Annotated in this window: 46 protein-coding genes and 2 pseudogenes (1 of these 48 running past the window's edge); 26 read left to right on the top strand and 22 right to left on the bottom strand. The window is 71.3% G+C overall.

Features of this window, described 5'->3' with window-relative positions:
- Nucleotides 1–131: 131 nt before the first annotated feature.
- Nucleotides 132–361 (bottom strand): annotated as a pseudogene (locus ABTX60_RS29300) (IS5 family transposase); the annotation flags it as partial.
- An 8-nt stretch (nucleotides 362–369) separates the two neighbouring features.
- Between ABTX60_RS29300 and ABTX60_RS29295 the strand changes: the two are divergent.
- Complete coding sequence (locus ABTX60_RS29295) at nucleotides 370–732, top strand: aromatic-ring hydroxylase C-terminal domain-containing protein (RefSeq protein ID WP_352100014.1); 363 nt, start codon at nucleotides 370–372, stop codon at nucleotides 730–732.
- 86 nt (nucleotides 733–818) lie between these two features.
- A complete protein-coding gene (locus ABTX60_RS29290; RefSeq protein WP_352100013.1) occupies nucleotides 819–2,972 on the top strand; it encodes an MMPL family transporter in 2,154 nt (717 codons plus the stop codon).
- Nucleotides 2,973–3,178: 206 nt separating this feature from the next.
- Here the strand turns inward: ABTX60_RS29290 and ABTX60_RS29285 are convergent, their stop codons facing one another.
- The 3 genes from ABTX60_RS29285 to ABTX60_RS29275 form a co-directional block, all read right to left on the bottom strand.
- Complete coding sequence (locus ABTX60_RS29285) at nucleotides 3,179–4,630, bottom strand: HAMP domain-containing sensor histidine kinase (RefSeq protein WP_352100012.1); 1,452 nt, start codon at nucleotides 4,628–4,630, stop codon at nucleotides 3,179–3,181.
- Nucleotides 4,627–5,319: a response regulator transcription factor gene (locus ABTX60_RS29280; protein ID WP_352100011.1), complete on the bottom strand. Its 693-nt coding sequence runs from the start codon at nucleotides 5,317–5,319 to the stop codon at nucleotides 4,627–4,629. The genes ABTX60_RS29285 and ABTX60_RS29280 overlap by 4 nt, the downstream gene beginning before the upstream one ends.
- A 177-nt stretch (nucleotides 5,320–5,496) precedes the next feature.
- On the bottom strand, nucleotides 5,497–5,964 hold the full coding sequence (locus ABTX60_RS29275) for a hypothetical protein (protein ID WP_352100010.1): 468 nt from the start codon (nucleotides 5,962–5,964) through the stop codon (nucleotides 5,497–5,499).
- Nucleotides 5,965–6,023: 59 nt separating this feature from the next.
- Between ABTX60_RS29275 and ABTX60_RS29270 the strand changes: the two genes are divergently transcribed.
- Both ABTX60_RS29270 and ABTX60_RS29265 read left to right on the top strand, forming a co-directional pair.
- Entirely contained in the window at nucleotides 6,024–7,598 is a 1,575-nt protein-coding gene (locus ABTX60_RS29270; protein ID WP_352100009.1) for a hypothetical protein, read from the top strand.
- Between the two features lie 98 nt (nucleotides 7,599–7,696).
- Complete coding sequence (locus ABTX60_RS29265) at nucleotides 7,697–8,341, top strand: hypothetical protein (RefSeq protein WP_352100008.1); 645 nt, start codon at nucleotides 7,697–7,699, stop codon at nucleotides 8,339–8,341.
- A 141-nt stretch (nucleotides 8,342–8,482) separates the two neighbouring features.
- Here ABTX60_RS29265 and ABTX60_RS29260 read toward each other — a convergent pair whose 3' ends face one another.
- From ABTX60_RS29260 to ABTX60_RS29240, 5 genes and pseudogenes are all read right to left on the bottom strand, one after another.
- Nucleotides 8,483–9,073: a hypothetical protein gene (locus tag ABTX60_RS29260; RefSeq protein ID WP_352100007.1), complete on the bottom strand. Its 591-nt coding sequence runs from the start codon at nucleotides 9,071–9,073 to the stop codon at nucleotides 8,483–8,485.
- 88 nt (nucleotides 9,074–9,161) lie between these two features.
- Nucleotides 9,162–9,907, bottom strand: a pseudogene (locus ABTX60_RS29255) (IS5 family transposase).
- Nucleotides 9,908–10,379: 472 nt separating this feature from the next.
- The gene (locus ABTX60_RS29250) at nucleotides 10,380–10,799 is read right to left on the bottom strand and encodes a hypothetical protein (protein ID WP_352100006.1); all 420 of its coding nucleotides are present in this window, start codon (nucleotides 10,797–10,799) and stop codon (nucleotides 10,380–10,382) included.
- A gap of 418 nt (nucleotides 10,800–11,217) precedes the next feature.
- Nucleotides 11,218–12,396: an acyl-CoA dehydrogenase family protein gene (locus ABTX60_RS29245; protein ID WP_352100005.1), complete on the bottom strand. Its 1,179-nt coding sequence runs from the start codon at nucleotides 12,394–12,396 to the stop codon at nucleotides 11,218–11,220.
- Nucleotides 12,397–12,473: 77 nt separating this feature from the next.
- Nucleotides 12,474–12,848 carry a four-helix bundle copper-binding protein gene (locus ABTX60_RS29240; protein ID WP_352100004.1) on the bottom strand — a complete coding sequence of 125 codons (375 nt, stop codon included), beginning with the start codon at nucleotides 12,846–12,848 and terminating at the stop codon, nucleotides 12,474–12,476.
- Between the two features lie 128 nt (nucleotides 12,849–12,976).
- Between ABTX60_RS29240 and ABTX60_RS29235 the strand changes: the two genes are divergently transcribed.
- From ABTX60_RS29235 to ABTX60_RS29200, 8 genes are all read left to right on the top strand, one after another.
- A complete protein-coding gene (locus ABTX60_RS29235; protein ID WP_352100003.1) occupies nucleotides 12,977–13,336 on the top strand; it encodes a DUF6479 family protein in 360 nt (119 codons plus the stop codon).
- A gap of 49 nt (nucleotides 13,337–13,385) precedes the next feature.
- Nucleotides 13,386–13,739: a DUF8129 domain-containing protein gene (locus ABTX60_RS29230; protein ID WP_352100002.1), complete on the top strand. Its 354-nt coding sequence runs from the start codon at nucleotides 13,386–13,388 to the stop codon at nucleotides 13,737–13,739.
- A 199-nt stretch (nucleotides 13,740–13,938) separates the two neighbouring features.
- Complete coding sequence (locus tag ABTX60_RS29225) at nucleotides 13,939–14,448, top strand: SigE family RNA polymerase sigma factor (protein ID WP_352100001.1); 510 nt, start codon at nucleotides 13,939–13,941, stop codon at nucleotides 14,446–14,448.
- Nucleotides 14,449–14,459: 11 nt separating this feature from the next.
- Complete coding sequence (locus tag ABTX60_RS29220) at nucleotides 14,460–14,987, top strand: cellulase (RefSeq protein WP_352100000.1); 528 nt, start codon at nucleotides 14,460–14,462, stop codon at nucleotides 14,985–14,987.
- 137 nt (nucleotides 14,988–15,124) lie between these two features.
- On the top strand, nucleotides 15,125–16,399 hold the full coding sequence (locus tag ABTX60_RS29215) for a bifunctional glycosyltransferase family 2/GtrA family protein (RefSeq protein ID WP_352099999.1): 1,275 nt from the start codon (nucleotides 15,125–15,127) through the stop codon (nucleotides 16,397–16,399).
- Entirely contained in the window at nucleotides 16,396–17,658 is a 1,263-nt protein-coding gene (locus tag ABTX60_RS29210) for a glycosyltransferase family 39 protein (RefSeq protein ID WP_352099998.1), read from the top strand. Before ABTX60_RS29215 ends, ABTX60_RS29210 begins: the two co-directional genes overlap by 4 nt.
- A 132-nt stretch (nucleotides 17,659–17,790) precedes the next feature.
- Entirely contained in the window at nucleotides 17,791–19,455 is a 1,665-nt protein-coding gene (locus tag ABTX60_RS29205) for a purine-cytosine permease family protein (protein ID WP_352099997.1), read from the top strand.
- Between the two features lie 166 nt (nucleotides 19,456–19,621).
- Entirely contained in the window at nucleotides 19,622–20,077 is a 456-nt protein-coding gene (locus ABTX60_RS29200) for a hypothetical protein (protein ID WP_352099996.1), read from the top strand.
- A gap of 161 nt (nucleotides 20,078–20,238) precedes the next feature.
- Here ABTX60_RS29200 and ABTX60_RS29195 read toward each other — a convergent pair whose 3' ends face one another.
- From ABTX60_RS29195 to ABTX60_RS29160, 8 genes are all read right to left on the bottom strand, one after another.
- Nucleotides 20,239–20,820, bottom strand: a complete 582-nt coding sequence (locus ABTX60_RS29195) for an Rv1733c family protein (RefSeq protein ID WP_352099995.1) — start codon at nucleotides 20,818–20,820, stop codon at nucleotides 20,239–20,241.
- 113 nt (nucleotides 20,821–20,933) lie between these two features.
- Nucleotides 20,934–22,034: a winged helix DNA-binding domain-containing protein gene (locus ABTX60_RS29190; RefSeq protein WP_352099994.1), complete on the bottom strand. Its 1,101-nt coding sequence runs from the start codon at nucleotides 22,032–22,034 to the stop codon at nucleotides 20,934–20,936.
- A 202-nt stretch (nucleotides 22,035–22,236) separates the two neighbouring features.
- Nucleotides 22,237–23,364 carry an LLM class flavin-dependent oxidoreductase gene (locus tag ABTX60_RS29185; protein ID WP_352099993.1) on the bottom strand — a complete coding sequence of 376 codons (1,128 nt, stop codon included), beginning with the start codon at nucleotides 23,362–23,364 and terminating at the stop codon, nucleotides 22,237–22,239.
- A 12-nt stretch (nucleotides 23,365–23,376) separates the two neighbouring features.
- On the bottom strand, nucleotides 23,377–23,577 hold the full coding sequence (locus ABTX60_RS29180; RefSeq protein WP_352100024.1) for a hypothetical protein: 201 nt from the start codon (nucleotides 23,575–23,577) through the stop codon (nucleotides 23,377–23,379).
- 10 nt (nucleotides 23,578–23,587) lie between these two features.
- On the bottom strand, nucleotides 23,588–24,352 hold the full coding sequence (locus ABTX60_RS29175) for an amino acid ABC transporter ATP-binding protein (protein WP_352099992.1): 765 nt from the start codon (nucleotides 24,350–24,352) through the stop codon (nucleotides 23,588–23,590).
- A 59-nt stretch (nucleotides 24,353–24,411) separates the two neighbouring features.
- Complete coding sequence (locus ABTX60_RS29170; protein ID WP_352099991.1) at nucleotides 24,412–25,368, bottom strand: ABC transporter substrate-binding protein; 957 nt, start codon at nucleotides 25,366–25,368, stop codon at nucleotides 24,412–24,414.
- Nucleotides 25,365–25,862, bottom strand: a complete 498-nt coding sequence (locus tag ABTX60_RS29165; RefSeq protein WP_352099990.1) for a GNAT family N-acetyltransferase — start codon at nucleotides 25,860–25,862, stop codon at nucleotides 25,365–25,367. The genes ABTX60_RS29170 and ABTX60_RS29165 overlap by 4 nt, the downstream gene beginning before the upstream one ends.
- Nucleotides 25,859–27,019: an LLM class flavin-dependent oxidoreductase gene (locus tag ABTX60_RS29160; RefSeq protein WP_352099989.1), complete on the bottom strand. Its 1,161-nt coding sequence runs from the start codon at nucleotides 27,017–27,019 to the stop codon at nucleotides 25,859–25,861. The genes ABTX60_RS29165 and ABTX60_RS29160 overlap by 4 nt, the downstream gene beginning before the upstream one ends.
- A gap of 568 nt (nucleotides 27,020–27,587) precedes the next feature.
- Here ABTX60_RS29160 and ABTX60_RS29155 point away from each other — a divergent pair.
- The 3 genes from ABTX60_RS29155 (at nucleotide 27,588) to ABTX60_RS29145 (ending at nucleotide 30,648) form a co-directional block, all read left to right on the top strand.
- The gene (locus ABTX60_RS29155; protein WP_352099988.1) at nucleotides 27,588–28,589 is read left to right on the top strand and encodes an amino acid ABC transporter permease; all 1,002 of its coding nucleotides are present in this window, start codon (nucleotides 27,588–27,590) and stop codon (nucleotides 28,587–28,589) included.
- A gap of 117 nt (nucleotides 28,590–28,706) precedes the next feature.
- Entirely contained in the window at nucleotides 28,707–29,936 is a 1,230-nt protein-coding gene (locus ABTX60_RS29150; protein WP_352099987.1) for an acyl-CoA dehydrogenase family protein, read from the top strand.
- Between the two features lie 199 nt (nucleotides 29,937–30,135).
- Nucleotides 30,136–30,648, top strand: coding sequence for a DUF6174 domain-containing protein (locus ABTX60_RS29145; protein WP_352099986.1), 513 nt, complete (start codon nucleotides 30,136–30,138; stop codon nucleotides 30,646–30,648).
- A 23-nt stretch (nucleotides 30,649–30,671) separates the two neighbouring features.
- Here ABTX60_RS29145 and ABTX60_RS29140 read toward each other — a convergent pair whose 3' ends face one another.
- Nucleotides 30,672–31,262 (bottom strand): hemerythrin domain-containing protein, encoded by a 591-nt coding sequence (locus tag ABTX60_RS29140; protein ID WP_352099985.1) that lies wholly within the window; start codon nucleotides 31,260–31,262, stop codon nucleotides 30,672–30,674.
- An 11-nt stretch (nucleotides 31,263–31,273) separates the two neighbouring features.
- Complete coding sequence (locus ABTX60_RS29135) at nucleotides 31,274–32,473, bottom strand: hypothetical protein (RefSeq protein WP_352099984.1); 1,200 nt, start codon at nucleotides 32,471–32,473, stop codon at nucleotides 31,274–31,276.
- A 244-nt stretch (nucleotides 32,474–32,717) separates the two neighbouring features.
- Here ABTX60_RS29135 and ABTX60_RS29130 point away from each other — a divergent pair, with 244 nt between their 5' ends.
- Nucleotides 32,718–33,068, top strand: a complete 351-nt coding sequence (locus ABTX60_RS29130; RefSeq protein WP_352100022.1) for a hypothetical protein — start codon at nucleotides 32,718–32,720, stop codon at nucleotides 33,066–33,068.
- Nucleotides 33,069–33,084: 16 nt separating this feature from the next.
- On the opposite strand, the gene ABTX60_RS29125 is transcribed toward ABTX60_RS29130, so the two are convergent.
- Nucleotides 33,085–34,179, bottom strand: a complete 1,095-nt coding sequence (locus ABTX60_RS29125) for a carboxylate-amine ligase (protein ID WP_352099983.1) — start codon at nucleotides 34,177–34,179, stop codon at nucleotides 33,085–33,087.
- Nucleotides 34,180–34,867: 688 nt separating this feature from the next.
- On the opposite strand from ABTX60_RS29125, the gene ABTX60_RS29120 reads away from it, so the two are divergent.
- From ABTX60_RS29120 to ABTX60_RS29110, 3 genes are all read left to right on the top strand, one after another.
- Nucleotides 34,868–35,008, top strand: a complete 141-nt coding sequence (locus ABTX60_RS29120) for a hypothetical protein (protein WP_352099982.1) — start codon at nucleotides 34,868–34,870, stop codon at nucleotides 35,006–35,008.
- A gap of 138 nt (nucleotides 35,009–35,146) precedes the next feature.
- A complete protein-coding gene (gene ctaD, locus ABTX60_RS29115) occupies nucleotides 35,147–36,859 on the top strand; it encodes an aa3-type cytochrome oxidase subunit I (protein WP_352099981.1) in 1,713 nt (570 codons plus the stop codon).
- A gap of 23 nt (nucleotides 36,860–36,882) precedes the next feature.
- A complete protein-coding gene (locus ABTX60_RS29110) occupies nucleotides 36,883–37,230 on the top strand; it encodes a hypothetical protein (RefSeq protein ID WP_352099980.1) in 348 nt (115 codons plus the stop codon).
- 131 nt (nucleotides 37,231–37,361) lie between these two features.
- On the opposite strand, the gene ABTX60_RS29105 is transcribed toward ABTX60_RS29110, so the two are convergent.
- Nucleotides 37,362–37,961, bottom strand: a complete 600-nt coding sequence (locus ABTX60_RS29105) for a hypothetical protein (protein ID WP_352099979.1) — start codon at nucleotides 37,959–37,961, stop codon at nucleotides 37,362–37,364.
- A 153-nt stretch (nucleotides 37,962–38,114) separates the two neighbouring features.
- Between ABTX60_RS29105 and ABTX60_RS29100 the strand changes: the two genes are divergently transcribed.
- From ABTX60_RS29100 to ABTX60_RS29080, 5 genes are all read left to right on the top strand, one after another.
- The gene (locus tag ABTX60_RS29100) at nucleotides 38,115–39,293 is read left to right on the top strand and encodes a serine hydrolase domain-containing protein (RefSeq protein ID WP_352099978.1); all 1,179 of its coding nucleotides are present in this window, start codon (nucleotides 38,115–38,117) and stop codon (nucleotides 39,291–39,293) included.
- A gap of 444 nt (nucleotides 39,294–39,737) precedes the next feature.
- On the top strand, nucleotides 39,738–40,703 hold the full coding sequence (locus ABTX60_RS29095) for a glycoside hydrolase family 6 protein (RefSeq protein WP_352099977.1): 966 nt from the start codon (nucleotides 39,738–39,740) through the stop codon (nucleotides 40,701–40,703).
- A gap of 190 nt (nucleotides 40,704–40,893) precedes the next feature.
- Nucleotides 40,894–41,886, top strand: coding sequence for a dihydroxyacetone kinase subunit DhaK (gene dhaK / locus ABTX60_RS29090; protein ID WP_352099976.1), 993 nt, complete (start codon nucleotides 40,894–40,896; stop codon nucleotides 41,884–41,886).
- 49 nt (nucleotides 41,887–41,935) lie between these two features.
- Entirely contained in the window at nucleotides 41,936–42,535 is a 600-nt protein-coding gene (gene dhaL / locus ABTX60_RS29085) for a dihydroxyacetone kinase subunit DhaL (RefSeq protein WP_352099975.1), read from the top strand.
- On the top strand, nucleotides 42,528–42,938 hold the full coding sequence (locus ABTX60_RS29080; RefSeq protein ID WP_053668167.1) for a PTS-dependent dihydroxyacetone kinase phosphotransferase subunit DhaM: 411 nt from the start codon (nucleotides 42,528–42,530) through the stop codon (nucleotides 42,936–42,938). The genes dhaL and ABTX60_RS29080 overlap by 8 nt, the downstream gene beginning before the upstream one ends.
- Nucleotides 42,939–43,014: 76 nt before the next feature.
- Here ABTX60_RS29080 and ABTX60_RS29075 read toward each other — a convergent pair whose 3' ends face one another.
- Complete coding sequence (locus ABTX60_RS29075) at nucleotides 43,015–43,713, bottom strand: glycoside hydrolase family 75 protein (RefSeq protein ID WP_352099974.1); 699 nt, start codon at nucleotides 43,711–43,713, stop codon at nucleotides 43,015–43,017.
- Nucleotides 43,714–44,128: 415 nt separating this feature from the next.
- On the opposite strand from ABTX60_RS29075, the gene ABTX60_RS29070 reads away from it, so the two are divergent.
- Nucleotides 44,129–45,109 carry a fibronectin type III domain-containing protein gene (locus ABTX60_RS29070; protein WP_352099973.1) on the top strand — a complete coding sequence of 327 codons (981 nt, stop codon included), beginning with the start codon at nucleotides 44,129–44,131 and terminating at the stop codon, nucleotides 45,107–45,109.
- Nucleotides 45,110–45,279: 170 nt separating this feature from the next.
- On the top strand, nucleotides 45,280–45,765 hold the 5' portion of the coding sequence (locus ABTX60_RS29065; RefSeq protein WP_352099972.1) for a hypothetical protein. Its footprint extends 54 nt past the window's final position; 486 of the gene's 540 nt are visible here — the first part of the coding sequence; its start codon is at nucleotides 45,280–45,282; its stop codon lies beyond the right edge, outside the window.

Genomic DNA, 45,765 nt, shown 5'->3' with positions numbered 1-45,765 from the left:
CACCCGCTACGACAAACGCGCCCGCCACTACGAAGCCCTGGTCACCATCGCCTGCCTACGACTCTGGCTCTCCTGACTTTGCGGACACGACCTAGGACGCAGGCAGGCGGACGGGGGTTGATCAGGGACAGGAGACTCCGGTGGAGCATCAGCCAGCCGCACGTCCGCTCCACCGCCCACCGGGCGTGAATCCCCTGGTCCCGGGTTTGCGGGCGGTGATTTCCATGTCGATGCCGGCAACCTGGTCGAGCAGCAGGGTGCCGGCCACGGAGTCCTGGACACTGGCCGCGGTGACCAGCACCGCGAGAAGCAGGCTGAGCGTGTCGGTTCGACGACGCCCACCGGTACGTCGCCTACCCGCTCGCCGGCATGGACGCCCGGTACGACCTGGGCGACGACCACCGGTTCGTCGGCACCCTGTGCCCGGACATGAAGTTGACGCTGGAGCGGCCCGACCCGGACGTCGTCACCGCGGTGAACCGGTCGGCGGACCTGCTGCGTGAGGGGCGTGGGCTCCTGCTCGGCTTCGTCGACCGCGCCGAGGCCCGCGGCGCCGCGGCCGCGTGGACCGGACGGGTCAACACCCTCACCGCCCGCACGGATCGGGTGGACCTCGACGCGTTGCTCATGCGGCCCGACGGCTGTGTCGCCCGGGCCTTGCCCACCGGGCCGGACCGCGACGCCACCACGCTGGTGCGTGCGCTGGGCACATGGTTCGGCCAACCGGCCTGAGCACCGCATTAACAGTCGTCTCAGGTTCGCTCCGTAGGAAGTCGGCATCCAGATAAGCGATGCAACCCGTATGTAGGAGGCTAGTGATGGCAGTCGACGCAGCGCCGTCCGGGGGAGCGCCGGCCGGTCGGTTGGCCGGCCGGTGGGTGCCTTGGTTGGTGATCGGCTTATGGCTGGTGCTGGCGGTCGGCATGGTGCCGCTGAGCGGAAAGCTGAGCTCGGTCACCACCGACAGCGCCGTGGACACCCTGCCGGCCAGTGCCGAGTCCACCAAGGTGGCGGTGCTGGACGACCGTCTCCCCGGCGGCGACAGCAACACGTTCGTCTTCGTGTACCACCGCGCCGGCGGCATGACCGACGCCGACCGCGCGACGGTCGAGCGCCACTACAACACCCTTGCCAAGCGGTACCCGCCGAAGGCGACGGCGGCGGCCGGCGAGGACGACGAGGGCTCACCGACGAGCCTCTCCACCGACCGCATGGCGATGATGTTCACGCTCGAGGTGAGCACGGCCTACGGCGCACCGGAGGACATCGTCGGCCCGTTACGTGACGCCGCGAAGGAACGCCCCTCCGGCCTGGAACTCGACGTGACCGGCCCGGGCGCGATCGACGGCGACATGGATGCCGTCTTCGACGGCATCGACGTGCAGGTCCTCCTCACCACCATCGTCGTCGTCACGCTCCTGCTCATCCTCACGTACCGCAGCCCGGTGTTGTGGATCATCCCGCTGGTGGCCGTCGGCGCGGCCGCACTGACCTCGATGGGGACGGTCTACCTGCTGGTCAAGGGCTTCGGCATCGTGGTCAACGATCAGAACTCAGCGCTGCTGACGATCCTGGTGTTCGGCGTTGGCACGGACTACGCGCTGTTGCTCATCGCTCGATATCGGGAGGCACTGCACCACCATGAGAACGTCCGGGTCGCGATGGTCCACGCGCTACGCGGCGCGGCGCCGGCCATCGTCGCGTCCGCGGCCACCGTGGTCGCCGGCCTGCTCTGCCTGCTCGTCGCGGACCTGAACAGCACCAGCGGGTTGGGCCCGATCGGTGCGGCCGGCATCCTGTGCGCGCTGGTGGCCATGCTGACGCTGTTCCCGGCGGTGCTCGTGGTGCTCGGCAGGCGGATCTTCTGGCCGGCCGTCCCGCGGTTCAGCACGGCCGTGCAGGAGAAGCCGGGGCTGTGGGGACGGCTCGGTTCCGCCATCAGCCGCCGTCGGTGGATGGCGGCGCTCGGCTCGCTCGGGGTCCTCGGGGTGTTCGCCCTCGGGCTGGCGGGCAACACCGGCGCACTGCGGGAGCAGGACCAGTTCCTGTCCGCGCCGGAGTCGGTCACCGGCTTCACCGTTCTGCGCCAGCACTTCCCGGAGCTCGGCGGCCAGCCGATGACGGTCTTCACGCGGCCCGCGCACCAGGAGCGGGTGCTCGACGTCGTCAAGGACACTCACGGTGTGGCCCTGGCCATCCCGGAGCAGACCAGCGGTGGCTGGTCCAACATCTCCGTGTTCCCGAAGGACGCGCCGGACACCGCCGCGGAGTACGACACGGTCAAGCGGGTGCGCACCGCCGTGCACGCGGTGAGCGGGGCGGAGGCGATCGTCGGCGGGCCGAGTGCGGAGAACCTCGACACCGAGGTGACCACCCGGCGCGACGAGAAGCTGGTGATCCCGCTGGTGCTCGTCGTGGTCCTGATCGTCCTCGGGCTGCTGCTGCGCGCGATCGTGGCCCCGCTGGTCCTGATGGCCACTGTGATCGTCTCGTTCGCCGCGGCCTTCGGCGGCAGCGTGTTCGTCTTCGACACGATCCTCGGGTTCGAGGGGATCGACAATTCGGTGCCGCTGCTGGCATTCCTGTTCCTGGTGGCGCTCGGCGTCGACTACAACATCTTCCTGGCCAGCCGGGCCCGGGAGGAGGCCGTGCATCTCGGCACCAGAGAGGGCATGCTCAAAGCCCTCTCGGCCACCGGTGGCGTCATCACCTCGGCAGGCCTGGTCCTGGCGGCCACGTTCGCGGTCCTCGTCACACTTCCGCTGGTGATGCTGGTCGAGGTCGGGTTCCTGGTGGCCTTCGGCGTGCTGCTCGACGCCCTGCTGGTGCGGTCGGTCCTGGTGCCCGCCCTCACCTTGCTGATCGGCCGGCGGATGTGGTGGCCGAGCCGGCTGTCCCGGACGGCGGCGGAGCTGCCGGACGGTCGACAGCCGCTCGCCGACGACGAGGAGGAGCCCGCGCTGCAACGGTGAGCGCGCCGACACCGACGAGATCCGGGACGGGCCCCAGGCCCGTCCCGGATGTGGTTCACGGGTCCGACGGTCACCGCCCTCCGGTCCTGTGCCGTGCGGCCGGGACCGGGGCCGGCGCAGCACGGGTTTTGCCTTGACGGTGAGCCGCGCGGGGTTGTGCCCGAGGGCCGCCGTCCCTCGTCATGTGCCGCGCCGCCGGCGGTGGGTCAGCCCGCCGCGCTGTCCTCCCCGGCGGTGGGCCGCGCGATGGGCGCGGGCGGGGCCGCGGCCGGAAGGTCGACCCGAAGCAGCGCACCACCGCGTGCGGAGCGGGCGACGCCGACCCGGCCGCCGTGGGCGTCGACGACCCGCTGCACGATCGACAGCCCCAGACCGGAACCCGGCAACGCCCGGGCGCTGTCGGCACGGTAGAACCGGTCGAACACCCGCGGTACGTCGGCGGCGTCGATGCCCGGCCCGGCGTCGTCGACCTCGAGGACCACCGAAGCGTCCTCGGCACGGAGCCGGACCTGGACCGGCTGGTCCGCAGGGGACCACTTGCCGGCGTTGTCGATGAGGTTGAGCACCGCCCGCTCGAGCGCGGCGGGACGCCCGCTCACCCACACGGAGGTCACGTCGAGCGCGACCTCGACGTCGGGCGCGCGGGAACGTGCCCGGGTCGCGGCCGCCGCCACCACGTCGGCGAGGTCGAGCAGCTCGGTGTTCTCGTCGCTGACGTCACCGCGCGCCAGGTCGGTCAGCTCGGCGGCAAGGGTGCTCAACTCGGCCACCTGGGCGCCGAGATCGTTGAGCAGCCGGGTCCGGCTCTCCGCCGGCAGTGCGCTGTCCAGGGTGCCGCGCCGATCGAGCCGGATCAGCAGCTCGACGTTGAGGCGCAGGCTGGTGAGCGGGGTCTTGAGCTCGTGGGCGGCGTCCTCGGCGAGCAGCCGCTGGGCCCGCCGGGAGTCCCGGAGCGCGGCGAGCATGTCGTTGATCGACTGGATCAGCCGCCGGATCTCCCCACCGCCCTCATCCGGGATGTCGGCGTCAAGATCCCGGGTGTGCGCGACACGTACCGCGGCGGCGGTCAGCCGGTCGATCGGTGCCAGCCCGGTCCGCGCCACGGTTCGCCCGACAAGGGCGCCGCCGACCACGCAGAGCAGCCCGATCAACAGCATGCCGAACCCGAACTGGTTGATCGGGCTGTCGTCGGCGACCTGGGCCACCTGGACCGCGCCGTCGCCCGCCCGCAGCGTGTAGACGATGTAGCCGTCCTCGTCGCTGTCGTTCGACTCCATCAGGTCGGCCGACGCGCCCTGCGCCACCCGCTCGGCGTGCTCGCTGACGGGGGGCAGCGCGGGTTGGCCGGCCGGCGTCCGGGTCGAGCCGTCGGGCAGGATGACCCGCACCAGCCGACCTGATCCGGGATACGGCGGTAGCTGGACCTGCGCCAGACCGGCCCGCTGCGCGTTCGTCGCCAGGACGCGGGAGTCGGCGCGCAGCTGATTCTTGGCGCTGTCCTGCAGCTCCCAGCCCAGGAGTTCGCTGGCCACCTGGAAGGCCACGAACACGCTGACCCCGATGGCCGTCGCCGCGATCACCGTCAGCCTGGCCCGCAGGGACCGCCGGCGCCACCATCGGGTCAGCCGGCGCGGTTCCCGCCCGGCGGGCCTGCTCACGGAGGAGTCTCCCGCAGCACGTAACCCAGGCCGCGCAGCGTGTAGATCAATCGCGGCTCACCCTCGGCCTCCATCTTGCGGCGCAGGTAGCTCACGTACACCTGAAGGTTGTTGGCGGTGGCGCTCATGTCGAAGCCCCAGATCGCCTCGAACAGCGTGTCGCGGGTCAGGACCCGGGTCGCGTTGCTCATGAGGACCTGCAGGAGGGAGAACTCGGTCCGGGTCAGGCGCAGCGGCCGCTCGCCCCGCCACGCCTCGAACCTGTCCGGATCGAGCCGGACGTCGGCGAACGACAGGATCTGCGACTCCCCGTCGGTCGGCGTGCGTCGGCGCAGCAGGGCCCGCACCCGGGCCAGCAGCTCCTCGGTGGCGAACGGCTTGGGCAGGTAGTCGTCGGCACCCGCGTCCAGCCCCGTGACCCGGTCGGAGACCTGGTCACGGGCGGTCAGCATCAGCACCGGCAGATCCCGACCCGCGGCCCGCAACCGCCGGCAGGTCTCCAACCCGCCGAGGCGGGGCATCATCACGTCGAGGATCAGAAGATCCAGCGTGTCGCCGTCGGCCCCACCGACCCCGTCTAGCACGGCGAGACCGTTGGCGACGGTACTGGTGTCGTAACCCTCGACCTGGAGCACCCGCTCCAGCGACTCACGGATGGCCGCTTCATCATCCGCGATCATGATCCGCACGCCGGCCCGCCCCCTTCCAGTCGATGTTTTTGCCGCTCATTGTCCCCGATCAACCTGAGGCCAGGCTTAGAGCGTCGCTGGGGACCGCGCTCTTACGGATACCTGCGAAAGGGAACCTACCGTCGGCTCATGAGCAAGGCAGGTCCAGATGACCGGCATCGCACCCGGCAGCTGGCGTCAGCGGGCCTGGTTCAGTGCCCGGGTCAGTTCCCGGTCAGCCGCCCGCGCAGCATCGAGTTCCTCGGTCCGCTCATCGAGCTGGCGGCTTATGTCGGCCAGGTGTTGTTCGAGCAACGTGATGCGACGTTGAAGCTGGTCGATGTCGGCGGACGCGCCAAGGCCTGATTCCTTCCAGGCGGTTTCACCAAGGCTCTCGGACAGACGCTTCTCCAACTGCCGGACCCGGGCTGTCAGCCGTCTGTTTCGCTCCAGCGCGTTGGTGAGGTCAGTCTGCAGCGAGGCCCGGCTGACGGCCGCGATCCGGCCTTCTGCTGGTGGGGCTGCTGCGGCGGCGTGGACGCGTTCGAGGAGGTCGCGGTGCCGGTAGAGGTAGGTGCGGTCCACTCGTGCCGCGCGGGCCAGTCCGGAGACTGTGATGTCCTGGTCGCTTCGCAGCAGGACATCGAAGTGAGCGGTTAGGGTCATGGGCTCCATGTCCTGTGGCAGGGGGCCCGTTCCGTGGTCTTTCCTTGGGGGTTCGAAACGTGCCGACACCTGACGAGATCTGGCAGGACGCCGACTTGTCCACCCGGCGGCTCGCCGGGCTGGCGCTGAATCCCGCCGCTCCGGTGGAGCTCCTGCTGCACCTGCTGGCCGAAACCCCGCTCGCTGTACGGATGGTGCTGTGCCGGGACCGGGTCCTGCCGTCGGCGGTCGTCGACGCCGTGATCGCGCACCCCGACCATCGCACCCGCAGCTTCTTCGCCCGCAACCCTCATGTCGATCCGGCCCAGCGGGCACAACTCCTCGACGATCCGCACTGGTTCGTCCGCGCCCACCTCGCCGAGGGACCCGGGCCGGAGTACGACGGGCCGCCGCTGCCCGACGAGGCCGTCGTGCACATGATCAACAGCTACGAGCAGGAACACCTCGGCGGTTCCCTCTACCGGCAGTTCTCGCTCGGGCTGCGCCGGTCCATGCCCACGCATCCGGATCCGAAGGTCCGTGCCTGGGGCGTCGGCATGTGGACGGGGCTGCCCGCCGAGACACGGGCCGCGCTGCTGACGGACCCCGACGACGAGGTCCGGTCGAGGGCCCAGAGGCATCTGCGCAACGAGGACCCGGTGTGGGTCGAGAGCGTCCTGCCCGACAGACCGTGTCACGGCCGCACCGACATCCTGATGCACCGGGCACTCAGCAGGGCGGTCGTGGACGCGGTCCTCACCGCGCCTGCCGGCCCGCAGGACCGATCGATGATCGCCGGGAACCCGACCCTGCCGCCCGACGTGGTGAGACTCCTGGCCGCCGATCCGGACCCGGAGGTCCGAGCGGAGATCGCCGGCCGCACGGACCTCGGCCCCGCCGAGCGCCGCATCCTTGCCGCCGACCCCGTGCCGGACGTGCGCAGGGCGGTCGCGCGCCACCCGGACCTCGGCCCTGCGGAGCGGCAAGCCCTCGCTACGGATCCCGACCCGGGCGTGCGGCTGGCGGTTTCCGTGCACCCCGCGTGGAGCGAGCAGGAGCGGGCCGGAATCGACTACGCGGTCCCCTTGGACGGGCTCTTCCTGTTCCGTCCCGAGCCGTTGACACCCCCGGACCCCGAGACCGTCCGCCAGGACGCACGGTCCGGTCACCCGATGCTGCGCAGAAACGCCGCGCAGGTGCACACCCTGTCAGCCGACCTGATGGCCCGGCTGGCTGTCGACGACGACCTGGGCGTGCGCGTCCTGCTGGCCCAAAACCACCCGGACGCCCCGGCGGCCCTGCTCCTGCGCAGCTTCCTCGAGTACACCGGCCATCAGCGCGACCGCCTCCTCACCCGCCCGCACTTCCCCACCGACGGGTTGGCCGTCCACGCCGCCGACGAGGATCCCGCCGTCCGGGCACTGGCCGCCCGCGACCCCAAAGTCCCGCCGGCCACCGTGGAGCGGCTCACCCAGGACCCCGACCCCTCCGTCCGCGCCGCGTTCGCACGCCACCCCAACCTTCCGCCGTCCCGGCTGGCGGAGCTCCTCGACGACGAGGAGCTGGCCCACCACGCGGCCGCCAACCCGGCGTTGCCCACACCGGTGATCCGCGCTCTGGTGAGCACCTGCGCCAGGTCAGCCGACGGCGAATAGCACTTCCAGCGCCGTCGCGGTCTCCGCGGCCAGTAGGCTCTGGCACCGGCGGAGGCCCGCGAGCCGCCGCACCACGGCCATTGCGGAAGGGGAACGTGATGATCGCTGCGGAGTACGGCTACGAGGTGCTGCCCGGAGTGGCGGTGGACACCCCGGGTGTCGAGGACGTCCTGCGGCGGCGTGAACGCGGTCTGCGGTGGGGCATCCTCGCGCTGACCGCCCAAGTGCTGCTGCTGGCGGCCCTCCTCTCTCCGGCGGGTCCCGGCTCCGCCCCTGGCTTGGTCACCGCCGCCTGCGCGGTCCCCGTCATGGCGGTCACGGCCGGCCTGACGCTGCTGTGGCGTCGGGCGCGCCGTCGGGAGCGGCTGGTGATGTCCACCTACGGCTGGCAGGTCTGGCCCGTGCGCACACAGGACGTCCGGGTGGTCGCCGCAGACGGCGAGCGGGTCCAGGGCCGCCGCTGGGGGACGGACGGGCGGGTGGTGCTGCTCCAGCCGGACGGCCAAAGCCACTGCTCGTTCCCCGTCCCCGCGGACGGCTGGGACGGCCCCCGTCCGCGGGGGCCCCGCCCGCCGGACCGCGTATGGTTCGCCGGCGACACCCGGTTCGGCGGCATGGTCGCCCAACCTGGCGGGCTGCCCTTCCGCTACGTCGTCCGCTCCATGCCGGGCAAGCGTCGTGGTACCGGACCGGAGGACGAACTGGCCCGCCGCGCCGGCCTGATGCCTCGGAACCGGCGGTAGGCGTTCCCGACGCCTCCCATCGCGGATGTCGGGGGGCAGAAGATACTGGGCCGGGCGAGGCTCCTCCTCCACGGAGATCAGGGCCCACGCATGAACCGTGTACCGGTCCTCGACTCCGCCTTGGACGTTGTTTCTTATGGTTCAGTTGAGGGCTTGAGTGGCCTGGGGAAAGCCCAGCTGGTCGAGCAGCGTGCTGAAGAGGTCTTCTGCGAAGGTCTCGTGTGAGCGAAGCAGCTCTTCAATCCTGGTTGTCCCCGGCGTGACGGGGACGCCAGCGGCTGCGGCCCAGGCAACGGCGCCCTCGGCGTCGGTGGGTTTCTCGGCGTCGAGTTCGGCGCGCTTATGTCTGACGGCTTCGTGGAACTTTGGCGTGTCCAGCCACAGGAGTTGATCTTCGAAATCTTCGGGCTCCTCGGCCAGGAGCCTGGCGGCGATGTCCAGGTTGAGCCACGCCTGCCAGCGCTGTCCGGTGGTGTCCAGGCCGGTCACGAGAGCGAGGGAACTGTCGGAGACGTCGGCGACGCAGGCCGGTGCACTGCTCCACTCAACCAGGGCGGGCAGGTCCTCGTCGTCCCATGTCCCGGAATCGATCTGGAGCGTCTGCCAGCCGCCCGACCGTGACTCCCATGTGTGCACGGTTGCCTTGAGTTCTTCGTCGAGGCTGTCGAAGACGGGAGCTTCCAGCAGGGGGCGGTTGCTGCGAGCGAAGACCAGGTGACCCGAGAATCCCACGGCAGTTCCTCCTTCGAGATGGTGAGCGCACCGTATGGGCTGCCGGTGACAACGCGGGCCTGGTCAGCATCTGCGCGGTGGGCCAGGCTCATCTGCTGAGACGGCGATACCCGATGAGGGCTGCGGCGATGGCAACGAACGCGAGGAAGTGCTCGGCTTTGCGTTCGTAGCGGCGGTGCAGGCGGCGGCAGCCGGCCAGGACACGGTTCTCTCGACCACCCAGCGGTGGCGGCCCAGCCGCTTGGAGGACTCGTGCCCCTTGCGAGCGATGCGGTGGCGGATACCGCGCCTCGAAGCCAGCGACGCAGGTGGTCGTAGTCGTAACCCTTGTCGGCGTGCAGTTTCTTGGGCCGGTGGCGCCGGGGCCCACGGCGGGACCGGACGGGCGGGATGCCGCACACGAGCGGCTTCAGGCCCTGGCTGTCGTGCATGTTCGCGCCGGAGACGCCCAGGGACAGCGGCAGCCCGTTCCTGTCCGTGATTAGGTGGATCTTCGATCCCAACTTGCCGCGGTCGGTCGGATCCGGTCCCGTCAGTGGCCCCCCTTTGCGGCCCGCAGGCTCACGGAATCGATCGCGCACCGCGACCAGTCCAGCTCGCCTCGCACTCCGAGTTCGTCGAGGATCACGCGGTGGAGCCTCGCCCCCAGACCCGGTCGCGGTTCCACTGGGCGAACCTTCGGTAGACCGTCTGCCAGCTCGGGCCGAACACCGGTGGAAGCTGCCGCCATGTGCAGCCCGATGTCGCCACGAAGATGATCGCTGCCAGGGCCTCACGGTCACCTGCCCTGCGCCGGCCCCCACCCTGTGGACGTATCACTTCCGTCGGCGGCAGCTCGTCGACGCTGCGGCGCTGGCCGCCAGCTTGGCGAGGAAGCGCCGGGGGAACGCGGCTGCATGCCGCTCGGTGATGCCCACCGGCCAAGGGCCCCTGCCGTGTAGCGGCGCTAGAGCTCCGCCCAGGACGTGCGATTGACGTCACGGCGATCGGACTCATCTCGACCCGGATGTCCGACGGGACTCCGGGCTTCTCCCCCAGGTCAGGTCGAAGTCCGCGGAAGTCTCGAACAAGAGGCGTGTGAGGGACCGAGTGATCTGTCGTGGTGATGGCCGCCTGGCCACGTCGGCGCAGCAACAGCGCGAGACGGACCACCGTGTCGGGGCCACCACTCTCGCCTGCAACCGCATCCGCCCTGAGGGGTCGATACCGCGGGCACGGTCGACAGCCGTGCGGCCGGCGCGGGCACCAAGGAGGCGCTGCAGTCGAGCGCCCTCGTGCGCGGGTGCGATCTCAATCCTCCCGGGCGTCACCGCGCGCGGGCGGACCGCGCCTCGCGCTCATCGGCGATCCGGTCCAGTTCGCGCATCGCCTCGGCGTGGGCGCTCATCCGCCGACTGACGCTGCCGCTGGTGAACAGGACCGCTCCGGCCACGGACACCGGCACGGACAGTCCCAGCACGACCACGGCCTCCGGCCAGTCGCGCTCGTTCTGGCAGTAGTCGCCGTGGCCCAGCCCCTCGTTGGCCGTGCCGCGCTCCGTCATCAGCCGCGGCTCGCATTCAACGGGATACCGGTCGTCGGGCTTGCGGTCCACCTCGTACGGGGTAAGGAGCAGCAGGGTGCACCAGCTCCACAGCAACCCGGCCACGACCAGCAGACCGATGCCCCAGGCTCGGGTCCGGCCCGCCCGGTCACGGAAGTCAAGGTCGTACTCACTTGATCTCACGACGGGCGAATCTATCAACGGCTTCCGCTGCATGCGGCATAGCCCGATGGGAGGCTGCCCGGCGGGCAGCGAGGCGCGATCGCCGTGCGCGATCATGGCCTTCCGGCTCAGCGCGCGACGAGAGCAAACGCTGACGCCTTCGAAGACCGGTGCGGGGCGGCCCTGTTGGTCGTTCCCGGGCCCGCCGGGTTCCAGGGTGCCGTGGCAGCGCACTGCGTATGGGGAGCCGTCTCAGGCGCCGTGGGCGAGCAGGTCACCATCGACAGCGGCAGGAGCCTCGACATCCCGTACCCCCGGACCGACCGCTCGGCCCGAGCCACATGCATCGAGGAGATGGGTCGGCATCTCTGACAACACCCGTGATCTTGGTGCCATCCATCCCTCTTTTGTGCCAACTGAAAATCCTCGTCACATCCCGTCAGCGCCGCACCCTCGGCATTCCCAGCCCGATCCACGAGATGATCTCGCGCTGGATCTCGTTGTTGCCGCCGCCGAAGGTGAAGATGACCGCCGAGCGGTAACCGCGTTCGAGTTCGCCGTGCAGGACCGCGCCGGCCGAGCCCTCCTTCAGGGCGCCGGGGGCCGCGACGACCTCCATGAGCCAGGCGTAGGCGTCGCGCCGGGCCTCCGAGCCGTAGACCTTGACCGCGGAGGCGTCCTGCGGGGTGAGGGTGCCGTTCTGGACCGCGCCGACCATCTGCCGGTTGAGCAGCTTGAGGGCCTCCAGCCGGGCATGGGTGCGGGCCAGGAGGCGGCGTACCCAGGGCAGGTCGGCGACGCGACGGCCGTCGGCGAGCTTGGTCTCCGTTGCCCAGCGCCGCACGTCGTGCAGGGCACGGATCGCCATGGTGCCGTGGGCTGCGAGGGTCACGCGTTCGTGGTTGAGCTGGTTGGTGATCAGCCGCCAGCCCTGGTTCTCGGGGCCGACCCGGCGCGAGACGGGGACGCGGACGTTCTCGTAGTAGCTGGCGGTGGTGTCGTGCGAGGCGAGGGTGTTGATCAGCGTGCAGGAGTAGCCGGGGTCGGAGGTCGGCACCAGGAGCATGGTGATGCCCTTGTGCGGTGGTGCGTCCGGGTCGGTGCGCACGGCCAGCCACACCCAGTCGGCCGTGTCGCCGTTGGTCGTCCAGATCTTCTGGCCGTCGACGACGTACTCGTCGCCCTCCCGTACGGCCCTGGTGCGCAGGGACGCGAGGTCGGTGCCGGCACCGGGCTCGCTGTAGCCGATGGCGAAGTCGATCTCCCCGGAGAGGATCCTCGGCAGGAAGTACGCCTTCTGCTCGTCGGTGCCGTACCGCATGATCGTCGGGCCGACCGTGTTGAGCGCCATGAGCGGCAGCGGGACACCGGCCTGGGCGGCCTCGTCGAAGAAGATGAACTGCTCCATGGCCGTCAGGCCGCGGCCGCCGTACTCCTTCGGCCAGCCCACGCCGAGCCAGCCGTCCGTACCGAGCCGCCGGATGGTCTCGCGGTAGAACCGCTTCTGGGCTGCCGGGTCGCCGTGCCGGGCGTACTGGTGGTCCGGGACCAGTTCGGCGAAGTAGGACCGCAGTTCGGTGCGCAGCCGCTGCTGCTCGGGCGTGTATTCGAGGTGCACGGCGCCTCCAGGCTCCCAAGGGCGGTCCTGTCGGCGCACACCGTAGAACGTGTTTCAGAAATTGGGAATGGTGTCGGTCAGTTCAGCGTGGCGAGGAAGTCCGTGCACGCCCGTGCGCAGGCGCGGCAGGCCGCCGCCGAGTCCTCCGCTCCCGGTTGCCGGTCGAAGACGTGGGCGGCCTCCAGGCACACCGTCCGGCACCACTCCACCTGGACCCTGATGCCGCTCTCGTCCACCTGGTTCTGCTCGGACAGCACACGGCAGGTCGCGTCGCAGACCTCCGCGGCCATGATGCCCTTGCGTCGTACGAGTTCCTGGTTCTCGGTGCCGTCGGGATCCACGAGGCTGGCGCGCAGCGCGCACGCCCGAGCGCACTCGGTACACGCCTGCGCACAGGCGAAACGGTCCTCCAGGAACCGGAACAGCTCCTGCTGGGATGTCGTCGAAGTCACACAGCGCGGGTAGCCCCGGTCGGGGCCGGTCAAACCGGTGTTTCCCGCGGAGTACCCCTCACGGACGGACCGGGCTCCGGGCAGAGGGGGCCTGGGTTCATGGGGAGGACCAGGGGTACCCGCGGGCCATGACTAACGCATGGATGGAGATGGCCGCGGGCGGCGACGCCCCCGGCTTCGGGTTCGTCGTGACGGGTCTGCTGGTCCTGGCCCTGCTGCTGGGCGCCTTCATCCTGGGCCTGCGGCACAAGCGCCGGCGCCCGCCGCGGCCCGACGAGCAGCCCAGGCTGCCCGACGGCGGACCGGTCCGCGAGACGCTGGAGCGCCGCGAGCCGGACGAGATGCCGAGAAGCGAGGAGCGCCTGACCCCGCACCAGCTCAAGGGTCACGGCAATCAGAGCGACCGGACCAGCGCCTCGCAGGACCGCCCGCGCTGGAACGAGGGCAGCAGTGGCGGCTTCGGCAGTGGCGGCCCCGGAGGCCGCTGACCCCACCGCCCGGCTCGTACAGCACGTCGTACACAGGGAAGTGAGAACCATGGCCGATTCCGCTCGCAGCACCCTGCCACTGCCCGACTACGACCATCTGCCGATCGGCGGCCTGGAGAGCCGTGTGCGGTCGCTGTCGGTCGACGAGGTCGAGCAGCTGCTCGCGTACGAGCGGTCGCACGCCGACCGGCTGCCGGTGACCCGGCTGCTGGACTCACGGCTCGACCAGCTGCGCGCGGGCGCCGAGCCGACGTCCGGCGACCCGAGCGCCCTGCGCCCCGAGACGGGGCAGGGTGCCCAGGGAGGCTCGCCCGTGTCGCCCGCGACGTCGCCGCAGCCGCACAGCCCGCCGCCGCACGGTACGCCCGACCAGCCCGCCCAGCCGAAGGGCGACCGCACGTAGGAAGCTCGCGCTTGCCCGGCGAAAGGGGCCCGTGCCTGTGCACGGGCCCCTTTTCCGTGCCCGGATCCGGCATCCCGCCGCGTGCCCGGGTCCGGCATCGGTCGAGGTGAGGTGGATCACAGGCTGCGAGTGCATCGTGGAGTGGGGGTCGGCGTCTTTTGAGAGGTGTAGGGGGCCACTGAGACGCAGGACGGTGAGGATGGAGCAGTTTCGGGGGGCGGACGGCTTCGACGAGTTCGCGGCCGCCCGTTGGTCGGCGCTGCTCCATGTCGCGCGTCTGCTCACGGGAGGCGACCGGCAGCGGGCCGAGGACCTGGTGCAGGAGGCCTTGGTCAAGCTGTGGTTCGCCTGGCCGAGGGTGGCCGAGCAGGCTCCCGAGGCGTACGTCCGGACGGTGCTGGTGCGGCTGGCGGCCCGCTCGGCCCGGCGGCGCTGGTGGGGTGAGCGCCCGGTGGAGCATCTGCCCGACCGGGCCGACCCGGGCGACGTGTCGTCCGCCGTCGCGGAACGTTCGCGGCTGGAGGCGGCACTGGCCCAGCTGTCGTCGAAGCAGCGGGCCGCGGTGGTGCTGCGCTACTACGAGGACCTGCCCGAGGCCCAGGTCGCCCAGGCCCTGGGCTGCCCGGTGGGCACCGCCCGGTCCCATGCGTCACGCGGAGTCGCACGGCTCCGCCAGATCCTGTCCGGCACCGTCAGGCCCGTGGGGTGAAGGGAGTACCGATGGACGACTTCGAGCGGGACCTGTCGCGGCTGATGCACGACACCCGGCAGCACACCCCCTACGAGCCCGCACACCGGCAGCGGCTGCACGCGGGCATCCGGTCCCGCCGCCGGTCGCGGTTGCTGTGGAAGGCGGGGGGCTCCGCCGTGGCGGTTGCCGGGCTCAGCGTCGGACTGGCCCTGCTGCCCAGCATGTTCACCCGCGCCCAGCCCGCGGACCACCGGCCGCGGCCGGTGACGAGCCCGACGGCCTCACCGGACAGCACCCCGACGAGCCCGGCGCCGGCGCCGAGCACGACCCCTACCGAGCTGCCCGAGACGACCCTGCCCGCGACCACGACCACGACCGGCGGCATCACCCCGTCCGGGACGACGACGGAGCCGGCCGACCCCGCACCGGCCACCACGGCCTCCGGGAGCCGGACCACCTCGACGCCGACCGCGCCCCCGCCCTCCTCCACACCGACGACGGCCCCTCCGTCGGCACAGCACTCGGAGGAACCCTCCGCGTCGGCCCTTTCCCAGTAGCCGCCTGAGCGGCCCTTCCCATCAGGGGCACCTTCGCCCCGCACGTCTCGACACCCCACCCGTCACGGGCGCCTTCGGCATGCCCGGAACAGGCGCTCGGGCATGCCCGCACGCCGGAAAGAGACCGTGAGACAGCCATGCGAACCGTATTGCGGTCGGCCTTGATCGACCGCCCGACAGCCGAACCGTCCGCGTTGCCCCGCCGGGTGCCCTTGCCGGCGCACCACCCGGATCCCGTCCTGGACGTGGTCGTTCCGGTGTACAACGAGGAGAACGACCTCGAACCCTGCGTCCGGCGCCTGCACGCACACCTCGGCGAGACCTTCCCCTACGCCTTCCGCATCACCATCGCCGACAACGCGAGCACCGACGCGACCCCGCGGATCGCCGCCCGGCTGGCCGCGGAGCTGCCCGGCACGGACTGGATCCGGCTGGCGGAGAAGGGGCGGGGACGTGCGCTGCACACCGCGTGGTCACGCTCCCGCGCCCCGGTGCTGGCGTATCTGGACGTGGACCTGTCCACCGACCTCGCCGCTCTGCTGCCGCTGGTCGCGCCACTGATCTCGGGCCACTCGGACATCGCCATCGGCACCCGGCTGGCCCGCGGCTCGCGGGTGGTGCGCGGGCCGAAACGGGAGATCATCTCCCGCTGCTACAACGGGCTGCTGCGCGGCACACTCGCGGTGGGCTTCTCCGACGCGCAGTGCGGGTTCAAGGCGGTGCGGCGGGACGTCGCCGAGCGGCTGCTGCCGCTGGTGGAGGACCGCGAGTGGTTCTTCGACACCGAGTTGCTGGTCATCGCCGAGCGGGCGGGCCTGCGGATCCACGAGGTGCCGGTGGACTGGGTGGACGACCCCGACAGCCGGGTCCACATCCTCTCCACGGCGCTGGCCGATCTGCGGGGCATGGCCAGGATCGGCGGGTCCCTGGCCTGCGGCAGGCTGCCGCTGTCCGCGCTGCGCCGCAGCGGCGGCGACCTGGCCGGGGAGCTGCCCGCGGGTCTGGCCCGGCAGGTGGTGCGTTTCGCCGCCGTCGGTGCCGCCAGCACCCTCTGCTACCTGCTGCTGTACACCGCGCTCAGACCGGCGACAGGAGCGCAGGCGGCCAACGCGATCGCCCTGCTCGCCAACGCGATCGCCAACACGGCGGCCAACCGGCGGCTCACCTTCGGTGTGCGAGGCCGTGGCGGTGTACTGCGCCACCACCTCAAGGGACTCACCGCCTTTCTGATCGGACTGGCCCTGACGAGCGGTTCGCTCGCCCTGCTCCACCACACCGCGCCCGGGGCCGGCCACAGGGCCGAGCTCATGACTCTGGTCGTCGCCAACCTGGCCGCGACGCTGCTGCGTTTCCTCCTCTTCCGGGCCTGGGTGTTCCCGGCCCGCCGCACGACAGGACCCTCCGCCCCATGAGCACCGTCCAGCTGCGCCGTCCGCCCGTCGATACCGCACCACCCGAAGTTCCGGACAGCGCAGGGCAGTTACGGCCATGGCTGCGCGCCGCCGCCGCGCGCTACGGGCCCGTGCTGCTGACGTACGGCGTGCTGAAGCTGGCCGGCTTCGGCGTCTTCATGTTCCTGCTGGACTCCGCGGGCGACTTCCGGAAGAAGAACCCGCGCTTCGGCGGCGGCGAGCGCCCCTGGGACGTCCTGGCCAGCTGGGACGGCTGGTGGTACCAGCAGATCGCCGCGCACGGGTACGACCCGGCCCTGAAACCGGTTCCGGGCGCTACGGGCCTGATCACGCTGGAGGGCAACTCGGCGGCGTTCTTCCCCCTCTACCCGACGCTGATGCGGCTGATCTCGGAGTGCACCGGACTCGGCCTGTACGGCGCCGGCATGACGGTCTCCGTCATCGCCTCCTTCGCCGCCGCGCTGGGCATCTACGCCGTGACGAGACGCCTCGGCGGCCACCGGGCCGGCCTGGTCGCGGCCGGGCTGTGGGCGGTCTGGCCCGGTTCGGGCACGGAATGGTCGGGCTACTCGGAGTCCCTTTACACGGCCCTCGCCGCGTGGGCCTGCCTCGCGGTCATGACCCGCCGCTGGCTCACGGCCGGCCTGCTGACCTGCGCGGCCGGGCTGTGCCGACCCACCGCCGTCGCGCTCGTGGCCGCCCTCGCCGTCGCGGCGGTGCTGTCCCTGCGCCGGCGCGAGGACGGGGTCCGCCGTCCCCTGGCCGCTGTGGCGATCGCGCCCCTGGGCCTGCTCGGCTACCTCGGCTGGGTCAACTACCGCATGGGCGACATCAATGGCTACTCCAAACTCCAGGACGGCGCCTGGGCCCACAAGTTCGACTGGGGGGTCCACACGTTCGACGTGCTGACGTCGATTCCGGTCGGTCACTTCGACTACCGCTTCGCGCTGCCCTTCGAGGACGTGATCGGCGTCTGCGTGGTGCTGATGGTGCCGGTGCTGACCGTGCTGCTGACGCGCCTGCGACCGCCTGCCGTGCTCGTCGTCTACACGGTCCTGTCCTACCTCATGGTGATGTCCACCCAGCAGTACTTCGGCAACGTCTCGCGCTATCTGCTCCCGCTCTTCCCGCTGTTCGTCCCCCTCGCCCTCGCGATGCGGCGGCTCCGGTGGCCCTCTCTGGCCGCGGTCCTCGGCACGGCCGCGCTGGCCTCCGGGTCGTACGCGGGATACGTGCTGTTCGTGCTGGGGGTGCCCTAGGAATGGCGGCCGTCGGCGCCCGGTGAGATGGCTCCGAAACATTCCCTTCACGCAGGAAGTATTTAGGGGTAACGACCGCTGCCTACCGTGCCTGCCTTGTCAGAACCCCAACCCGCAGCAAGGAGGCGTGGCATGAGTGCCGAGCCACGACTGGCCGAAGTCGCCGAGCCGGAACCCGCACCGCAGGCAGCACCGGGCACGGACCAGGCCGTCAAGGAGACCCTCGAGGACTACACGCTCCGCTTCGCGCCGCGCAGTTACCGGCGCTGGACCCCGATGGTGGTGGCGACGACCGCGCTCGGCGGCATCGCCTACATGGCCGACTTCTCCATCGGGGCCGGCATCGGACTGGCCCACGGCACCGGCAACGCGCTGCTCGCGATCGCCGTCGCCGCCGTCGTCATCTTCGTGACCGGCTTCCCGCTGGCCTACTACGGGGCCCGCTACAACATCGACCTGGACCTGATCACCCGCGGCTCCGGCTTCGGCTACTTCGGCTCGGTCCTCACCAGCGTCATCTTCGCCAGCTTCACCTTCATCTTCTTCGCCCTGGAAGGCTCGATCATGGCCCAGGGCCTGAAGCTGGGCCTCGGACTGCCGCTCTGGCTGGGCTACCTGGTCTCCACGCTGATGGTGATCCCCCTGGTGATCTACGGCATGAAGGCGCTGAGCAAGCTCCAGGTGTGGACGACCCCGGTCTGGCTCTTGCTGATGGTCGGCCCGCTGGTCTACCTGGTCGCCACCGACCCGGGCACCGTCGACCGCTTCCTCGCCTACGCGGGCACCGACGGGGACGGCGGCGTCAACACCGCCTCCGTGCTGCTCGGTGCGGGCGTGTGCCTGTCGCTGATCGCACAGATCGGCGAGCAGATCGACTACCTGCGCTTCATGCCGCCCAAGACCGAGGCGAACAAGCGCAGTTGGTGGACGGCCGTGGTGATGGCCGGCCCGGGCTGGGTGGTGCTGGGCGCGCTCAAGCAGGCCATCGGCGTGTTCCTCGCGGTGTACATCATCGCCGAGGTCGGCGCCTCCGCCGCACCCGAGCCGATCCAGCAGTTCAAGGGCGCCTTCGACGCGATGATGCCGTCCTGGCTCGTCGTCCCCCTCGCCGTGGTGCTGGTCGTCATCAGCCAGATCAAGATCAACGTGACGAACGCGTACTCCGGCTCCCTCGCGTGGACCAACTCCTTCACCCGGGTCACGAGGCGCTACCCGGGCCGGATGGTGTTCGTCCTGGTCAACCTGGGCTTCGCGCTGGCCCTGATGGAGGCCGACATGTTCAGCTTCCTCAACAGCATCCTGGGCTTCTACTCGAACTGCGCGATCGCCTGGGTGGTCACCGTGGCCACCGACATCGGCATCAACAAGTACGTGCTGAAGCTGTCCCCGCACGCCCCCGAGTTCCGCCGCGGCATGCTCTACGCCGTCAACCCGGTCGGGGTCGTGGCCTTCGTCGCCGCCTCGGGGCTGTCCATCGCCATGTACTTCCACGCCCTCGGCGACGCGCTCCAGCCGTACTCCCCCGTCGCCGCGGCCGTCATCGCCTTCATCCTCACACCGCTGATGGCGGTGGTCACCAAGGGCCGGTACTACCTGCGCCGCACCGACGACGGCATCGCCGAGCCGCTGCTGGACGAGGACGGCAACCCCAGCGCCGTCACCTACGAGTGCCATGTGTGCCGGCAGCAGTTCGAGCGGCCGGACGTGGCCGCCTGCCGGACGCACGACGCGGTCGTCTGCTCGCTGTGCCTGAGCACCGACAAGGTCGGTGACCACGTCCTGCCGGCCACGGTCTGAGCTGTGCGGCGGGAGCGCCGCCCGGCCCTCCCGCTCTCGGCGTGTTCCAAGTAGGTCTCGGACGGGCTGTCCGCGACCGGACGAGGGACGACTCCGGCGCCCGGGCGGCATACTGATCTTGCGCTGCGCAGTGATCAGGCGACGGCGGGAGAGGGGATGACGGGTCGTGACCACCGAAGAGCCGGACGGGCGGAGAACTCCCCACGAGCCGCCCGTCGTCCCCCCGGTCCGCGACGACGTGTGGCTGAGGTTCCTCACGGACAGCGAGTCGGCCATACGCGTCTCCGCTCCCCGGGAACCCTCGGCCGAGGAGCGGGCTGCGGGGCGGCAGCTCCAACCCCCGCACGCCGTCGGCGATCTGTGGCAGCCGGAGGACCTCTGGGTCCGCGTGGCGTGGCGGGACCTGGACCGCCGTGCCAAGGTCCGGCGCGCGGGGCGGGTGGTCGCCACCGCTGCCGCCGTCGCGCTGGCACTCGGGGCCTGGTCCCAGCTCTCCACCGGCGCGGGCACGGGCCACCGGCCCGGTGGGAACACGGTGCGGCAGGTCGAGGGCGCGACCGCGCGACTGCCGACGGCCACACCCGTCCCGTCCGCGGCCCCCGTCCAGCAGCCGTCCCGTTAGCTCCCGCGAGGCAGTCCCACCGCCGGGTCCCCGGAGGGCCGGCACGCCGGGGCCCGGGCCGCAGGCACGCCGGAACCAGGCCGGGGGGAACGCGCCTCGGCGGGGCGGACTACGCCGGTTTCTCCGGGTCCGCACGGCCCGCACAGGCCGGCACTCCATGTTCAGCCCGTCTTCCAGCCCCTCCGCGTGTCGATCCGCTCCCACTCCGCGTCCCACTGGGACATGCGGCGCCGGTCGAGGCCCAGGCGGGTCAGCCAGGTGGCTCCCAGTACCGCGCCGCCCGTGAAGATCCCGGCGAGCGCGCCGCCCATGGCGATGTGCAGCCAGGCCTCGCCGCCGGACACCGGCGGGGGCGTGAGGCCACCGCTCCGGTTCACCCACACGGAGAGGGTGCTTCCGGCGGGCGCTCTCGCCGGCACCCGGGCCTCCTCACGGTGGGTCGAGCCGTCGGGCGCGGTCCACCGCACCTTGCCCCACACCCGGTGGTCGCTCGCCTCGCGGGCCGGTGACGGGCCGGGCGCGTCCTCGACCACCGTCGCCCGGACCTGGCGGCTCTCGGCCCGCTGCCGCTCGACGGCCTGCTCGACCGTGCCCGCCGCGAGCAGTCCCGCGATCAGCCCGCCCAGCAGGGCGAGCACCCAGCCGGCGACCACGATCCAGGCTTCGACGACGTCGATGCGCCGTTTGAGCGCGTTGCGCCGCCACCGCCACCACCGCACGGTCACACGTTCTGACGCTTCCATGGCCGACACCCCCTCGTGAGCACCGGCAGCACCCTTCCAGTGTGCGCCTGTCGGCCGGGAACGCCCGCCGATCAACGCAGGACATGCGCATTCCGGGCGGTACGAGCCCCGGTTCACCCAGGAGCGGCCGCGATCCGTACCCGGTCGCTCGCGTCGCCGGAGAGGAACGAGGCCATGGCCCGCGCTTCCTCGGCGACGGCCGTGCGATCGGTCCGGGAGATACGACGCAGCGGGGTGACGTGCACCGTGTCCGCCTCGACGGTCCAGGTCGCGGCGACCCTGCCGTCGACCAGGACGACTCGCGCGCCGGCGACGGACAGCCGGCGGTGCGCGTCGTCGATGATCCGACTGCGGTCGTGATAGCCGAGAATCGCGTTGTCGAACGCCGGCAGGAACCTCACCGGCGCTGGGGTGCCGGGATCGGGGCGGGGCGCGTCCGGGAGGTCGAGCAGCTCGCGGCCGCGTTCGTCGCGGAAGGCGACGAGTTCCTCACGGAGGGCAAAGACCGCGGCCGGCAGTCCGGCGAGACCGCACCAGGCGCGCAGGTCCGCCGAGGCGGCGGGGCCGAACGCGGCCAGATAGCGCCGTACCAGCGTCCGGCCCACGGGGTCGGAGGCCTCCGGGGAGAGCGGGTCGATGTCGCGTCCGAGCCAGGAGGAGATGAGCGCGTAGCGCGCTCCCCCTCTGGCGCGCCACAGGCCGCGCGGCGGCACCTGGACCGTCGGGAGGAGGGCCGCGACCAGCATCTCGCCCAGGGGTCGCGGCTGCGCCCCGGGCCGGCGGCCGGCGACGGCTCGCGCAAGGTCGGGCATGGAGCGGGGTTCGCCGTCGGCCATGACCTCGCGACCCGCCGCCTCCAGTTCGGCGGGATCGATCCCGTCGAGTTCGCGCCGGTACACCCCGAGGACCCGTTGGCGAAGCATGGCGTCGTGGCGGGAACGCCAGGCCACGGCGTCGTCGGCGGTGACGAGATGGACGGTACGGCGCATGAGGTGGGTGCGCACGACACGGCGTCCGGTCAGCAGGTCCGACAGCTCCGCCGGGTCGAAGGCCCGCAGCCGCGACCACAGGCCGGGGAACGGCTCCTGCGGTTCCTGCGCCTGGAGACCGCACACGTGCGCGACCGCGTCGAGGACCGGCAGGTCGGCGCGATCGAGGAGCAACTGCCGGGCCAGGGTGGCTCGGTTGAGTGCCCGGGTGTCGAGAACGGTCATCGGAGCACCTCGGCCTTCGCGTCGTGTGCCGACCCGCGGTCCAGGTGTCCGGGCGGCTTGCGCGATCACGGTCGCACCGGATGCGGTCAGCTTGTGACCGCATCCGGCTTCGGCGTGCCCGGCCGCCGCCCGGTCTCGCGCGGGTGGCCCGGCCCCGGGCGGGAACCCGCGCGGTGCCCCCGTCCCGCACAGCGGACGTGCGTCACCTGCGGTGCCACTCCTCCGCGAGGAGCCGGTACGAACGCACCCGGTCGGCGTGGCCGTGGGTGATGGTCGTGATGATCAACTCGTCGGCGCCGGTGGCCTCCCGCAGTTGCTCGAGCTGGTCCGCGACGCGTCCGGGCGACCCGACGAACTGGGTGTCGACGCGGTCGGCGACCAGGGCCCGGTCCTGCTCGGTCCAGCGGTGGGCGCGGGCCTGTTCGGGCGTGGGGAAGGGAATCGCGCCCTCGGCGGTGCGGATGCTGCGGACCCACGGGCCGTACCCGGTGGCCAGTTCGCGGGCGGTCTCGTCGTCCTCGGCGACGACGACGTCGGCGGAGACACTGACGAAGGGCTTGTCGAGGTGGTCGGACGGCTGGAACGCGGCCCGGTAGCCTTCGGCCGCCTCCAGGACGGTGGCCGGGCTGACGTGGTAGTTGGCGGCGAAGCGCAGGCCGTTGCGCCCGGCGACGTCGGCGCTCTCCCCACCGCCGCTGCCGAGGATCCACACCTGCACGTCGGCCCCCTCGCCGGGAACCGCGTGCGCCTCGACGCCGTCAGGCGAGCGGTACTCGCCGCGCAGCAGCGCGAGGACGTCGTCGATCTGTTCGCCGTAGTCCTGGTGCCGGGCGCCCGGCTGCTGCAGCAGCCGCTGCTGGAGCCGGAGGCGTGGTGAGCCGCGCAGGTGCTCGGGTGAGAAGCGGGGCGGGATCCTGAGGCCGTTGGGAGTACGGCCGTCGACGACGGGGGTCGTGGTGGGCCGGGGCTGCGCCGTCTGCCCGGGGGGACGTCCGCCGGAGCGGCCGAGGCCCAGGTCCAGGCGTCCCGGGTGCAGGGCGTCGATCAGGCCGAACTCCTCGACGGTGGACAGGGCGGTGCGGTGACCGAGTTGTACGGCGCCCGAGCCGATCCTGATCGTGGAGGTCGCGGAGGCGGTCAGGGCCAGTACGACGGCGGGAGAGGCCCCGGCGACGCCGGGGTTGAGGTGGTGCTCGGCGAACCAGTAGCGGCTGTAGCCGAACTCTTCGGTCTGCCGCGCGAGGTCCAGGGTGTTGCGCAGTGCGTCGGCGGCGGTGGCGCCGGACGGGACCGGGACGAGGTCGAGGACTCCGAGGGGGATGCCGGACATGATCGGTGCTCCTCAGCGTGGGGCGGCGGACAGGGACGAGGGTGCGGCCGGCTGGTGCCGCGGCAGGCGACGGTTGCCCGTGAAGGAGCGGCAGGCCACGGGGCGAACCTTCCTGGTGCGGCACTGGCCGCCGTTCTTCGGCAGGCCGGGCGGGTTGATCTCCGACTTCCGCACGCCCTCGCCGGACAGGCCCCAGAGCTTCAGGACCATCACGGGCGGGTGGTCAGAGAACCTTGGAGAGGAAGGCGCGGGTGCGCTCGTGCCGCGGTGCGTCGAGCACGGTCGAGGGCGGGCCCTGCTCCACGACGACTCCGGCGTCCATGAACACCACGGTGTCGGCGACCTCGCGGGCGAAGCCGATCTCGTGGGTCACGACGATCATGGTGGTGCCGGTGCGGGCCAGGTCCTTGATGACGTCGAGGACCTCGCCGACCAGTTCCGGGTCGAGTGCCGAGGTGGGTTCGTCGAACAGCAGCACCTTCGGTTCGAGGGCGAGCGCCCGGGCGATGGCGACGCGCTGTTGCTGACCGCCGGACAGCTGCCGCGGATAGGCGTCGGCCTTGCCGGCGAGACCGACCCGGTCGAGCAGCCGGCGGGCGGTCTTCTCGGCCTCCTTGCGCGGGCGGCGCCGGGCGGAGACCGGGGCCTCGACGAGGTTCTGCAGGACGGTCAGGTGCGGGAAGAGGTTGAAGTTCTGGAAGACGAACCCGATGTTGGTCCGCTGCTTGAGAACGTCCCGCTCCCTCAGCTCGTGCAGCTTGTTCCCCGACCGGCGGTAGCCGATGAGTTCACCGTCGATGCTGACCCAGCCGCGGCTGACCTTCTCCAGGTGGTTGATGGTGCGCAGCAGCGTGGACTTCCCGGAGCCGGACGGGCCGAGGACCACGGTGACCTCGCCGGCCCGCACCTGCAGGTCGACGCCGCGCAGTACTTCCAGCGGGCCGAAGCTCTTGTGGACGCCGTGGACGTCGACCATGACGGCACTCATGCGCTCTCCTTCGTGAGGGACGTGCGGCCGGTTCTGTGATCGTGTCGCTGCTCATGGGGTCACCTGTGCTCGGGCGGGTTGATCCGCGACGCGTCGATCGCGGAGGCGGAGGTGCCCCACTTCTTCAGGATCCGGGCGTACGTGCCGTTCTTGATCAGTTCGTCGACGGCGGCCCGGAACGCCTTGGAGAGCGGGGAGCCCTTCTTGAAGGCGAAGCCGACATCGAGGCGGTGGTACTCGCCGAGGAACGTGGTCTGCGCCGCGGGCTGGGCGGCCTGGTAGCGCAGGCCGTTGATGGTCGACATGATCACGTCGACGCGGCCCTGCTGGAGCGCGGTGAACGTCGCTCCGTTCTCGGAGTAGACCTTCACGTCGTAGGGCTTCTTGCCCGCCTTGGCGCAGATGTCCTTCTGCGCGGCGAGGGTCGACTCGAAGGTGGTTCCGGCGCCGGTGCCGATGGTCAGGCCGCACAGCTGGGTCAGGTCGGTGACCTTCTTCTTGACGGCGGTGCTGCCCTTCTTCACGGCGAAGCCCTGGCCGTCGTCGATGTAGGTGACGAAGTCGACGGTCTTCAGGCGCTGGGTGGTGACGCCGAAGTTGCCGGTGCCCACGTCGTACTTGCCGCTGCCGAGGGCGGGCAGGATCGTCTCGAAGGAGGCGTCCTGCCGGTCGAGCTTCACGCCGAGGACCTTGGCGACGGCGTCGGCGATGTCGATGTCCTGGCCGGCGGGCGCCTTGCCGGGCCCGTTCGGGTAGTAGGCGCCGGGCGGGGAGCCTACGGAGCTGCCTATGCGCAGCTTGCCCGACGCGCGGACGTCGGCGGGCAGCAGGGCGGCGACGGAGTCCACCGGGCGGACGGCGGCGACGGGGTCGTCGGTGGGGGCGGGGGACGCCTGGGCGCCCGCGGGGGCGGCGCCGGGGGTGGTGCCGGGGGTGGTGCCGGAGCCGCAGGCGGTGAGGGCCAGGGCGGGCAGCAGCACCAGGGCGGCGGTGCTGCGCAGACGGGTTCTGTTCACGGCTCGGGGACCTCTCGCAGGTGTTTCTCGAACGGCAGCGGGCCGATGGTCTCCGGGTCTGCCTCGGTGTCGAACAGGGGTGTGTAGCCGGTGGCCAGGTACAGGCCGCGGGCTTCGGGCTGGCGCGGGCCGGTGGTGAGGTGGACGCGCCGGTACCCACGGCCCGCGGCCTCGCGTTCCAGCTCGGCGACGACGCGCCGGGCGAGACCGCGACGGCGGTGGGCGGAGTGGGTCCAGATCCGTTTCAGTTCGGCCGTGGCCGCGTCGTACCGGCGGAAGGCGCCGCCCGCGACGGGTTCGCCGCGTTCCAGCAGCAGCAGGAGCAGACCGCCGTGCGGTGCGGTGAACTCCTCGTCGGGATAGCGGGAGATTTCGGCGTGCGCGTCCCTGCCGTAGCGAATGGAGTACTCGTCGCCGAGTTCACGCAGCAGCGGCGCGACCCGGGGATCGGAGACCGGTACCTGAATGAACGCCAGTTCCGGTGCGGAGGTCACCCGTTCACCGTCGCGAGGCGCTGCGGATCGTGGGACGTTCGCTCGGCGTCGCTCCTGGCGGCGCGCTCGGCGTCGCGCTTGGCGACCTCCTCGCGGACGATCGGGATCACGTGCCGGCCGAAGTCGATGGCGTCGCCGAGCAGGTCGTAGCCGCGGGCGGAGAGGACGTCCACGCCGAGGTCGTAGTAGTCCAGGAGGGCCTGGGCGACCGTCTCCGGGGTGCCGACCAGGGCGTTGGAGTTGCCCGCGCCGCCGGTCGCGGCGGCGGTGGGGGTCCACAGGGCGCGGTCGTAGCGCTCCCCCGCCTCGGCGATGGCGATCAGTCGCTGGGAGCCGGTGTTCTGCGGCTGCGCGGAGCCGTTGTGGCGCTTGGTGATCGCCTCGCCCCGCTCCCTGCGGGCTTTGATCAGGCCGACCGTGCGGTGGGCCTTCTCCCAGGCCAGTTCCTCGGTCGGGGCGATGATCGGCCGGAACGCCGCCTGGATGCGCGGCACATCGGTGCGGCCCGCGGCCTGTGCGGCGGCCTTCACCTTCTCGATCTGCTCGGCGGTCTTCTCCAGGGGCTCTCCCCAGAGGCAGTAGATGTCGGCCTCGGCGCCGCCGGCGGCGTACGCGGCGGGCGAGGAGCCACCGAACGACACGTTCGGGCGCGGCTGCTGGACCGGGAAGACGTCGCTGACGAAGTCGTGGAAGCGGTAGTGCTCGCCCTCGTGGTCGAACGGCTCGTGCGTGGTCCAGATCTTCTTGACGATCCGGATGTACTCGCGGGTGCGGGCGTAGCGCTCGTCCTTGGTGAGGGTGTCGCCCTCGCGACCCTGTTCCCGGTCGTTGCCGCCGGTGATGAAGTGGACGGTCAGGCGGCCCTGGCTGATCTGGTCGAGGGTGGCGAAGGTCTTCGCGGCGAACGTCGGGTACGACACGTTGGGCCGGTGGGCGAGGAGGATCTGGAGCCGGTCCAGCCTGCTCGCGATGTACGCGGCGGCCGGTGCCGGATCGGGCGATCCGGAGCCGTAGGCGAACAGGACCCGGTCCCAGCCGTGTTCCTCGTGGGCCCGGGCGAGCCGGAGCGTGTAGTCCTTGTCGAAGGCGGCGCCGGAGCGCGGTGTGGTTTCGGATCCGTCGTGGGTGGCGGCGATGCCGAGGAACTCCACGGGCATGGGTTCTGGCCTTTCCTCAAGTCGTCCGGCGCCGTGCCGGGACAGCGTCGGGGGCACGGCGGGGCGGCCCGCGGCACGGTCGGGGTGCGACGGCGCTTCAGGGCGTGGCGAAGGGGGCGGTGAAGGGGGTGGCGAAAGAAGGTGATGGCGCCGGGGCCTGGGCCCTGGGCAGGGTGGAGCGGCGGCAGCGCGTGTCAGGAGAGAGACTCGGCCCGCGACGGGGGAACCGAGGGAGGGAAGGGCCGGTCAGACGGCCCGCTGCCGCGTCAGGCGCAACACGCCGCGGACCACACCCGACCGAAGTCGATGTGGCCACGGGTGACCAGGCGCTGCTCGGCATTCATGTGACTACTTGAGCAGGGCGACTCGCGTCTCGTCAACCGCAGCCCGGATGGCGGACGTCGGAACGAGTCGCCCCCGACGCCGGGTGTGGTTGACACCTGTGTGTGTCGTCCCCATACGATTTGGCGCACCGCGTTGAGGGACGCGGCGAGCGTGATGACGCCGAAGCCTGGCTCCGGTCCCGTACCCGTGCCGTGCCTCCCTCCCTCCCCTGGAGAGCCTTCTGATGGCCTCGCCTTCCGACCTCACCGCCTCCGCTCCCGACCTGTCCGCGACAGATCCGAAGAACCCCGGCCGGGCCCCTGACCCGGGGGCCGATGCCGACGTGCCGCGGATCGTGCCGCGTCGCAACATCGGCCGTCTGCTGGCCGCCGCCGTCGCCTTGTCGCTCTTCGCGCTGCTGGTCGACTCCGTCGTCCGCAACCAGGCCTTCCAATGGGACGTGGTCGGCGGTTACTTCACCAGTGCCGCCGTGCTCGACGGGCTGCTGCTCACCCTCTGGCTGACCGGCGTGGTAATGGTGCTCGGCTTTCTGCTCGGCATCCCGCTGGCCGTGATGCGACTGTCCGCCAACCCGGTACTGAGAAGCCTGAGTTGGGGCTACGTGTGGGTCTTCCGGTCCACTCCGTTGCTGGTGCAGCTGCTGCTCTGGTTCAACATCGGGGCCCTGTATCCGACGCTCGGCCTCGGTATCCCGTTCGGCCCGCAGTTCGTCACCGTCAAAACGGTGAACCTGCTCGGTCCCGCCCTGACGGCCGTCATCGGCCTGACCCTGCACGAGGCCGCCTACGCCGCCGAGGTGGTGCGCGGCGGCATCCTCTCCGTGGACTCCGGACAGACGGAGGCCGCGCAGGCGCTCGGCATCGGCAGGGCGCGCGCCCTGCGCAGAATCGTCGTGCCGCAGGCGATGCGCTCCATCGTGCCGACCGCCGGCAACATGCTGATCGGCACCCTGAAGGGCACGAGCATCGTCAGCGTGCTGGCCGTGCACGACCTGCTGTATTCGGTGCAGCTCGTGTACAACCAGACGTATCAGGTCATCCCGCTGCTGCTGGTCGCCACGCTCTGGTACATCGCCGTCACGACCGTGCTCAGCGCGGGGCAGTTCTATGTGGAGCGGCACTATGCGCGCGGCGCCGCCCGCGCGTTGCCACCCACGCCCGTGCAGCGGCTGAGGGCCCGGCTGGCCGCACTCCGCCATTCCCTACGTTCCCTATCGAATTACTAGGAAAGTATTGACGGGGCCTTGCGCTCCTGCGCAGGATGATGCGGATGGCCCACACATCTTTCCCGCCCGTGAGGCTCAACACCCCGTTCTGCATACGAACTTGAGGAGATTCCTGCGATGGGCGTTGCCCTGGCGCCGTCCGGCCCCGCCGCGGAGTTCGACCAGTCCGGGACCGACAGCGCGCACTGGTCGCGCGTGGCCCGCGAGACGGCGGAGGATCTGGCCACGGACGCCGTCGCCCGGGATCAGGCGGGCAAGCCTCCCTTCGACGAGGTGTCCCGGCTGCGCGAGTCCGGGCTGCTGACCCTCCTCGTGCCTGCCGAACTCGGGGGCGGCGGCGCGGACTGGACCCAGGCGTACGCCGTGGTCCGGGAGATCGCGGCGGCCGACGGCGCCATCGGGCAGCTCCTCGGCTGTCACTACTTCACGTCCTGGAGCGCACGGTTCTTCGCCGATCCCGCCCCCGCCGCGCGGCTGGAGCGACGGTCCGCGGCGGAGCAGTGGTGCTGGGGCGGGGGCCTGGCCCGCCAGGAACCGGCGCTGACCCTCACCCGGGACACGTGCGGGTACGTGCTGAACGGGCGGCAGAGCTATGCCGCCGGCGTCCTGGTCGCCGACCGCCTCGCCGTGCGTGCAGTGCGGGCCGGAACCGGTGAACCCTTCGCGCTCGTGGTCGACCCCGCCCTCGCGGGTGTGGTCGTCGACGGTGACACCGACCCCTTCGGCCAGCGGCTGGCGGCGGGCGGCAGCGCGGAGTTCGACGCCGTGCCGATAGCCGCCGGTGACGTGCTGGGCTCCCTGTCGGCGGACGAGGACGTCCTGTCGCCCCTGACGGCCCTGGTGTCACCGGTCGGTCGTCTGCTGTCGGCGCAGCTCCGGCTCGGCATGGCGGAGGGCGTGCTCGCCGAGGCCCGCGAGTACAGCAGGTCCGGCCACTCGCACGGGCACCCGGAGTGGCCGGTCGGCTCCCCTCAGGACCCGCAGGTGCTGACGGCGTACGGGGAGCTCACCGTGCTCACCCGCTCGGCGTCCGCACTCGCCGACGAGGCGCGGCGGGCCGTGCAGGTCGGGCTGGACCGCGGCGAGGACCTCACCTACGAGGACTACGCGGAGATCTCCGTCCTGGTGGCCATGGCCGAGGCCGCCGCGTCCAAGGCCGCCCAGGAGTCCACCGCTCGCGCCCTGGACATCATCGGCGCGCGCTCCGCTTCCGCCCGGCTCGGCTTCGACCGGTTCTGGCGCAACGCCCGGACGCACACGCTGTACGAGCCCGTCGGCCACCGGCTCCAGGACGTCGGGGACTACTTCCTCAACGGGACGCACCCTCCGTTCGTCCTTCCCGTCTGACCACGCGACGGCCGACGGCAGGCGATGCCCGTTCGGGCCCGGAGCCCTAGTGTCGGCGGCTGCCGCCGGTGCACCATCCCGCTGACTGCAGACGGGGGCGAACGGGGACGTGGGTCCCGGGATCCGGTGGTCCAGGCCGCCGAACGTTTTCGGGGCGGTCGGCGTCATAGTGGCAACCGTCGTCGAAGGGACCCGCGCCATGACAGCCCGAGCCGTTTCCGGTGCCGTACTGATCGGAGGGATCGTCTGCGCGGTCGCCGCCTGCGGCACCGCGACATCGACGTCCTCCGAGGCGGAAACCGCCCCGGGACACGCGCGAGGCGACTGGCAGGAGCCCTCCTCCTACACCTACACGCTCCGGTCGAGCGAGGGAGAGCGGAGCCTGCTCGGCACCTTCCGGATCTCGGTCCTCGACGGCAAGGTCGTACGGGCGGTGGGCCTGGACGACTCCGCACGCAGCACGGTCGAGAGCGCCCCCGACGCGGTGCCCACGCTCGGCGAACTCCTCGCGGAACTGGAGCAGGCGCGCCGGGACGACGCGGACACGGCCGAGGCGGGATACGCGGCCGACGGGCACCCCGTGCGCATCGTCCTGGACTGGGAGGAGAACGCGGTCGACGACGAAGCGCGCTACGACATCACTGCCTACGAGCCGGCGAACGCCAAGAGCACCGGGAGCACCGGGGATACGACCGCCCGGCGGGGCACCTGACGCCGGGCGGCTCCGCGCGGAGTTCAGTCCTTGCCCATCGCCTTGCGGACGGCGTCCTTCGTGCGGTCCACGAGGGCCGCGACGGGGCCGAGGGCCACGTTGGCCTTGGCCGACTCGACGCCGGGATGGGGGCGGGTGGGTGCCATGGCCTCGGCGGCCTTCACAGCCTTGGCCAAGGTGGCGAGGCCGTCGGCGTCGGTGCTGCGGCGGATGTGCGTGAACTCGTAGCGCTCCTCCGCCCGGGCGTGCTCCTGCACGTCCTTGCGCAGCTTCATCAGCTGGAGCATGAACTTCGGGTCGTCGGTGTCCAGTTCGTCCAGGGCGGCCAGGGTCTCCTTGGCCGCCCGCTCCTCGGCGAGCCGGTCCTCCACGACCTGCTCGCCACCGGGCAGGGCCCGCCGTGCGAAGGGGTGGACGACCTCCTCCTCGGCGGTCTCGTGCACGGCCAGCAGCCGCACCAGGCGGCGGAAGGCGTCACGGCGTTCCTCGCCCCGGCTCTGCTCGACCTCGTCGAAGAGGTTGCGGATGTCGCCGTGCTGGCGCATGAGGAGCGCGACCACGTCGGTGTCGGCGGCGCGGTCGTCGCCTGCCTGGGGAGTGTGCGTCTCGGGCATGGTCGGCCGCCTCACTTCTCGCGCATCGCGGGATCGGGGTGCTCGCCCTCGGTCTGGACGCGGTAGTCGCGGCCGAACATCTCGTCGTGCTGGACCATCACGCGCTCGCTGGGCGGCTCTTCACCACCGTGGATCTGCTCCTGCATCTTCTCGAACCGCTCGTGTGCCTCGCGCACATAGCCGGCGCCCAGCGTGGTCAGGTCCATCTGGGTTTCCAGCAGCTCGCGCAGGTACTGCTTGTTCGGCTCGAAGGTGAGCACGTTCGGCAGTTCCGGGGCGAGGACCTCCTGCGGCTCCCGGCCGTCGTGGCGGCGCATCAGGTCGCAGGCCGTGTGCAGGTGCTCCAGCTCCATGTTCAGGTGCAGCTCCCAGATCGCCTTCACCTTGGGGTCGCTTTCCTGCTCCATGAAGGAGTAGTACAGGTAGCACTCGTTGTACTCGTGGTTGACGAGCTGCTCCCACCACGTCTCCCCCGGGTCGACGAGCGACTCGTAGTGGGTGACGTGCTCCTCCTCGATCAGCCCGATCTCCTGGTAGAGCTGCCGGGCGATCGGCTCCATGTAGGTGGGGCCGGTGTTCATGTAGAAGTTCATGGTCTGCTGCTCCGCCGCCATGATGGTCAGGGCGTGCAGCTTGGACAGCGGGTTCGTGCCGCTCTTGTCGTAGGGGTCACGGACGTTGTCGTACGGGTCACGGTGGTGGTACTTCGTCGGCCGGCCCGGCATCACCTCGGTGAGGTTGTCGACGATCGACTCCGCCTTGCGATGCTCGATCATCTCGTAGAGGTTGGCGTACCGGTACAGATGGTCGAAGTCCTCCAGCACCCCGAACTGATACGCCTGCTTCAGGTACGGGTCCGGCTCCATCCTCGCCACCCACGCCGTGAGGTCCACCGCGACCTGCTCGTAGGCGATGGTCGTCTCCAGGACGGAGGACACGCCGGGCAGCAGCCAGTTCACCACCTTCTGCTGCTGCGCCTCGATGTAGCGGGTCCGGGCGAGCTGCCGCTTCACCTCCGGGTCGACGGTGTTGCGGGCGAGCTGGTGGCTGAAGAGGATGGCCTCCACCTCGATGCCGTTCATCGCGATGATGCGACAGCGGGTGTACGGGTCGCAGCGGTCGGGGTCGATGGGCTGCACGTTCAGCTCGCGCCAGCTGCGGAGCTGGCGGTCGAGCGGGATGCCCCGCTGTTCCAATGGGTTGAAACTCATGGGACGGTCTCCTGGGGGTGTAGGGACTCGCGCGCCGACGGAGTGCCCCGCCAGGGCCGAAGAGAACGGGGTTCGTCTGTCCCACTCTTCGGGCCGGGTCGGTTTTCGGCCAGCGCGCCTCCCCTGAACGGGTGCTCACCTCAGGGCTCTCGGCCGGTCCGCCGTAGGCTTCGAACGGCCACTCCCGGGTACTTCCACGGCGGAACGACCCGCCGACGAAGGAAACGGAGGAACGGAGGCCGTGGTGCTGTCCCATTCACTCGATCACGGAGTCCTCGTCATCACGGTCCACCAGGACCCCGGTATCGGCGGACGCGCCACGCTCCTCACGAGGATCAGCGACCTCGTTCAGGCCTACCGGCCGGCGCCCGTGGTCATCGTCCTCGACGAGCCGGCCGCTCGGAGCGCGGTGGTCAGCGTGGTCCTCCGGGTCCATCACCTGTGCAGCCGGACGGGCACGCTGATGTCGGTGGCCACGCACAGTGCGCCCGTCCGCCGCACGCTCGAGACGGACGCCGACACCGCCGGCACGCGACTGGTCGTCCACGCCCGCGCTGACACCGCTGTCGCCGCCTCCTACGCCGCGGTGGCCTGAGGAGCGGTTCCGGGCGTCACGGCATGGTGCTCTGGGCGCTGATCAGCTCGGTGACCGCGCGGAGACCGCCGTGCGCGAGGGTGGCGCGCTGCCGGTCCGCACCCGTCCCGTCCTGCAGCAGCCGGTGGATCAGAGACGTGACCTGCCGGGTGTCGCCGGATGCGTCGAGGGCGGGAGCGACGTGCCGCAGGAACTCGTAGAGCACGTCGCCTGCCCGGTGCGGGGCGCCCCCGGGGTCGAGGAGGGTGTCCCCGAGCCCGTGCCGGGCGGCGTGCCACATGGCGGCCTGCAGCAGCTCCGGCGCGGTGTCGGGCAGGGGCGCGTCGGCGGCCGCTTCCGCCAGAGCGGTCTCCGCGAGGGCCCGGATGAGCGCGGCGAGCATGACCGCCTCGTCCGCGCGGAGCTGGACGTCCAGGCACCGCACCTCGATGGTGGGGTACGTGGCCGAGAGGCGGGCTTGCCAGTAGAGCTGGCCGACGTCCGAGATCAGCCCCGACTCCAGCAGCCGGTCCACGCGCCGGTCGTAGTCGGCGGCGTCCCGGAAGTGCGGGGGCATGCCGCTGACCGGCCACCGGCTGAAGATCACGGTGCGCCAGCTCGCGAAGCCCGTGTCGTGGCCGTCCCAGAGCGGGGAGTTCGCCGACATCGCCGTCAGTGTCGGCAACCGGGAGCGGATCCGGTTCAGCACCTGCACGCCCGCTTCCCGGTCCGGCACTGCGACGTGCACGTGCGTGCCGTTGACCAGTTGCTCCGCCACCAGCTGGGGTGCCTGGGTGACCATGGCCCGGTAGCGGGCCTGGTCGGTGACGGCGATGGGGCGCCCGTGTCGCAGCGGCGGGGTGCCACAGACCCCGATCCGGCAGCCGTGCTGTTCGGCTGCGACGCCGACGGCGTGCCGCAGGCGCAGGAGATGGCCTCCGACCTCCTCCAGGGTGTGGCAGACCGGTGTGGCCACCTCGACCTGCGCCTGGAGCAGCTCGTACTGCACCTCCTGGTCGGTCACGAGGTGCCCCACGCCCGCCGCGGCGCGCACTTTGTCCGCCTGAGGTACCGGCAGGCCCGTGACCGGGTCGAGCAGCAGGTACTCCTCTTCCACGCCGATCGTCGTCATCGACCACCCTCTGTTCCGCCCGGCGGCCGGGCCGGATTCCGGCGCGCGGCAGGCGCACCTCACGCAGCGGAGTCACCTCTAAGGGGGCACGCTCGTGGATGCCCGAGTGCCGCGCTCCGGCAGGAACAAAACATGACACAGACACTGAAACCGCTTGCACAGGAGATGGGGCGCCGACCGATGTCGCCCGGCGTGCCGGGGTACTCGCGCCACCGGCCGTCGAGCCTGCCGCCACCGGTGCCGGCACCCTCGCCGGTCCGCGGAAGGGAGCGGTCCATGGCCAGGACGATCGAGGACCAGACGGTGGAGCAGCCGGGCGGTCCGAGCAGCGTCCTCGCGCGGCAGCGGCGTGATCACGCGGAGATGGACCGCCTGATGGAGCGGTACGGCACCCTCCCGGACGACGGGGAACGCGAGCGGGTGCTCGAGGAGGTCGTTCAGCTCGTCTTCAGCCACGCCTTCGCGGAGGAGACCGTGCTGTGGCCGGTCGTGCGGCGCTCGGTGACGGACGGCGAGGACCTGACCTCGCGGGTCGAGGAGGACCTGCTCCTGCCTCGGCCGCAAAGGAGCCCTGGACACCGTTCGGTTGCGCCAACTCGGCACCGCTTGGGAGACGGTACGCAGGAGCGCACCCACACACCCCCACCCGATCGTCCCGCGACGCCCGCCGGGCAACGCCCTGCTGGGCGTGCCGCTCAGTCTCCACGACCGGATGCGCGACAGGCTGGGACCGGCCTTCCACTCGGCGGTGGTGAAGAGGGTCCTCACCGGACTCGCCGGCCTCCTCGTGTCCGCCGCGGTCGCCGCGATCGTGCGCAAACGGCGCTGAGCCCAGCGCTCGGTCGTATGGATCATTACGCTATTCGGCTCAGAGACACCCGATCGCAGACAAGGGTGACGAACCGCACCCAATAGGTTCCTCCGGGACGGATGACCGTCCGCCCCGTTGCTGCCGATCGAGGAACTGATGGCGACACACACTGAACCGGTTTCACCCGTGCCCGCGGTAGAGCCCCGCGGCAGAGGGAAGGTGGTCGTCTCCTGGCTGACGACCACCGATCACAAGAAGATCGGGCACTTGTATCTGATCACGTCGTTCGCGTTCTTCCTGGTGGGCGGGGCGCTGGCGATGGCCATCCGGGCGGAGCTGGCCCGGCCGGGGCTGCAGATCCTCTCCCAGGAGCAGTACAACCAGTCGTTCACCATGCACGGCACGATCATGCTGCTGCTGTTCGCGACGCCCACGTTCGCCGGGTTCGCCAATGCGATCATGCCGCTGCAGATCGGCTCTCCCGACGTCGCCTTTCCCCGGCTGAACATGTTCTCGTACTGGCTCTTCGCCTTCGGCGGCCTGATCGTGATGTCCAGCTTCCTCACCCCGCAGGGTGCGGCCGACTTCGGCTGGACCGCCTACACGCCGCTGAGCGGCGGTGAGCGCACCGCCTATGTCGGGGGCGACCTGTGGCTCATGGGACTGGCGCTGGCGGGTTTCGGCACGATCCTCGGTGCGGTCAACTTCATCACCACGATCATCTGCATGCGCGCCCCCGGCATGACCATGTTCCGGCTGCCGATCTTCACCTGGAACGTGCTGCTCACCTCGGTGCTGGTGCTGTTCGCCTTTCCCGTACTGGCCGCGGCCCTGTTCGCGCTGGAGGCGGACCGGAAGTTCGGCGCCCACATCTTCGACCCGGAGAACGGCGGGGCGATCCTGTGGCAGCACCTGTTCTGGTTCTTCGGCCACCCCGAGGTGTACATCCTGGCGCTGCCGTTCTTCGGCGTGATCACCGAGATCATCCCCGTCTTCGCCCGCAAGCCGATCTTCGGGTACACCGGTCTGATCGGCGCGACCATCTCCATCGCCGGACTGTCGGTGACGGTGTGGGCGCACCACATGTTCGCCACCGGCGCGGTGCTGCTGCCGTTCTTCTCCTTCATGACGTATCTGATCGCCGTGCCGACGGGGGTGAAGTTCTTCAACTGGATCGGCACGATGTGGCGGGGCTCGCTGTCGTTCGAACCACCCATGCTCTGGGCGCTCGGCTTCCTGGTCACCTTCCTCTTCGGCGGGCTGACCGGCGTCATCCTGGGCTCTCCGCCGCTCGACTGGCACGTCACCGACAGCTACTTCGTGGTCGCCCACTTCCACTACGTGCTGTTCGGAACGATCGTGTTCGCGATGTTCGGCGGATTCAGCTTCTGGTGGCCGAAGATGACCGGCACGATGCTCGACATGCGCCTGGAGAAGATCCACTTCTGGACGCTGTTCGTCGGCTTCCACACCACGTTCCTGGTCCAGCACTGGCTCGGCGCCGAGGGCATGCCCCGCCGATACGCCGACTATCTGGCCGCCGACGGGTTCACCGCGCTCAACACCGTCTCCTCGATCGGCGCGTTCCTGCTCGGCATGTCCACCCTGCCCTTCTTGTACAACGTGTGGCGGACGGCTCAGAAGGGCGAGAAGGTCGAGGTCGACGACCCCTGGGGCTACGGCCGCTCACTGGAGTGGGCCACGTCCTGTCCACCGCCCCGCCACAACTTCCTCACTCTGCCCAAGATCCGCTCCGAGTCGCCGGCCTTCGACCTGCGCCACCCGGACGTGGCGAGCCTGGACGAGGCGGAGAACACCGGGCAGCGCGATGTGGTCGACGCCGAGGGCCACAAGGGCGAGCGGCAGTGAGACGGGGCAGGCAGCAGGTGCCCGTGAGCGAGTCGCGCAGCGCCCTGGCCGACGAGACCGAGGGCTTCCTTCTCGCCCACGCCCATCACGACCAGGCACAACGCGAGGCCGAGGAGCTCTGCGCACGGATGCCGTGGATGACCACCGCCCAGGCCGAGGAACTCACCGGCCACTACGTCCGCCGGCGTCTGGAGGTCACCCGGCAGCTGTTGCAAGGCACCGTGCGACGAGCCGACGAGCTGCGGCAGGAGTACGAGAGCCGCTACGCCCACCTCCGGCGCGCCCTGCTCCGGCGCCACGCGGCCGGTGCCTGCGCGGTCCTGGCCTGTGCCGCCGGGGCGGGGACGCTGGCGGGCGTGCTGACCCGCTGAGCCGAGGGCCAGGCTCGGCGGCCGGGGCCTTCCTCGCGGTGCAGCGGGCCCGGGCGGCGGGCGGCGTGACGCGCGCCGCCCGGGCCGGGCCGCGACCGGGCGGAGCACCCCGAGGAGGGCCGCCTGGCGGCTCAGTGGCCGTAGGGCGGTTCGAAGCAGCCGGTCTCCGGGTACGGGCCGTTGGCCCGCACCTCGAAGTTCGGCTTCTGCACGAACCCCGACACACAGGCGTCGTCGTGCACGCGCAGGGCGACCCTCGTCCCCTCGGGCGTGACGTAGCCGTCGTCCTTCCAGCGCGGGGACATCCCCGTGACGGTGAGCGTGCCGCCGACGCGCTTGCCGCCGTCCGTGACGCGCTCCTCTTCGTAGCCGAGCCGGAGCAGGGCCGTCCGTACGGTCTCGGGGTCCCACTTCCGCCGCTCCCACAGCCGCTCGAGCACCGGCCGGATGCGGTCGGCCTCCCGCCGGGCGTCCATCGCGTGGGCCGGAGTCATGTCGCCCTCACGGCGGTAGGCGTTGTTCTCGTTGTAGTGCGGGGCGCCGTCGCCCGCGCCGGGCTCCACGTACGGTGACGCTCCCGGGGCACTGGGCGAGGCCGCGCCCGACGGGGTCGAGGCGGCACCCGTCCGCGAGTCCGGGGCGTGCAGGTCACCGCAGGCGCCGAGAGTCGCGACGAGGGCGAGGGCCAGGGCGACCGAAGCGGCCGGGCGGGCGGGCCGTGAGGTGGACATGCGGCCGAGCCTCTCATCGGCGCCGGGTCCGCGGGAGCCGATCTCCTGTGCGAGGCGGTCCACCCGCGTCGGGAAGGGGGTCAGGGTGCGATCGGGGATCCCTCCGGGGCTCCCCGGATGTACGGTCACGCACCCACTGGAAGCGTGAGGTCCATGACCTCACCCCCCCTGTCGCGAAGGGCGTTCGCGGGCGCTGCCCTGTCGGGAGCGACCGCGCCGGCCGCCCTCACGGTCCTGCCCGCGCGCAGCGCCGTCGCATCCCCCGCGGCCACCACGCCGCTCCCACCCCTGGATACCGCCGCACTCCGGGCGGCGATCGATGATCTGAAGCACCCGCCGTCGACCGCAGCCCACTTGCGCGTCGGCGGCGCGACCGGCCCCTGGCATGCTTCCTCGGGTGTGGCCGACATCAGGACGCGGCGGCCGGTGACGGGGTGCGACAAGGTCCGCATCGGCAGCATCACCAAGGTCTTCGTCGCCACGGTCGTGCTGCAGCTGGTGGCCGAGGGCCGGGTCGCACTGGACAGGCCGGTGGAGCACATCCTGCCGGGACTGCTGCCGGCCCGCTTCTCGCCGGTCACCGTAGGCCATCTGCTGAACCACACCAGCGGGCTGCCGGACCACGTCGGCATCCCCGAACCGGCGGGTGCGGAAGAGGTGTTGCACCACCGCTTCGACCACTGGACGCCACGGGAGTGGGTGGCGACGGCGACGCACGGAGCACTGAAGTTCCCCCCGGGTACGCGGCAGGAGTACCGCGGCATCAACTACGTACTGGCCGCACTGGTCATCGACAAGGTGACCGGACGCCCGTACGGAGAGGCCGTCGCGGCCCGCGTCCTGCGCACGCTGGGCCTGGCCGGCACCGTCGTGCCCGGCGACGATCCCCGAATCCACGGCCGACATGTGCACGGCTACCTGAAGATGGCCGACGGTGGCCTGAGAGACGTCACCGTGTACGACCAGTCGGCCGGCCGGGGCGAGGGCGACATGATCTCCACCCCGGACGACCTCGACCGGATGCTCACCGTCCTGTTCTGCGGCGAACTGCTCCCGCCGGAGCTGCTGCGGCTGATGTTCACGCCGCCACCGGAGGACGTGCGCATGCTGGACGGCTCCCCGGCCCGCTACAGCACCGGGCTTCAGCGGGCCGACGTCAACGGCGTGACGTTCTGGGGCAAGACCGGTGAGACGTACGGCTACAAGAACGCCGCGTTCTCCACGCGTGACGGGCAACGCCGCTTCGTGCTCGCCTGCAACCCGACGACTGTCCGCGACGGGGAGGAGAGCCGGATGATCGCCCGGGTTGCCGACCTGCTCACCCGCGGCTGAGCGCCGAAGACCCGGCGGTCTGCCTTCTCGTCCTCCGACCGCCGCCTCGGCATTCCGGGCTTCGCCAGGGCCGTCTCCGCCCCGTCATCGTGAAACTCCCCTACCGGAACCGCGGTTCACGCGGGGCTCCATTTCTGGTGGGCCTGCCCGTTGCAGGTCCACAGCGAGAGCATCCGTACTGCGCAAGCGATGGACCTGCGGCGATTACGACAGCAAGTCTTCGAATGTTTCGACATCCAAGTCGAATAATGCGAGAAGGATTGACGGGGCCCGGGAGCTTCCTATCATCCAGGTTGCTCGACTCGTCGAAGTATGTTCGCAATTTCGAACAGGCGCAGTGCTCCACCCGCACGAGGCAAGGCACCCCCAGGGTCTGGGAGCGCTCCTCCTCCCCGACTCGCCGTCGACCTTCGCACGCCTCCTGACAGAACCGAGGTATCCGTCATGCGCCGCAGACTCCTCGCCCTGGTGGCAGCGCTCTCCTCACTGCCGCTGGCGCTCGCCGCCGCCCCGGCCGCTCACGCGGCCGACCCGACGACCATGACCAACGGGTTCTACGTGGACCCCGACTCCAGCGCGAAACGGTGGGTCGCCGCCAACCCCGGCGACGGCCGGGCCTCCGCGATCAACGCGTCCATCGCCAATACCCCGACAGCCCGCTGGTTCGGCTCCTGGAGCGGCGGTATCGGCACCGCCACCGGCGCGTACACGGGCGCGGCGGACGCCCGCGACAAGCTGCCCCTCCTCGTCGCCTACAACATCTACAACCGGGACTACTGCGGCGGACACTCCGCGGGCGGGGCCTCCTCGCCGTCCGCCTATGCGAACTGGATCGCCCAGTTCGCGGGCGGGATCGCCGGCCGCCCGGCCGTCGTCGTCCTCGAACCGGACTCCCTCGGGGACTACGGCTGTATGAACCAGGCGCAGATCGACGAACGCGAGAGCATGCTGACCGGTGCGCTCGCCGAGTTCAACCGCCGAGCCCCCAACACCTGGGTCTACCTCGACGCCGGCAACCCGGCCTGGGCGAGCGCGGCGACCATGGCCCGGCGTCTTCACGAAGCCGGTGTCCGGCAGGCCCGCGGTTTCTCGCTCAACGTCTCCAACTACCTCACCACGGCCGAGAACACCGCGTACGCCGACGCCGTCAACCGGGAACTCGGCGCCCGTTACGGCTACACCAAGCCGTTCGTCGTGGACACCAGCCGCAACGGCAACGGCTCGAACGGCCAGTGGTGCAACCCCTCAGGCCGCCGCATCGGCACTCCCACCCGGCTGGGCGGAGGCGCCGAGATGCTCTTGTGGATCAAGGTCCCTGGCGAGTCCGACGGCAACTGCGGCGTGGGAGGCGGCTCCTCGGCCGGACAGTTCCTCCCCGAGGTCGCCTACAAGATGATCTACGGCTACTGATCCCGGGCCGTTCGGGCGCCTCCTGCGTTCCGTGCTCGGCTGATCCGACTCCTGCGGGCCTCGGCCCGCAGGGCGTTGCGGTCCGGTACGGACCGATCGGATCAGCCAAGATCGACAACTGGTCAAACGTGATGTGAGCTGCGAAGCTGGAGTTCGAGGGCTCATCTACTAGGTTGTCTAGGAGGTACCCGTGAAGATGCTGATCAACGTCCCGGAAAGCGTGGTCGCGGACGCGCTGCGTGGTCTGGCGGCCGCCCACCCGGAGCTGACCGTGGACGTGGAGAACCGGGTGATCGTGCGGCGGGACGCTCCCGTCGCCGGACAGGTGGGGCTGGTCTCGGGCGGAGGCTCGGGGCACGAGCCGTTGCACGGCGGTTTCGTTGGCCCCGGCATGCTGTCGGCGGCCTGCCCGGGCGAGGTCTTCACCTCCCCCGTGCCCGACCAGATGCTGCGCGCGGCCGCCGCCGTGGACAGCGGGGCCGGCGTGCTGTTCATCGTGAAGAACTACACCGGGGACGTGCTCAACTTCGACATGGCCGCCGAGATGGCCGAGGACGAGGGCATCCAGGTCGCGAAGGTCCTGGTCAACGACGACGTGGCGGTGACCGACAGTCTGTACACGGCGGGCCGTCGCGGTACGGGCGCGACCCTGTTCGTGGAGAAGATCGCGGGCGCCGCCGCAGCCGAGGGCATGCCCCTGGAGCGGGTCGAGGCGATCGCCCGGCAGGTGAACGAGAACTCCCGCAGCTTCGGGATCGCACTGAGCGCCTGCAGCACCCCGGCCAAGGGCAGCCCCACCTTCGATCTGCCGCCGGGCGAGCTGGAGTTGGGCATCGGCATCCACGGCGAGCCCGGCCGGGAGCGGCGCGCCATGATGACCTCCGGGGAGATCGCCGAGGCCGCCGTCGAGGCGGTGGTGGAGGACCTCCAGCCGCGCAACCCGGTGCTGGTCCTGGTGAACGGCATGGGCGCGACACCGCTGCTGGAGCTGTACGGCTTCAACGCCGAGGTGCACCGGGTGCTCGCCCAGCGCGGCGTTCCCGTGGCCCGCGTCCTCGTGGGCAACTACGTCACCTCCTTGGACATGGCGGGCGCCTCGCTCACCCTGTGCCAGGTCGACGAGGAGCTGCTGCGGCTGTACGACGCGCCGGTCAAGACCCCGGGTCTGCGCTGGGGCGTGTGACCCTCTGGGGGTAGAGGATCAGCACGTACCTACCAGGCAAGGAGACTCAGTGCTCGACGCCGATTTCTTCCGCCGTTGGATGACGGCGACCGCCGCGTCCGTCGACCGTGAGGCGGAACGGCTCACCGCCCTCGACTCCCCCATCGGGGACGCCGATCACGGCAGCAACCTCCAGCGCGGGTTCACGGCCGTCGTGACCGTCCTGGAGAAGGAGGCCCCCGGCACGCCCGGCGGGGTCCTGACCCTGGCCGGACGCCGGCTGATCTCGACGGTCGGCGGCGCGTCGGGACCGCTGTACGGGACGCTGCTGCGCCGTACCGGCAAGGCGCTGGGCGATGCCGAGGAGGTCAGCGCGGAGCAGCTGGCCGAGGCCTTGCGGGCCGGGGTGGACGCGGTCATGACGCTCGGCGGAGCCGCCCCGGGCGACAAGACCATGATCGACGCCCTGGTGCCCGCGGTGGACGCGCTCGGCGACTCGTTCGCCGCGGCCCGTGCCGCGGCGGAGGAGGGCGCGGTGGCGACGACGCCCCTGCAGGCGCGCAAGGGCCGGGCGAGCTATGTGGGCGAGCGCAGCATCGGCCACCAGGACCCGGGCGCCACGTCGTCGGCACTGCTGATCGCCGCACTCGCGGAGGCCGCTGGTGAGTGACGAGCAACTGGTGGGAATCGTGCTGGTGTCGCACAGCGCGGAGGTGGCCGCGTCGGTCGCCGAACTGGCGAAGGGACTCGCGGGCGGCGGCCCGGCGGTACCCGTCGCTCCGGCGGGCGGTACCGAGGGCGGCGGGCTCGGCACCAGCTCCGAACTGATCGCCGCGGCGGCCGCGTCCGTCGATCGCGGTGCCGGAGTCGCCGTCCTGACCGATCTGGGCAGCGCGGTGCTCACGGTGAAGGCGCTGCTGGCGGAGGGCGACGAACTCCCCGAGCGGACCCGTCTGGTGGACGCACCCTTCGTGGAGGGGGCCGTGGCCGCGGTCGTCACGGCGTCCACCGGGGCGGACCTGGCGGCGGTGGAGGCGGCCGCCACGGAGGCGTACACCTACCGGAAGGTCTGAGCGCCGCCTGCGGCCGGGCACACCGAAGCGGCGGTGGTCCCGGCCGCAGGCGTGCCGGTGAGGTGCCGTCAGCCGCTCAGTCCCCGTCGCCCGGGCTTCCGGTGGCGAACAGCTTCGCCACCCGCTCCCCCACCGTCACGGCGGCAGCGTGGTCCTCGATGGGTGACACCCTGGTGTTCTTGAAGACGATGTAGGTGACGCCGGCGGGTGCGCCGCCGCCGTGCGGATCGGCGCGGATGCCGAGGGCCTTGGCGGTCGCGTAGGACGCCTCCCCGATGATGCCCTGCGGGCCCGCGTCGCCGACGACCGCGTACTGCACGCGGTCGCGGTACACGACGGCCACCACCGAACCACCGCCGATGCCGTGGTCCCGGTAGTCCCAGCGGCGGCTCGGCGCGGGTACGACGATGAAGGGCAGGCGTTCGGCGCTCAACGGGCGGCCGTCCGACTGCGGGTAGGCCGTGCTCGCGGCGAAGTACGGGTCCGTGCGGGCGTTGCAGCGGGTCCCGGGCCGGCCGTCGCAGTCGATGTCCATGTCGGCCTTCCAGAACACGACGTCGCGGGTGCCGCAGACGGGGATGTTCGCGGGTGCGCCGTTGTCACTGCGGTAGCGGCCCCGGGAGATGGGTGTGCAGTCGCGCACCTCGGCGAGCAGGTCGGTGGCGCTCACGGTGCTCTCGCGCCATGCCGTGGGCTGGGGGTGGGCGGCGGGGGGTGTCGTCGGGGCGAGCAGGGCGGCGCTGGCCGCGGCCAGGGTGAGCGACTGGACACGCACGATACGGGAGCCTCTCATGGGGGACCTGACGGGCACTCAGCTCAATGTGTTCCCGCGATGATCACCCGGCCACCGATGAGGGGCCGGACGGCGCACGTCCTCAACCCCCGACAGGGGGCGGGAGCCTGAGTCCGCGTAAGGCTCCGGCCGCCCCGCCGCCCGGGCCGGCACGGGTTCCGCGACGACAGCGGTTCTCGCGACAGGGCCTAACTCCTCGCCTTCGGCCGGCAGTTCGGCCGCGAGGGCTTCAGCACAGGTAACCCCCCGGGTGTTCACGCGGGGCCGCGAGGTGACGCCCGTCCCGGGCGGACCTCCCCGTTCGAGTGGACGCCCTCTTGATGCGGTCCCGTCAACGGCGTCATATTGGTCCGGACCATTCCCGTCGGTCGGCCGGCCACCCCGCGGAGGCAGTCTCGTGCGAGGACGTTCCGCTCCCTCATTCCTCCTCCGACGGCTGGCGCTCGGCGGCAGCCTCGTGCTGGTCGCCTCCTGCGGCCCGGCCGGGGCGCAGGAGGGCGACGACGGCCGTGTGCCCGGTGCGCCGACGGGTGTCACCGCCACGTCGGGCAGCGCGACGAGCGTGCACGTCATGTGGAACACGACCGGCCAGGCCGATGTCTACGAGGTGTATCGCGGCATCACGAAGGTCAAGGAGGTACCGGGTTCGCAGCACATGGTGGATGTCACCAGGCTCCGGCCCTCCACGCTGTACGTCTTCTCCGTACGGGCGCGGGGCGCCGACGGGCGGCTCGGGCCGCCCAGCCGACGGGTGCGGGCGAAGACGCCCGCGGCCGTGGCGGACGACCGCTCCGCGCCGACCCGCCCGCCGGCGCCCCACGCCCGGGCGGTGGGAAGCCGGGCGGTACAGCTGTCCTGGTCCGCCGCGACCGACGACCGGGGTGTGGTGTCGTACGACATCCACCAGGGAGGTACGAAGATCCACAGTGTGGGCGGGGGTCAGACGGCCACCTTGCTCACGGGGCTGCGGCCGGGCACGCGCTACGCGTTCACCGTCCGGGCCCGGGACGCGGCCGGCAACAACTCCCCTGCCACGCCCGCCGTCCGCCTCACCACCCCGGGCACCGACGACGGCCGGGCAACCGCCCCCACCGGCTTCCGGGCTACGAGCCACCGTGCGGACGGGGCGTACCACCTGGACCTGAGCTGGGTGCCACCCCGCGTGGACGGTGAGGTCACCGAGTACCGGATCGAGCTGGACGGCCGGCCCGCCACGTCCCTTGTGTTCGGCGGCGGTGCCCCGCGTGACCGGGCCACGTACAGCTTCTACGTGGGGCGGAAACCCGGTGTCACCCACCGGGTCCGCATCAGGGCGATGCTGCCGGACGGCACCTGGGGAGGTCTCTCGGCGGAGCGGGCGGTCACGACGGGGCCCTGACGTCGTGTGCGGCATCGGCCGGGCGGAGGAACCCGTCACCTGCACGGGGGCGCTCGGAGTGCGGCCGTGGCCGGGGGCGCTTTGGCTGACCCCGAGGCAGCACGGGCGTTCCCCGACCCTCGGCGGCGCAAGGGATGTACCGCCGACCGTGCCGCCGGAGGGCAGTCCACATGCGCAACTCATCGTCAGTTCTCCGCTCCGGCCTGACCGTGGCAGTCGCCGCGCTGCCCCTCGCTCTGGCCGCGGTGCCCGCCGTCGCGGGCCCCGGTATCTCCGTGAGCACCACGGGGTCCACGGTGTCGGTCACGACCAGCTCGTGCACCCCGATCAACGGCAGCTGGGGCACCGCCTCGCTCCTCACCAGCAGTCAGGGCAGCTTCGCCCAGGGCCGCCAGGTGCCGCTCTCGGGGACGTCCACGAGTCAGTCCGCCGCCTGGTCGAACGTCTCCCCGGGCACGTACACGGTCATCGTGATCTGCTCGGACGGCACCACCGCGGGCACACAGTCCGTCGTGGTCTCCACCGTCCCCTCCCCCTCGCGGTCCGCCTCTCCCTCGGTGTCGCCGTCCCGCGGTGTGATGGGCGGGGTCGGCGGCGGCACGACGGACTACGGGACCGTCACGCTGGTGGCCGGTGGCACGCTGGTCGGGGCGGGC

Origin of the sequence: Streptomyces sp. NPDC126510, from assembly GCF_040302345.1 — a bacterium.
Taxonomy (GTDB): domain Bacteria; phylum Actinomycetota; class Actinomycetes; order Streptomycetales; family Streptomycetaceae; genus Streptomyces.
This window is presented reverse-complemented; position numbering and strand designations above follow the sequence as displayed.

Excerpts from the sequence above, each read along its gene's own strand:
- ABTX60_RS29295 (WP_352100014.1), top strand. The coding sequence starts at position 370 with ATGGACGCCCGGTACGACCTGGGCGACGACCACCGGTTCGTCGGCACC.
- ABTX60_RS29290 (WP_352100013.1), top strand. The coding sequence starts at position 819 with ATGGCAGTCGACGCAGCGCCGTCCGGGGGAGCGCCGGCCGGTCGGTTG.
- ABTX60_RS29275 (WP_352100010.1), bottom strand. The coding sequence starts at position 5,964 with ATGACCCTAACCGCTCACTTCGATGTCCTGCTGCGAAGCGACCAGGAC.
- ABTX60_RS29265 (WP_352100008.1), top strand. The coding sequence starts at position 7,697 with ATGATCGCTGCGGAGTACGGCTACGAGGTGCTGCCCGGAGTGGCGGTG.
- ABTX60_RS29235 (WP_352100003.1), top strand. The coding sequence starts at position 12,977 with ATGACTAACGCATGGATGGAGATGGCCGCGGGCGGCGACGCCCCCGGC.
- ABTX60_RS29230 (WP_352100002.1), top strand. The coding sequence starts at position 13,386 with ATGGCCGATTCCGCTCGCAGCACCCTGCCACTGCCCGACTACGACCAT.
- ABTX60_RS29225 (WP_352100001.1), top strand. The coding sequence starts at position 13,939 with ATGGAGCAGTTTCGGGGGGCGGACGGCTTCGACGAGTTCGCGGCCGCC.
- ABTX60_RS29220 (WP_352100000.1), top strand. The coding sequence starts at position 14,460 with ATGGACGACTTCGAGCGGGACCTGTCGCGGCTGATGCACGACACCCGG.
- ABTX60_RS29215 (WP_352099999.1), top strand. The coding sequence starts at position 15,125 with ATGCGAACCGTATTGCGGTCGGCCTTGATCGACCGCCCGACAGCCGAA.
- ABTX60_RS29210 (WP_352099998.1), top strand. The coding sequence starts at position 16,396 with ATGAGCACCGTCCAGCTGCGCCGTCCGCCCGTCGATACCGCACCACCC.
- ABTX60_RS29205 (WP_352099997.1), top strand. The coding sequence starts at position 17,791 with ATGAGTGCCGAGCCACGACTGGCCGAAGTCGCCGAGCCGGAACCCGCA.
- ABTX60_RS29195 (WP_352099995.1), bottom strand. The coding sequence starts at position 20,820 with ATGGAAGCGTCAGAACGTGTGACCGTGCGGTGGTGGCGGTGGCGGCGC.
- ABTX60_RS29190 (WP_352099994.1), bottom strand. The coding sequence starts at position 22,034 with ATGACCGTTCTCGACACCCGGGCACTCAACCGAGCCACCCTGGCCCGG.
- ABTX60_RS29185 (WP_352099993.1), bottom strand. The coding sequence starts at position 23,364 with ATGTCCGGCATCCCCCTCGGAGTCCTCGACCTCGTCCCGGTCCCGTCC.
- ABTX60_RS29175 (WP_352099992.1), bottom strand. The coding sequence starts at position 24,352 with ATGAGTGCCGTCATGGTCGACGTCCACGGCGTCCACAAGAGCTTCGGC.
- ABTX60_RS29160 (WP_352099989.1), bottom strand. The coding sequence starts at position 27,019 with ATGCCCGTGGAGTTCCTCGGCATCGCCGCCACCCACGACGGATCCGAA.
- ABTX60_RS29155 (WP_352099988.1), top strand. The coding sequence starts at position 27,588 with ATGGCCTCGCCTTCCGACCTCACCGCCTCCGCTCCCGACCTGTCCGCG.
- ABTX60_RS29150 (WP_352099987.1), top strand. The coding sequence starts at position 28,707 with ATGGGCGTTGCCCTGGCGCCGTCCGGCCCCGCCGCGGAGTTCGACCAG.
- ABTX60_RS29145 (WP_352099986.1), top strand. The coding sequence starts at position 30,136 with ATGACAGCCCGAGCCGTTTCCGGTGCCGTACTGATCGGAGGGATCGTC.
- ABTX60_RS29140 (WP_352099985.1), bottom strand. The coding sequence starts at position 31,262 with ATGCCCGAGACGCACACTCCCCAGGCAGGCGACGACCGCGCCGCCGAC.
- ABTX60_RS29135 (WP_352099984.1), bottom strand. The coding sequence starts at position 32,473 with ATGAGTTTCAACCCATTGGAACAGCGGGGCATCCCGCTCGACCGCCAG.
- ABTX60_RS29125 (WP_352099983.1), bottom strand. The coding sequence starts at position 34,179 with ATGACGACGATCGGCGTGGAAGAGGAGTACCTGCTGCTCGACCCGGTC.
- ctaD (WP_352099981.1), top strand. The coding sequence starts at position 35,147 with ATGGCGACACACACTGAACCGGTTTCACCCGTGCCCGCGGTAGAGCCC.
- ABTX60_RS29105 (WP_352099979.1), bottom strand. The coding sequence starts at position 37,961 with ATGTCCACCTCACGGCCCGCCCGCCCGGCCGCTTCGGTCGCCCTGGCC.
- ABTX60_RS29100 (WP_352099978.1), top strand. The coding sequence starts at position 38,115 with ATGACCTCACCCCCCCTGTCGCGAAGGGCGTTCGCGGGCGCTGCCCTG.
- ABTX60_RS29095 (WP_352099977.1), top strand. The coding sequence starts at position 39,738 with ATGCGCCGCAGACTCCTCGCCCTGGTGGCAGCGCTCTCCTCACTGCCG.